The following is a 55140-nucleotide window of genomic DNA, read 5'->3' as shown; positions in this document are numbered from 1 at the left end:
GTTACGCAGACGCCGAGCGGCGGATCGACGTAACTTGGGTCGATGCTCGGCGGCAGGACGGGCGAGCGCTTGCCGCGCGGGGTGAAAAAATCAAACGCATAGCCGGCGGCTTCGAGTTTCAGCAAAGGTCCGACAAGCTCGATGCCCCAATATCCCCACTCGGACATAACGGCGAGGATTTTTCCGGTCGAAGCCATGTCAACGTTCCCCCAGGTCGAAAACTCCGACCTTCAGCTTCGCCGAATGAAGCGGCCCCTTGGCCCACTCCAGCCGATGACGAAAGTCACACGTATAACTAACCTTGAACGTCATATTGAACGAAGGTTCCGATCGTTGTCAACGAGCATTCGCGCCTCGCCATCGAACGCGTTACCAATACAATTTCGCAAGTGCGAAGGACGATGGATTGCGATATTCCCTATAAACTTAATAGGCATTCCCCATGGCCATTTTCCGATTGACAAGCCCGGATTCATTCCTCATCGTTTGTCCCTAAATAGGCAGGGAAATTCGTTTTTCCCTTCAAATCGGGAAGGTATGCTTCGCGTTCAACAGCAAGCAAATAAATTCCAGGTAATTGTTTTCGTTCAAGGACTGGCGCCGCATGTCTGGATGGCGTGCCCCAGGATGGAGTGCGATGGGGGCGTCAAACTGTTTGAAGTTCAGACGTCTGGTCGGTTCCGTCCTGCGAGCGGCGCGAGCCGGGGAACTCCGGGTTTCGACCGGTCGTCGGCGGCGTCTCTTCGAGCGGTCGGATGGGAAGAGCGGCGGTTCCCGAACGTGCCTGGACGCCGCCGGAATTCGGGCCGCTGCATTGCCCGCCGATACCGCTCTCGCGATCCCCGCGCCAGCTGAAAACCCCCTCGGCAGTTTCCTGAAACCGTGAATTCCAGAATCCCCCGGCGCGAACCACAAGGTCCATCTGGGCGGAACGTGTCGATGAGAAAATGCCGGCCTGATCTCGATTTCGGCCCGTATCGGTGAAGGGGCTTCGGCCCCGTTCGCATTCGCAAGATCAGGTGGAAGCGCGCAGAGGCCGAAGTGTCGCGCCCGAAACAGGAAATCTTCTGAAGAACGTTAGTTTAACTGCGAGGAAACGGGGCATTCGATGGACAAGATCAACTTCTCATTTTCGGACTCCATAGCCGGATATTTGGTAGGATACGACAAAGACGTTGACTCCTTTCGGATCAGGACCTCGGACAACCGGGAATACACTGTCAAGTTTTCCCCAAAGACCTATGCGTGGATCGCCAACAATCTGAACGAGCCGCGCCAGTGGTGCGGCGACCAGATGCGCAGCATGCTTGCGCCGGGGCGTTTTCTCTACGTTTACGGCACGTTCTACCCCGAGGGCGGCGGCTTCAATTTTGTCGCCCAGTACCTGGTGTTTTTGGGGGCCGATGTCGGCGAATATGGCTTTGAGCAGCCGGATTGGTGGATTCGCCAGATCCGGGCGCTCGGCGACTTCTACCTGCGCGCGCAATTCGGCGGCAAGGAAGTCAATTATGAAGACTATCGCACCATCATCAAGGTCACGGGCGAAAAGGATCAGGACAACTACCGCCAGGAAACCGACACGATCTCGCGCCTTGTGTATGGTCTTGCGTCGGCCTATTTGCTGACCGGCGACGATCGCTACCTTGAGGGGGCGGAAAAGGGCACGGAATATTTGCGCGACCACATGCGCTTCTATGACCTCGATGAAAAGATCGTCTACTGGTACCACGGAATGGACGTGTCCGGCCGCCGGGAGACGAAGATCTTTGCGTCGGAGTTCGGCGACGACCTCGACGCGATCCCGGCCTATGAACAAATTTACGCTTTGGCCGGACCCATCCAGACCTATCGCATCACCGGCGATCCGCGGATTCTCGAGGACGCGGAATTGACGGTCGAATTGTTCGACCGTTTCTTCCTCGACACCAAACTCGGCGGATATTTTTCCCACCTCGACCCGATCACGCTCGATCCGCGCGCTGAGTCCCTTGGCGCGAACCGGGGCAAGAAAAACTGGAATTCGGTGGGCGACCACGCGCCGGCCTATCTGATCAATTTATACCTCGCGACGGGCGAGGAGCGTTACAAGAAGATGCTTGAGTATACGTTCGACACGATCGCCAAACATTTCCCAGACTATGACAACAGCCCCTTTGTCAATGAAAAGTTCTTCGAGGACTGGACCCATGACCACACCCACATGTGGCAGCAGAACCTCGGCATCGTCGGCCATAATCTCAAGATCGCGTGGAACATCACGCGCATGCACAGCGAAAAGCCAAAAGCGGAATATGAAAGCTTTGCGCGGAAGATCGCCGAGGTGATGCCCCCCATCGGCAGCGACCAGCAGCGCGGCGGCTGGTACGATGCGATGGAGCGCAATCTGGGGCCGAATGACGAGAAACACCGGTTCGGCTTTCACAACCGCAAGACCTGGTGGCAGAACGAGCAGGGCATTCTGGCCTATCTCATCATGCATGGCGTCCTCGGCGGCGAGGAATATTTGAGGTTGGCCCGGGAGTCCGCGGCGTTCTACAACGCCTTCTTCCTCGATCAGGACGAAGGGGCCGTCTACTTCAACGTGCTGGCCAGCGGCGTGCCCTACATGATGGGCAACGAGCGTCTGAAAGGCAGCCACTCGATGAGCGGCTACCATTCTTTCGAACTGTGCTTCCTGGCGCAGGTCTATACCAACCTGCTCATCACGAACCAGCCTCTCGAACTCTATTTCAAGCCGTTTCCGGAAGGATTCAAAGACAATATCCTGCGGGTCGCGCCGGACCTGCTTCCGCCCGGCAGGGTGCGGCTGGAAAAGGTCTGGATCGACGGCGAGCCCTACGGCGATTTCGACGCCGAAGGGTTGACCGTCCATCTGCCGAAAACCGACAAGCGCGTGCAGGTGAAAGTGCTGCTCAAACCGACAGGAGCGGCGCGATGAAAATCGTCGTAAGCGAGGACGGCGGCGTCGTTTTTATCGAACCCGTGGGCTTCATCGACGGCAAGACCGCGCCCGAATTCCACGACGCGGTTCTCGCCTTGTTGAAGCCGAAGGCGCGGACGGTGCTCAACATGACGCAGGTCGATTTCATGTCCAGCGCCGGCTTGCGGTCGATGCTGTTGATCTACCAGCAGGCCAAGTCCAAAGAAGCGAAAATCGTGCTGACGGGCGTCAACAACGACATCCGCAAGAGCATGTCCGCCACGGGATTCCTGGCGTTCTTCATCGTCGCCGAGACCGTTCAGGACGCCATCTCACAATTGGGCTGAGACATGCAAGGCATCGATATCCAACCCACCCATGAATACCAGGGCTACAGGATTCGTCCCGGCAAGCCCTTTCCTTTCGGCGCCTCGCTTGTGCCGGGCGGCGTCAATTTTTCGGTGTTTTCGCGCAGCGCCAGCTACTGCGTTCTGGTGATTTTTGAAAAGGGCGCGGCGACGCCGCTGGTTGAAATTCCCTTCCGCGGCATGTTCGCCAAGGCTTTCACCGAGGAGCCGGTCTGGGGGGAATTCCGGATCGGCAATGTGTTCAACATGACGGTGCTGGGCCTCGACGACGAGGCCATCGAATACGGCTTTCGCATGGACAATGGTCTGGCCCCCGCCGAGCGCGGCAAACCGGCCATCCATCGGTTCGACCCCTCGGTCGTATTGCTCGACCCCTACGCCCGCTCCATTGGCGGCCGCGACGTCTGGGGGCGCGCACCGGACTGGAACGCGCCTTTCCCGCACCGCTCGCGGGTCGTGAGCGACGATTACGACTGGGAGGGCGACCGGCCGCTCGAGATTCCGCTCGAGGATCTGGTGATTTACGAGATGCATGTGCGCGGCTTCACCCGTCATCCCTCGTCCGGAATCGACGCGGCGGAGGCGGGAACCTTTTCGGCCATGAGGGAAAAGATTCCCTATCTGAAGGAATTGGGCGTCAACTGCGTCGAACTCATGCCGATCTACGAGTTCGACGAGTTCGAGAACAGCCGCTGGGACGACGAGCGCAAATGCTGGTCCAAAATGAACTATTGGGGCTACAGCACCATCGGATTCTTCAGCCCCAAGGCGGGATACGCCTCGACAGGCCGGCTGGGCGACGGCACCATGGTGGCCGACGAGTTGAAAAGCCTCGTCAAGGAGTTGCATCGGAACGGCATCGAGGTAATCCTCGACGTCGTGTTCAACCACACCGCCGAGGGCAACGAGCACGGGCCCACGATCTCCTATCGCGGGATCGACAATTCGACCTACTACATGCTTACCCCGGAAGGCTATTATCAAAACTTCAGTGGCACGGGCAACACGCTCAACTGCAACAATCCGATCGTGCGCGACATGGTCATCGACGCGCTGCGCTACTGGGCGTCGCAGTTCCACATCGACGGTTTTCGTTTCGACCTCGCCTCCATCCTGAGCCGCGATCCATGGGGGGGGCCGATGGCCAACCCGCCTCTGCTCGAATCGCTGGCCTTCGACCCGATCCTTGGAAAGTGCAAACTCATCGCCGAAGCATGGGACGCCGGGGGCCTCTATCAGGTCGGCTCGTTCCCGGCTTACGGTCGATGGGCCGAATGGAACGGCAAGTATCGCGACGCCATCCGCCAGTTCCTGAAGGGCGACCCCGGCGAGACCGGCGCCATGAGCCAGGCGATCCTCGGTTCGCCGCAGCTTTACCAGGGACGAGGACCGACGGCCTCGATCAATTTCGTCACCTGCCATGACGGGTTCAATCTGGCCGACCTGGTTTCCTACAATGGCAAGCACAACGAGGCCAATCTCGAGGACAATCGCGACGGCGCCAACGACAACGCCAGCTGGAACTGCGGATGGGAAGGCCCGACCGACGACCCCTCCATACTGGCCCTGCGGCAGCGCCAGATGAAGAACGCCATCGCCATGCTGCTGGTCAGCCAGGGCGTGCCGATGATCCTGATGGGCGACGAATTCGCTCAGAGCAAGTTCGGCAACAATAACACCTATGGGCTCGATGCGGAGATCAACTGGCTGGACTGGACGCTGCGGGAAACCCATCGCGATTTCCATCGCTTCGTCCGCAAGATGATCGCCTTCCGCCTGGCCCACCCCGTCCTTCGAAGCCGGGACTTTTTTCATTACTCCGATCCCGCGGGCCGCGGATACAGCGATATTTCATGGCACGGCGTCCAGGCCTGGCGGCCGGACTGGGGCGGCAGGGCGATCGCCTTCATGCTGAATGGCTATTACGCCAAAGGCGGGACGGCCCCCGACGATTTCATCTATGTCGCGCTGAACATGCATTGGGATGCGTTGCCGTTCGAACTGCCGCGATTGCCCGACGGATTCCGATGGCGCATTTTCGCCAACACCGGCATGCCGGCGCCGGAGGATGCTTTCGACGCCGGCGCTGAGCCCGAACTCGCCGACCAGAACGTCTGCCTGACAGGCGGCCGTTCGGTCGTGATCCTGGTGGGCCGATCCGAGGCCCAATAGCGCCGCAAGCGGTCATCTTGAGACCGCGTTGCGGCGCTCGATCTGTAACAGGCGAAAATACGAAAAGGAACCGGACATGGGGTTAGACATTTCCGTCACGCAGGGCGCCGACGAGGCGATTATCCAATTGTCGGGAGAGCTGGACGCGGCAGCCGCGCCAAAGCTCAAGGAGGCCGTCGAGAAAGTGGCCGAGGCGAAGCCCAAACGGCTCGTATTCGTCGTCGGCGAGCTTCATTTCATGGCCAGCGCGGGCTTGCGGGTGCTGATCTTCGCCAAGCAGAAGATGGGCTCGGGCGTATCGCTCTATGTGATCGGCAGCCAGGGACCGGTGCTGAACACGCTGACGATGAGCGGATTCCACCGCAGCGTCATCTTGCAAGACACTTACAAGCCGCTCGAATAGCGTCCCCGCGCCATGGCGACGCGCTCGATGCCGGCAGATCTGGAGTCACTCGCGGACATCCGCGGCTTCGTCAAGGAGGCTGCCGACGGCGCGGGAATCGACGAGTCTCGAACCTATCAATTGCAACTGGCGGTCGATGAAATCGCCACCAACATCATCCTGTACGGCTACAAGGACGCCGGCGAGGGGGCTGTCCTTTCCATCGGCGCCGAAACGAGGGGCGATGCGCTGGTCATCACTTTGAAAGATCAATCGCCGCCGTTCGATCCGCGCACGATGCAATTGCCTGAAGCGGAGGATCTCGCAAGGCCGCTCGAAGACCGCAAGATCGGCGGGCTGGGAATTTATCTCGCCATACACGGCGTTGACCGCTTCGACTATCGGCGCGAAGACGGCAGCAATCTCAATATCTTCGAGGTCAGGGCAGTTCATGAATGAATTCACGCCGGCCCCGCCCGCGCCGACGACGCAGAAACGTCGATCCATCAAGACCAAAATTCTGCTGGCGCTACTGACGCTGTCCTTGCTTCCGCTGATCATTGCGGTCACGATCAACCGTGTTCGCATGCTTGAAGTGGAGAAATACGTCAAATCGCGGCTGGTCCGGGAAGCCGAGAAGGATCTCCGCAGGGTGGCGATACGGCAAGCAGAGAAAGCCAATAATATCCTCGACAAAATTGAAAGGCAGACGCGGACGGTGGCGTTTTTCACCGAGACGGTCCTGCAAAATCCCGCGGCGCTGGACACCGCGCCCGTCAGGCTGCTGCGCGATCCGGTAGTCGGGTCGTCCTTGGTGTCACCCCGGCTTACGTTGGCTGAAGCAAAACCCGAATTGATGCTGACCGCCAAATTGGATAAGCTTTTTGCCTTTGTTAAGCAAAATGATTCGTTGCTGGACAGTATCTTCTACGGAACGAAGTCCGGCGTTCTCCGGCGATATCCTGAACCCGACGAGGACAAGCTGGGTTTTACTGAATTCACCCTGGACGCATCTTTTGCGCAGTCGTTGAATCAGGCTGGCGAGATTGCCGAGCCGTTGTGGAGCGCATTGACGGCAAGCGGCGTGTCGCTTTCCCCCGATGCCGTGGCTTCGACCACTGAGCCGGGCAAGCTTTGGGCGATACAAGACAATCGGAACAAACAGATATTCTCCGTCCGGCGCGACGACGCGCGGCTGCTCGTTAAACAGGAATACGACCCGACAATCAGGCCCTGGTACATCGGCGCGGTCAACCAAAAAACGATCTTCTGGTCAAAACACCCCGGTTGGGACCACTACGCGGCTGGGGGAAAGCCGTTGTTCATGATCGCAGAGGAGTTCAAGGAGCAGATAACCGAAAAGGTTTCGCCCGCCCTTGCGGCGGCGTTCCGCAATCGGCAGATTGTCCTGACCGTTAACGACCCCATTTCGAAAGAGCCGGGCGCGAGGTGGCTGCTCCAGGACGAGAATGGAAATAGTTACGAAATAAGAAAGGACAACGACAGGCTGAATGTCTACCACGTGGACATCCTGACCTGTTCAAAGGCCGTGCTCGATGCGCAAGGAAATCTGGCTGGCGTTGTCGGTTTGGACATCACCATGGAAACCGTCGGCGAAAACGTTATCCGGACCCCGGATGAGTTCAGGGGCGACGCATTTTTGCTCAACGGGGTTGGTGAACTCGTCGATCAGGAAAACGCGGAGACGTTCGTCCCGAAAGCCAACGGCCATATCCGATTGAAGATGGTCTCGGGCGAGACCGGCGTCGAGTACGACCCCGATAACGCCACCTATGTGGCTTTCGCCCCCATCCGCGCCGTTCGCACGGAACGTGGAGAAACAACGTGGAGTATTGGCGTATCCATGCCTGAACGCGAGATTACCCAGCTTGCCGAAGATATCCACAAAAGGCTGGTCGCGGTGTTGCAGTTGGTCCTGGGCCTGTTTGCCGCCTTGACCGCCCTGGTTGCCTACGCCGCCACCAGAATCTCGAAAGGGATCACCGAACCGATCGTAGCGCTGGACGCCGGCGTGAGGCGCATAGGCGGCGGGGACCTCGACTACCGCGTCAAGGTCGAGACCCGCGACGAGATCGGAGAACTGGCCGGCGCCTTCAACAAGATGGCCGGCGACGTCAAGGCTTACATCAAGAATCTCAGGGACGTCACCGCCGAGAAGGAGCGTTTCGAAAGCGAGTTGCAGGTCGCTCGTGGCATCCAGATGAGCTTCCTAAAGAAGATTTTTCCCGCCTTTCCGAACAGGAAGGAATTTTCGCTTTATGCACAGATCAAGCCGGCAAGGGAGGTCGGCGGAGACCTTTACGATTTCGCGCTTCTGGATGACTTCCGCCTTTGCTTTTATATCGGCGATGTGTCCGACAAGGGCGTCCCGGCCGCGCTGATCATGGCCATGACGATGACGCTGATGAAACGCGCGAGCATGCAGTCGGGCATTACGCCGGCCGGCATCCTGAGCCAGGTCAACGTGAGTTTGTCGGAGGGCAACGACAACGCCATGTTCGTGACCCTTTTCATTGGCATTCTCGACCTTCGCACCGGCGCCTTGGCCTTCTCCAACGCCGGACATAATCCGCCGGTGATCCTGACCGCCGAAGGCGACTGCCGCTTCCTGCCTCTGCCCGACGGCATGGTGCTCGGCGTGGACCCAGAGACCCCCTACCTTGACGCTTCGGTCGTCCTTGATCCCGGCGCGACGATCGTCATCTACACCGATGGCGTGACCGAAGCGATGAATCCCAGCCGGGAATTATATTCGGAGGGTCGCCTGCAGGAAACTCTGGCGGGGCTGAAAGGCTGCCCGGTCGAAGACACGGTCGCGGCGATTTTTGCTTCCGTCAAAGCCTTTGCGTCCGGCGCTCCACAGTCCGATGACATTGCGGTGCTTGCCGTCCTGCGAAAGTGAACGGGGGGCTGTCGCCCGTCGAGCGTCGGAAGAAAAGCGCGCCGGCGCGACCCTGTTGCGACGCTCGCGAAAAAGGCACAAGCTTGGCCTTCAATTATTGTGTCGCGGGTCCACGGAGGCCATCATGCAGACCGTTGCGTTCAAAGCCGGAGAAACCATCATCGCCCAGGGCGAGGAGGGCGACACGGCTTTTTCCATTGTGACCGGATCCGTCGAGGTCTCGATCGGTCAGGGCGGCAGGGCCAAGGTCCTTGGCGTGTTGAACGCGGGCGAGGTGTTTGGCGAAATGTGCCTGATCGAGCCGGGACCGCGATCGGCGACCGTCAAGGCGGCGACCGACGTGGAATGCCTCGCTATCAAATATGACGAGTTCATCAAATCGATCGATGAACATCAGGACTTCTGCGCGACCTTCATGAAGGCGCTGGTCAGGCGGCTCCGCCGGATGAACGAATTGATGGAGAGCCAGAGTTCCGGCCGGCGCGGAATTCGCGGGATCGTTGGCGACTGGCGAAAATCCGTTGCGTCGTCGAACATTGCATCCGACGCAGCCGACCTGTGGAAGATGATGTTCTGATCCGCCGGTTCGACGTCGTCACGCCGCCCGCCGCCGGCATGAACGCGATCCGCAATCATTTAGCGTCAATGGCGTCTCGCGCCGCTGGATAAACGTCGGCGGCAGCCGAATCGCTATCTTTCCGTCGCGTTGGCGAGCACGTGTTCGATCGATTCCGGCGCTATATGGACCGGGCCGCTGAACGGGTGGTCCAATGAAATGATGACGACGAGGCCCGACGTGAGAACAATCGACAGGATCGCCGTCATCGCCAGCTGCGTCAACTCGTTGGGATTGCCGAAAAACAGCGAGAACAGCACGGTGAGGCCGGCGCCCGCGAACAGCGCGAACCAGATGACGTCCGGCACGAGGCCGGTCGACAGGTGAAGGCGCACCCGGCGGGCCAAAGTCAGATTGTCGAGCTGGGTGAAGACCGCCGTCATGTCGGCGATGCCGCGCGCGCCCGTGCGATTCAGCGCCATGGCCGCGCGATAAAGCGCATCCAGAGCGTGAGTCGTTTCGCCGTCTTCCGAATCGGTCTTCATTGCATGCCAATCGCGCTCGATCGCGAGCTTGAGATAATCGACGAGGCGGGCGTGGAACTTTGCGGCCTCGGGTTCCGCGCCCTCGGCGTAGCGAAACAACGCGGCGGCCGCGGCGGATTCGTGCGCGACCGTGGTTTGCCCCTCGCTGAATTTGTCCCAGACCGCGATCACCACAAACGCCAGCAGCACGGCATAGACGACCCCGATGGCGGCAAACATGAAGCCTGCGACCTCGTTGTTGAGTTCAAGCCGTTCGAAGCCGATCCGGCGCCGGACAATCACCTGGACAACGAGCGCGACGGCCGTCGGGAGGACGACGATGGCCAACATCAACTGCCAAAGGGGAAGCAGCGCCAGAATGTGCGACAATCAGACTTCCCCCGACAGCGACGCTCGGCTTCCGGAATCCCCGCTGAACGCAGGCCCCAATGGAATAGCCGCCGATGACTGAATATTCCCGCAGGAGCCGGGCGCGTCAAGCCAAGTCCACGCCAGATCGCCGATTGTGGCGCGAAGCCTGCCGCCGGCGATCGTTTCGCTCGGTCGCTTGTCCGCGCCGGGGAGCATAGCGCCGCGGGCGCGCTATTTCAGGCCGCGACGAGTTGCAAGCTGGTGGAGCGCGATTGGATAGGCCTCGCGTCGCGGTCAATCCCTGCGAACCGCGCCGAATGCTTTGGCGATCGCGGCAAGCGGTGCGAGAGGCGCAAGCGGCGAGGCCGCCTCGAAACCGAGGCCGCCGAGCAGGTGTTGCAGGAGCGTCTTGCGCGCCGTGATCGTGACTTCGAACAGGCGCGCCTCGTCCTTCAGGCGGAAGAGCAGATCGTCGCCGGTCGACAAGGCGTCCACCAGACCGAGGCTCATGGCCTCGCTCGCCAGCCACACGTCGCCGTTGGCGACTTTGGCGAGGTCGGCGGCCGGGCGGCGCTCGGCGACGAAGCTCTTGAAGGCAAGGTGCGTTTCCTCGATCTTGCCGCGAAAATGCTCGCGTCCGGCCGGCGTGATCTCGCCGAGCATCGAGACCGAGCGCTTGAATTCGCCGGCCGTAAGTTCTTCGAAGTCGATGTCGTTTTTCTTGAGCAGGCGATGGAGGTTCGGGACCTGCGCCACCACGCCGATCGAACCGATCAGCGCGAAGGGCGCGGCGACAATTTTGTCGGCCGCGCAGGCCATCATGTAGCCGCCGCTCGCCGCCACCTGATCGACGGAGACCGTGACCCTGATTTTGGCATAGCGAAGACGCGAGATTTCGGCGGCGGCGAGACCGTAGCCGGTCACCGTGCCGCCGGGGCTTTGCAGGCGCAACACGATCTCGTCCGTCTCCGGCCGGGCGACGGTGAGCACGGCGTCGATCTCCCGGGCCAGCCGCTCGACGGACGAGGCCATCGGATCGCCCTTGAAGCCGAGCACATAGATGCGCTTGCCAGCCGGGGCCGCCCCGCGCGATTTCGCCAAGTTCTTGGCCAAGTTCTTGGCCAAGTTCTTGGCTTCACGCTTGCGGGCCCTGGCGAGCGACCGGCGCTCCTTGCCGTCGAGGATTTCCGCGTCGAGCAGCGCGTCGCGCATCTGGTCATAGCGCTCGTTGAGCGAGCGGACCTCGATTTCCCGCCGGACGCGCCTTGCGTCAGGGCGCGTCAGGCGCGCGACGAGCGCCGCGAAGGCGCCGAGCGCCGCAACGATGACAAGGGCTTTCAGGGCAAAAGCGGCGATGTCCAACCAGAAGGCCATAACAAGAGGTCCTTGAGCGCGATCGGTCCGACCCGCCTCTTTCCACGGTCGCCGGCGCAATGCAAGCCGCGGCGTCGCGAGCGGATTGGCCGGGAATCGGAACCTCGACGATGCGCGGCGCGCGGCGCGCGGCCGCGATGGCGCGCTATCGAGGGGCTATATGCCCGGCCTTCAATGGCCCGCGCATTTCGGAAGGGCGTCAAGGTCGGTCAGCGCCAAAATCCGCGATGGGCGCTTGACTTTTCCGCGCCGGGTCCATGCGCCGACTTACATTTCGACGCGCCATTCACCAACGCGCTCCGGCAGTGTCGAGAGGACATCGAGCGTTTTTGTCACCGAGGCGACAATAAGGGTCATGGGCCGGCAAGCATTCCTCGTTCAGGCCAGGAAAAATATTCTGGACGGCGAATGGGCGAGACCTGACGGAGCTTCGCCTCAGCCGGGCGCGGCGCCGAGCTTCAGGATTTGAGGAAGCGCTCGGAATGGGCGCGGCCAAAAAAGCGCCAGATCGCGGCGTCGAGCGAGATCGCGCCGGGGCCGTGGACGACGATGGCCAAAGCGGTCGCCGCCCACAGAAGATGAAAATTGGCCCAGCCTTCTGGCACGGTGAGCTGGATCACGGCCGTCATGCCGATGATGACGAGCGCCGCAAGCCGCGTCCCCAATCCCAGCACCAGCAGGATGGGCATGGCGATCTCCAGCGAACCGGAGATCAACGCCATCACGTGCGGGGCGGGATACGCATATTCCGCGCCAAAAAGATGCAATTTGAATTCCTCGGCGAACAGCGTGTCCGTCGATTCGTTAAGCCGCAGAAAGCCGTCCCATTTGGTCAGACCGGACCTGAAAAACGGCACGGCGATCGCAATCCGCAACAGCAGTTGGGAAAGGGCCGCGCCCCAGAACCGCAGTTTTTCGAGATTGGCGCCAATCTGGGTCGGCGCGGCAAAATCATCAGCGATATGGGTCATGGTTTGCTTCCGCTTCTCGTTTCAGGTGAATTAAGGAATCGCGCTGGACGCGTTGCGTTTATCCGGCGTTCCCGGCGACAGACGGAAAGCATGCAAGGGGATCGCCGCGCCTTGGGGCGGAGAGTCGGCGATGCAAGGGAGCGCCGGAGCCCATGTGGTTTTCGCAATGGATTTCGAAAAAAGCCGACGACCGGCTTTTCCGCCTTCGAATCGCCCGCAGCGGAAGAATCCCCGTTCAGAAACCGCGCGAAATCAGGACTTGCTGGGCGTCAGCGATCCGGGGCGGCCGTCCGGGGTCTTCATCGTCGTGCATTTGCCCTTTGGCACGAAAATCCAGGCATTACCCTGATAATCGACCGTCGAGGTTCCGGCGCAGGTGGTTCCGGCGCCTGCGGCGCAATTATTCATGCCCTTGACGGCGACGCCGAAGCATTTTTCGTTCTTGGGCTCGTCGGCGCTGGCCGGGATGCTGGAGGCGAAGGAGGCCATCGCGGCCATCAGCGAACCGGCAAGCACGAGATCGCGGGAATTCTTGAATTTTGACATGGGATACTCCAGAAAGTGTATTGTACAGGTCATTTCGTCTATGGTCCGGGCAATGTTACATCGGCCCGAAAAAATTCTTGCGGAATGTTCGATCGAGACCCCGCGATCGGCGGATATAGATGCCAACATGTTGAAAAGCTGGTTTAAAGTCCCCGATAGCGGAACCGTAAATCCCTCGCCTTCAGGCGACCGGGATGCGATCCTGGCTGAATGCTGGACGACAAGCGTGGCATTCACACTTTATGGGACTGCAAGCGCCACATTGTCCGGTTCACGCGAATCGGTATCCAATGTGGGTTAGGGACGTGGGCGAGCGTGCGCGTGAAGTGCTGCGAGAAATCGCCCGGACGAATGAAATGACGAACCATGCCCGAGCGACCCATCGCCACCACCTGGATAGGCTGATCTCCATTCCTCTTCAGCTTTCGGTTTCTCGGCCCGTGCAGTCGTTGAGGGGGAAAGCTCTCAAAGGCTTTTGTCGGAATATCAAGCCCTTCGCAAACGCTACTGGGACAGCCGCCTGTGGGCGCGGGCTACCGGGTTCCGACAAGCGGCAATGTGACCGACGAAGTCTGGAAAAAATATATTGAGGACCAAAGGCCGGAGCCGCCGGATAATCGGTTCAAGATCGTGTAGCTTATCGGCCCAGAGGGCTGTTCGATCCGGCTTTCAGCCGTAACCCGAAGCGACCGCCTTCAGGCGGTGGAGCGTTCACAGAGGGACCTCGCCATGCATTACGCCAGCGGCAATTACGAGGCCTTCGCCCGCCCCCGAAAACCCGACGGCGTCGAAAACAAGAGCGCGTGGTTCGTCGGTTCGGGGCTCGCCGCGCTGGCGGGCGCGGCGTTCCTGATCCGCGACGCCCAGATGCCGGGCGACAAGATTACGATTGTCGAACGGCTCGGCCTTCCGGGCGGCGCGCTGGACGGAATCGAGGACCGCGAAAAAGGCTTCGTCATCCGCGGCGGGCGCGAGATGGAGGACCGTTTTGAATGCCTGTGGGACCTGTTCCGCTCAATTCCTTCGCTCGAAATCGACGGCGCCAGCGTTCTCGATGAATTTTACTGGCTCAACAAGGACGATCCCAATTTTTCGTTGCAGCGCGCCACCGTCAACCGGGGCGAGGACGCCCATACCGACGGAATGTTCACGCTGAACGGCAAGGCCAGCCGCGAACTGACCAAATTGTTTCTCTCCTCGCGCAAGTCGATGGAAAACAAGCGCATCGACGAAGTTTTCGGGCTGGATTTCTTCGCCAGCAATTTCTGGCTCTATTGGCGGACCATGTTCGCCTTCGAAGAATGGCACTCCGCTCTGGAGATGAAGCTCTATCTGCACCGCTTCATCCATCATATCGGCGGGATGCCCGATTTCTCGACGCTGAAATTCACCCGCTACAATCAATATGAATCCTTGGTCCTGCCTTTGCGCAAATGGTTGGAGGAAAAGGGCGTGCGCTTCGACTTCGGCGTCGAAGTCACCGATGTCGATTTTGACATAATGCCCGGACGCAAGCAGGCGACCCGCATCCACTGGCTGCGCGACGGGCAAGCCGGCGGGGTCGATCTCGGCCCCGACGATCTGGTGTTTCTCACCATCGGTTCGCTGACGGAAAATTCCGATTGCGGCGACCACCACACGCCCGCCCGGCTCGATGAGGGACCGGCGCCGGCCTGGGATTTATGGCGGCGCATCGCGGCCAGGGACCCCGCTTTCGGCCGGCCCGACGTTTTCGGGGCAAATATTCCGCAAACCAAATGGGAATCCGCCACCGTCACCACGCTCGACGCGCGGATTCCTGAATTGATCCGGAAAATCACCAAACGCGATCCGTTCAGCGGCAAGGTGGTTTCCGGCGGCATCGTCACCGCGAAGGATTCAAGCTGGCTGTTGAGTTGGACCGTCAACCGCCAGCCGCATTTCAAGGCGCAGCCGAAGGACCAGATCGTCTCCTGGGTCTATGGGCTGTTTGTGGACCGGCCCGGCGATTATGTGAAAAAGCCGATGCAGGACTGCACGGGCGAGGAGATCACACAGGAATGGCTCTATCACCTCGGCGCGCCGGTCGAAAAAATTCCCGAACTGGCGGCGACGGGCGCGCGAACGGTCCCCTGCATGATGCCCTATGTCACGGCGTTTTTCATGCCGCGTCAGGCCGGCGACCGGCCGGACGTGGTCCCGGCCGGCGCGGTCAATTTCGCCTTCATCGGCCAGTTCGCCGAATCGGCGGAACGCGACTGCATTTTCACCACCGAATATTCGGTCCGCACGCCGATGGAGGCGGTCTATACCCTGCTGAACGTCGAACGCGGCGTGCCGGAAGTGTTCAACTCGACCTATGATCTGCGAAAACTGCTCGCTGCTGCGTCCCTGCTGCGCGACGGCAAGCCCTATCCCGTTCCCGCGGTCATCCGCAATTTCGTCGGGAACCGGATTGACAAGACCGTGGTTGGCGATCTGTTGCGTGGGCTGGGGCTTTTTTCCGATTGAGGGGACGGCGCCCGCCAGAATGGCTCGGCATGACGGCAAGCACTTGCGCATTCGTGGGCCGGATCGAATGGCTTGACCATGACGGATTCCATGATGTTGCGGGAGACAGGCGCCATTCGTTTCCAGTCCCGGAATTCCCGTGCCGTCATCGGCCATTTGTTGTAAACGGGGCATCGTTCGAGCTTGGCCGTAATCCGCAGCGCCCGTGCGGGCGACAGTCACGCTATCGGCGTTGTGCGGGGCGCCTTCGCCGTTGGAGACATGCATGAAAGCGCAGATCACGCGATTCCTTGGCGGTCTGTTGGCCGGCGTCCGCGCCGGGGACGGCCATCTGACGGTCAATCATCCGGCCTTGAAGAGCCTGCCCGCGACGCTTGTCCTGCGCAGCCCATGGTTTGCGCCGGGCGATCCCATCCCACTGAAGGCGGCCGGGCAGGGCCTCGGCGACAACATCTCGCCGCCGCTCGAATGGACCGGAGTCCCACCCGGAACAAAGGGATATCTGCTCGTTGTCCAGGACCCCGACGCGCCACTGCCGCGACCTTTCGTCCATCTGATCGCCCTCGGCATCCCGGCGGAACGGCGTTCGCTCGAACCCGGAGAACTGGCCGAAGCCGGACCCGGCGCGCCCTATGGCCGCAATACATTTGGGCCCAGCGGCTATCGGGGACCGCGCGCGGTGCCCGGCCACGGCCCGCACCGCTATTTTTTCCACCTGATGGCGCTGTCGGAACCGCCCAAAAGCGGCCGTTCGGAAAAGCTGGAAGGCATTCTGGCGGCCAATGCCGCCAATATCCTTGCCCATGGCGCCCTGATCGGAACCTTCGAGCAGCGTTAGATGGTTGCAGGCGCGGGCCGTCGCCGTGGTGAACGCCGATCATGAGCCGGTCATCATCACGCGCGACCGGGGCAAGCCTGCGGCGGTGCTGATGTCTCCTGAAGATTACGCCTCGTTCGAGGAAACGCGCTACCTGCTCGCCAGCCCAAAAGGCGCCGAGCGCCTGCGCGACGCGATCGCATTACTCGACAAGGGCGAGGGACGCTGAAACAGTCCAGGATGAGTAGCGCCAGCCGCGGGGTTTTAGCGTTACCTTAGGGCTGTCATTGCGAGCGACAGCGAAGCAATCCAGATTAAGGCCAAGGATTCCTTCCGAGCCGACATGCGTCAGGCCGCCATCTACATTCTCGCAAATCGCCGGAACGCCGCCCTCTACACAGGCGTCACATCGGACTTGTCCCGGCGAATATTCAAGCACAAGCAGGGCTTGACCGAAGGATTCAACAAACGCTACGGCTGCGCCCTGCTTGTCGATTATGAATATTATGACGCCATCGCCGACGCTATCGCCCGCGAAAAACAGATTAAGGCAGGTAGCCGCAAAGAAGAAGCTCTTCCTGATCGAATCGATGAACCCCAATTGGATGGACCTCTATGAGACCCTGAACAATTGACCTTGGTGTTCTGGATTGCTTCGATGCGCTCGCAATGACGGCGCCAGGATTTCCGCTACAATTGAACAGTCGCAAGGGTATGAGATCAGAACGAGAGTGCTGGAAAAATCACGGATGCAGGACGCCATGACAAGGTTGGGTTATCGCAACCGGCGCCTCGAAGTCTTGCGCAAGACGGGCGCTGGCCTGCACCGCGTCGTTGCATTAGACAAGGCGACCCTGCTCGATCTTGACGCATTTTGGCAAAAACCGGCCACCGTCATTGCGAGCGCAGCGAAGCAATCCAGAGACCGATGAAGGCCGGGGCGCCGGCGGTTTTTGCCCATCATCTGAATTTGCGGACCAAACGGGTCAGCGACCGGGAGCGGGGAGTGAGGCGCCCGAGCGGGCCGTCGCTGAAACTGCTCTGCTGGCTTTGGTGCGGGCGAAGGGGCGGGATGCGATTGCGTGGAGCGCGGCAATCGGGGGCGCAATTCGTTTCCTGTCCCCGAACTCCGGGTTCATTGGCGGCGATTTGTTGCAGCCGGGATTTTGGTGAAACGTCAACGCAATTCGCATTTCGGGAAAGGGGAAGGAAAATATTTTTTCCGCCATGTCGGTCATCTTTCAGGATCAGAATTTCAACGGAAGAAATTCGATGGAGTGGAAAAAAGGCAAGTGTTACCGTCGTTTAAGGGCAAATAAACTTGGCTGATGGCGTGATGGACAATTTGCGCCAAGTCAGAATTATGTAAACATGAACAGTGACTTAGCAATCGACCATCGGTCAGACCTCATTGAAGCGTATTCAAATATTAAAATATTGACAAAAATTTTAACTTGAAGGAGGGTAATCAGGGTCAAAGGGTTCGTCGAACTTGTTTGCCTCGGGGAGAACGTCAATGAAAAATGTTTCTCGTTTGTTCGTTGCCGCGGCGGCAATGGTCGCGGCCAACGCGGCGCAGGCCAAGTTTACGATCAATTTCGATGAAAATGGCAACGGATCATATTCCGTGTTCAGCGGAGGCTTCTATGGCCCCGTGGTCAACGATCCAGGGTTCCTCGCCGCTGATCCGACGAATACATTTACCGGCAACGTCCTGACCTACGCGCTTCCAGAAATCATCAACGCTGGCGGCGTCAACATTCTAGATGTAAGCGGAGCAATCAGCGACAATCTGCTTTTTTACAATGCAGGATCACACGGATACCTGATCTTCACGTCCTTACCCGGGGGTGGAGCGTTGGCCGATACGGGGATTCTTAACTTGGGATACAATGGCGCTGTCGAAAACCCGAACGAAACCTTCAGGTATCTGGCGGGTAATGGGGACCCAAGCTCCACGAATTTTTATAATGGCGTGAGCGGGGTTCCCGAGCCGTCGACCTGGGCGATGATGCTCGTCGGCTTCGCAGGGTTCGGCTTTGCCGCCCATCGCCGGTCAGTCAAGGCCGCCTCGGTTTCCGCCTGATCTTTCGCACCTTTCAAACCATGGAGAGACCGCTGCTAGGCGGTCTTTCCTTTTGTGGCGGCGCTCCTGCGGCCACCCCCCTAAATCGGTCATCAAAATCCGTCCAAGGCTTTTTCAACCTTTCATCGCAAGCCGCACGCGCCCCGGGACGCACACCAGACGTTGACGATGAACGCCCGGCCTTTGGCCTCGAAATACGTCAAATGGTGCTAAATCCTCAATTGCAACGGCGCACCGATGTTGGACCGGGAGTTCATGGCAGAAAACGAAACGCGCCCCGGTCTCTCACGCGAAACCCGAAACAGCCAAGCCCGCGCAATGCGATCCCGTCCTGAATTCCCGGCGCCGAGCCTCGCCCCTCATTTGCCCTAACGTACAATTACGCGTACAAAAAAAACATGAAAACCAACTCTTACAGCGAGTTGCGGCGCAATCTCGCCGGGACCATCGACCGGGTGAACGCCGATCGCGAGCAGGTTATCATCACGCGCGACGTGGGCAAGCCGGCGGCTGTGCCGATGTCGCCTGAAGATTACGCGTCGTTCGAGGAAACCCGTTACCTGCTCGCCAGCCCGAAAAACGCCGAGCGTCTGCGCGAGGCCATCGCCGAACTCGACAAGGGCGAGGGACGCGAGCGCGCCCTTGAAGAGCCGGACCCCGCCGAGTTAAGCTGGTTTTCAACGAGTCCACGTGGGAAGGCACTCTTTATTGGCAAGCGACGGAAGCCAAGTTGCTGGCGCGGCTCAATCGCCTCATCAAGGAATGCGCGCGAACGCCCTTCACGGGGACCGTCAAGCCGGAGCCCTTGCGTGGCGCGCTGTCGGGCTGGTGGTCGCGGCGGCTGACGCAGGAAAATCGTCTGGTCTATCGCGTCATCGACGGCGCCCTGCATATCGCACAATGCCGCTATCATTATGGATGAGCTTGCGCCGCCCCCCCCAAATCGGTTATGAAAAAAATCAAGGCTGTTTCAGCCCCTCAACGCGAGCCGCACGTGCCCCAGGACGCACATCAGACGCTGACGATGAACGCCGGGCCAATCGCCCCGCGCCCGTCCGCGCGCGCGCTCGAACAGCTTCTTCTTCTTATCAACCCCTGAGGGCCGGCCGGGCTTTGCCTGGGCGCTCAGGGGTTTTCATCGCCGTTTCCGGCCCCGCAGCCATGCGCCGGGGTCATCCCAAATTCAAGGCGTTCAACAATGACCGAACAGCAGCAGACCCCAAAGCCTTCCGAAAACGACCGCGTCTTCATTTTCGACACCACGTTGCGCGACGGCGAGCAATGCCCCGGCGCCTCGATGACCTTTGAAGAAAAGCTGGAGGTCGCCGATATCCTGGACGCCTTGGGCGTCGATATCATCGAGGCCGGCTTTCCCATCGCCTCGCAGGGCGATTTCGACTCGGTGTCGGAAGTCGCCAAACGGGTTAAAAACGCCTCCGTCGCCGGCCTGTCGCGGGCGTCCGCCAAGGACATCGACCGCTGCGCCGAGGCGGTCAAACAGGCGCGCATCCCGCGCATCCACACCTTCATCAGCACTTCGCCGGTCCATATGCAGTATAAATTGCAGATGGCGCCCGAAAAAGTGCTGGAGCTGATCGCCTCATCGGTATCGCGCGCGAGAAACCATGTCGAATTCGTCGAATGGTCGGCGGAAGACGGCACCCGCACCGAGCCGGATTTCCTGTGCCGGGCCGTCGAGACCGCGATCAAAGCCGGCGCGACCACGATCAATATTCCCGACACCGTTGGCTATACCACGCCGGACGAATATCGCGCCCTGTTCGAGATGGTCCGGTCGCGCGTGCCCAATGCCGACAAGGCGACCTTTTCGGTCCATTGCCACAATGATCTCGGCATGGCGGTGGCCAATTCCATCGCCGGCGTGATGGGCGGGGCGCGGCAGATCGAATGCACGGTCAATGGCATTGGCGAGCGCGCCGGCAATGCGGCGCTCGAAGAAATCGTTATGGCGCTGCGCACCCGCGCCGACGTTCTGCCCTATCGCAACGGCATCGAGGCGACCTTGCTGACGCGGGCGTCGAAACTGGTTTCGGCGGTGACCAGTTTTCCGGTGCAATACAACAAGGCCATTGTCGGGCGGAACGCCTTCGCCCATGAGAGCGGCATCCATCAGGACGGGATGCTCAAAAACGCCCATACCTACGAGATCATGACGCCGGAATCGGTCGGCGTGTCGAAGACCTCGCTGGTGATGGGCAAGCATTCGGGCCGCCACGCCTTCAAGGAAAAGCTCAAGGAACTGGGCTACGATCTGGGCGAGAACGGGCTGGAAGTGGCTTTCAACCGCTTCAAGGATTTGGCCGACCGAAAGAAGATTGTCTATGACGAGGACATCGCCGCGCTGGTGGATGACGAGATCGTGTCCTCGCGCGAGCGCATCAAGGTTCTGGCGCTGACGGTGATCGCCGGCACCAAGGGGCCGCAATCGGCGGCGCTGACGCTGGAGATCGACGGCGCGCCGCAGACCCATCAGGCCACCGGCAATGGTCCGGTGGACGCGATCTTCAACGCCATCCGCGCCCTGGCGCCCCATGACGCCAAATTGGAGCTGTTTCAGGTCCACGCGGTCACCGAGGGCACCGACGCGCAGGCGGAAGTGTCGGTGCGGCTGTCGGAAAACGGCGTGGTCGTCGCCGGCAAGGGCGCCGATCCGGATACACTGGTCGCCTCGGCGCGGGCCTATGTCTCGGCGCTCAACAAGATTCTGGCGCGGCGCGGGCGCGAACCGCTGGAAGCGATAGCAGGGATATGAAAGCAACGACGGCAGGGACTTGAAACACGATAAAACCGCCGCCTGCTAGGAGCTTTTCCATTCTTCGGCGAATGGAAAAATCCTCGCTCCGGCGGCGGCGCCCCCCGGATAACCCGGTCAGCTGGCGCAAATGGTTTGGTTTTGAAATCGTGGCCGGAAAACCCGTATCCACAAAAAGTAGCATGGCTGCATTGCGGTTTCCACGCATCCCCCGTTTGGGGTAAGCTGCGCCATGAATTCCCCTCCGCAACCCGGTCGGGTTTGGGTGCGAGCCATGATCGATCTGGATTTCAGCCTGGCGGTCGACCAGATTTACGAGGCGGCGCTTGCGCCGGCGCGCTGGCCGATGGCTTTGCAGGCCGTGGCGAATTGTTTTCGCGATACCGGCGCGCTCCTGGTCTGGCGGCGGGAAAACGGCCGCTACGGATCGGTGGTGTCGCCGGCACTGGCGGAGGCGCAGAGCGAATATGACGCCCTTTGGCAGCATCTCGACGTGCGCTCGGCGCGTGGCTTCGAGCATGGCTACTTGTCGGACCGCGAAGGCGTGACCGACCTCGACCTGTTCAGCGTCGAGGAACTCGAAACCCTGCCGATCTACACCCAGTTTTTCGCGCGCCATGGCGTTTACTGGTGCGCCGCGGTGTTTCTTTCGCCGGAGCAAGACGTGCAGGCGGTGCTCAGCGTCCAGCGCGACAAGGCGAGGGCGCCTTACGCGGGCGAGGAAGTGCATAAGGTCAGCCTGCTGGCCCGCCATGTCGAGCGATCGCTGAAACTGTCCATTCGTCTGTTCGACGCCGAAAACTGCAATCTGGGCATGCGCGAAGTCCTGAGCCGGCTGGGGATCGGCGTTTTCGCGCTGGACAATGACTTGCGGGTGATTTTCGCCAATCCGGCGAGCCGGACCGGGTTCGAAGTGCTGTCGGGGGCCGGCGAAGCGGTTGGGCTGACCGCCCCGGTGCGGCGGAAGATCGCGCGGGCGCTGGCGCGCAGCGAAAGGGCGGACTCGCGCGAACCGGTCAATGTCGTCGTCGAGCGCGGCCTGAACCGGCCGCCGCTGACCCTTTATGTCCTGCCGGTGACCGAAGGCGCCGCCGCAACCCACGACATGCTGGCGCAGGCGCGCGCCATCGTGCTGATGATCGATTCCAGCGGCGACGCCGCGCCCGATCCGGCGCTGGTGCGCGACATTCTCGGCCTCACGCTCGGCGAAGCGCGGGTAGCGGCGCTGGTCGGTTCGGGTCTCGCGCCCAAAGCCGCGGCGGAAAAGCTCGGAATCGCCGAATCCACGGCCCGCACCGTGCTGAAACGGGTTTTCGCCAAGGCCGGAGTGTCCCGGCAGAGCGAACTGGTGGCTTTATTCGGCAAAAGGTCGCTCCGTTAAAGAACAGAGACCTGGAGCGCGTCCTTTGAACGGAAGTTCTCCGGACGCGCTCTCGGCGCGGTTTGCTCGCCGCCGGGCGTCGTTGCATAAAAGCGCGGCCATGACCAATTAATCGGAAAAGGGAGTTTCAGATGATCGGTTTTCTCATCCGCGCCGCCGTCGTCGCGGTGGGCCTATGGGTGGCGTCGAGCATCGTGCCGGGCATCGCCTTCGCCTCGAACGGGACCCTGATCTGGGCGGCGCTGGCGCTTGGCGTCGTCAACGGCTTGGTGCGGCCGATCATGGTCGTGCTGACCTTTCCGATCACCATTCTGACGCTCGGCCTGTTCCTTCTGGTCGTCAATGGCCTGATGATCCAGTTGGTCGCGCATTTCCTCACAGGTTTTCACGTCGAAGGGCTGTTGCCGGCGATCCTGACTTCGATCGTCGTCAGCCTGACCTCCTGGGTGATCTCCTGGCTGGTCGGTCCTTCCGGCTATGAGGTCTATGTCGTCCATCGCTGATAAGGCGAACGGCGCGCCGACCGTTCAGCCAGGCAGGATTTTCGCCAGCCGGTCGAAATCCTCGCCCCGATGCGGAATGCCGAAGCGCAGCCATCCGGGTTTTCCGGCGAAGGGGCGGGTCAGCACGCCGCCGGCGCCGAGACGCTCGAAGATTTTTTCGGCCTCGTCATGGCGCGCCAGCCGGAACAGGGGCGTCCCGCCAAGAACAACGAACCCAGCCTTGCGTAACAGGTCGTCGAGATGGGCGCCGTCTTGTTCGAGCCGCGCCGCGCTTTGCGCCAGCCAGCGCGCATCGCCATAGGCTTTGACGCCAATCTCAACCGCCGCGCCGCTGACCGCCCAGGGACCGAGCGCCGCGCGCAATTTCCTGGCCAGATCCTGCCCGCACAGCGCGAAGCCGAGCCGCAGCCCCGCCAGCCCGAAGGTCTTGCCGAAGGAGCGCAGCACGATCGCGCCGGGCAGGGGAAGATGGGAGCTGAGACTTTTTGCGCGCGGCAGGAAATCGGCGAAGGCTTCGTCGATAATCAACAGGCCTGCGCGCGCCGCCCTTCGATGCGCCAAAGCGACGAGATCGTCGGCGGCGACAAGGCGCCCGTCGGGATTGTTCGGATTGACGACGATCGCAACATCGGCCTGCGCCAGATCGTCGAGCCTTGTCCGCGTTTGCGCGCGGGCGCCGCTCAAAGCCCAGACTCGTTCGTGTTCGGCGTAGGTGAAGTCGAGCAGGGCGATGTCTTGCGCCGGAAACAGGCGCGGCAGCAACTGGATCAGGCTTTGCGTGCCCGGCGCGGCGACGCATTCGGCGCCGGCGCCCAGACCGAAAAATTGCGCGGCGGCGGCTTCGAGTTTGGCGATTGCTTCAGCTTCGGGCAGGCGGGCGAAGGCCTCCGGGCTCAGACCGCCGCAAGCATAGGGCAGCGCATTGATCCCGGTGGACAGATCGAGCCAGGGTTCGGGCGCCAGCGGAAAGCGCCGCCGCGCGGCGGCGAGCCCGCCGCCATGATAGGCTGTCGCCAGAGCCGCCAGCCGATTCGTCTCCTGCTCAGGCCGAAAAACGTCGCCCATGCTGTCCGCAAATCCTTTCGCTCTGGCTCTTGCCGCCCTGACCGTCGAGGCCCTGATCGGCTATCCGGCGCCTGTCTATGCCCTTATACGCCATCCTGTCACCTGGATCGGCGCCCTTATCGCGCGTCTGGAGCAAGGGCTCAACCGCCCCGCATTTTCCGGCGCCGCGCGGAAATGCGCCGGCGTTGTCGCGCTCGCCCTGGCGCTGGCGGCGACCGGAGGCGCGGCCTCGGCCCTGACCGCGCTGGCGCCGAAAAACCTGTTCGGCTTCGTCCTGCTGGCGGTTGCCACGAGTTCCTTGATGGCGCAGCGCAGCCTTTACGATCATGTCGCTGCGGTGGCGCGGGCGCTGGAGGCGCAGGGGCTGGAGGGCGGGCGCAAGGCGGTGGCGATGATCGTCGGGCGCGATGTCGCGGCGCTCGATGTCGCCGGCGTCTCGCGCGCCGCCGTCGAGAGTCTGGCGGAGAACTTTTCCGACGGCGTGGTCGCGCCCGCCTTCTGGACGGCGGTTTTCGGCCTGACCGGCGGCACGCTCTACAAGGCGGCGAACACCGCCGATTCGATGATCGGCCACAAGAGCGAGCGCTACAGGAATTTCGGATGGGCGGCGGCGCGGTTCGACGATCTCGTCAATCTGCCCGCCTCGCGGCTGGCCGCCCTCTGGCTGGCGCTCGCCGCCGCCGTTTCGCCCGGAGCGGATTGCGCCGGCGCGATTCGCGCGGTGCGGCGCGACGCCAAAAACCACCGTTCGCCCAATGCCGGCTGGCCGGAAGCGGCCATGGCCGGCGCGCTGGACTTCAAACTGGCCGGACCGCGCATCTATGGCGGCGAACTGGTCGCCGACGCCTTCATGGGCGACGGCCGCGCCGAACTTGACGCGCAGGACATCCGGTGCGCTCTGGCGCTCTATCGCCGCGCCTGCGCCGCGCAGATGATTTTTCTGGCAATGCTGGTCGGGGTCTTTGGCGCATAGCGCGCGCTATCGCGCCAGCGCCAGCAGCGCATCGAGATCGACATGCCGTTCGAGATGGTCGGCCAGGGCGTCAAGCGTGCGCTCCACTTCCGCCTCATAGGCGAAATCCGCCGCCTCGGCGCCGATCCAGCGCAGCAGCGCGGCGCGCAAAGACTCATGGGCGAACAGGCCATGGACGTAACCGCCGCGAATGGCGCCGTCCGGCGACAGTGCGCCGTCGCGCCGCCCGTCCGCGAAGGTCAGGAAATTTCGCGCGCAATCCGGGCCATCGGTCACGCCGACATGCATTTCATAGCCCTCGAACGCCGCGTCTTCGGGGGAGGAAACGCCAGCGCAGGCGCGCAAAACCTTGTCCGGGGTCATTTGCGTCGCAACGTCGAGCAGACCGAGGCCCTCGACGCTGCCGGCGGGGCCCTCCATGCCGAGCGGATCGGAGATTTTTTGGCCGAGCATCTGATAGCCGCCGCAAATGCCCAACACCTTGCCGCCGCGCCGGACATGGGCGCGCAGGTCGATGTCCCAGCCTTGCGCGCGAAAGGACGCCAGATCCGAAATGGTGGTTTTCGTGCCCGGCAGGACGATCAGGTCGCAGACCGGCAAGGGCTCGCCGGGGCGAACCATGACGAGCCGGACGTCCGGCTCCAGTTTGAGCGGGTCGAAATCGTCGAAATTCGAAATATGCGGCAGGATCGGGACGGCGATGATTTTTCCGGCGCCCGACGACTCGCGGCGCTGCGACAGAGCCATGGCGTCTTCGGCGGGCAGGCAGGCGGCCGGCGCGAAAAACGGCACCAGCCCGAGCGCCGGCCAGCCGGTTTGTTGCGCGACGATCGCCATGCCGTCGGCAAACAGGCTGGCGTCGCCGCGAAACTTGTTGACGAGGAAGCCGCAAATCATCGCGGCGTCGGGCGGGTCGAGCACCTGTTTCGTGCCGACGAGTTGCGCGATCACGCCGCCGCGGTCGATGTCGCCGATCAGCACCACCGGGACGTCATGCGCGCGCGCAAAGCCCATATTGGCGATGTCGCCCTGGCGCAGGTTGATTTCCGCCGGACTGCCGGCGCCCTCGACCAGAATCAGATCGGCGGATTCGCGCAAGCGGGCGAAGGACTCGGCGACAAAGCCAGCGAGTTGCGGTTTCAGCGCCTGATAGTCGCGGGCCTTGGCGACGCCGAAGATTTTTCCCTGCACGACGATCTGCGAGCCGGTGTCGCTTTGCGGCTTCAGCAGCACCGGATTCATGTCGAGGCTTGGCGCGGCATGGCAGGCGCGCGCCTGCAAGGCCTGAGCGCGGCCAATCTCGCCGCCATCCTGCGTCACGGCGGCATTGTTCGACATGTTCTGCGGCTTGAAGGGTCTTACGCGCAAGCCTCGAAGCGTGAAGGCGCGGCAGAAGCCGGCGACGAGCAGGGATTTGCCGACATCCGAGCCGGTGCCCTGAAACATCAGGGAGCGGGTCATGCGGAGACGCCATCATCGCCGTTTCCCTCGCACGTCATGCCCGGCCTTGTGCCGGGCATCCACGCGATTGGGCCTGCGCAGGACGGACAAGACTGTGGAGACCGCGCCGCGTGGTTGGCCGGGACAAAGGGCGTCGAAAGACGCCCGTCTCCCGACGGGCTTTGCCCGGCCATGACGGGACTCACGGGAGCATGTCTCATCTCAAAACTCGATCCCCGCCTGCGCTTTCACGCCGGCGGCGAAATGGTGCTTGACCGCGCCCATTTCGGTGACGAGATCGGCGCTGGCGATCAGTTCGGGCCTCGCGTTGCGCCCGGTGACGACGACATGCAGGTCGGGACGCCGCCGTCCAAGCGTCGCCACCACCTCGTCGAGCGGCAGATGTTCGTAGCGCAAGGCGATGTTGAGTTCGTCCAGCACCAGCAATTTGATGGTCTCGTCGGCAAGCAGTTCCAAAGTCTTGTCCCAGGCGCGGGCGGCGGCGGCGAGGTCGCGGGCGCGGTCCTGTGTTTCCCATGTAAAGCCCTCGCCCAATGTGTGCCAGCTGACCTTGTCGCCGAAACGCTCCAGCGCCCTGCGTTCGCCGGTCTCCCAGCCGCCCTTGCCGAATTGCACCACGCCGACGCGCCAGTCATGGCCGAGCGCGCGCAGGATCAGGCCGAACGCCGCCGTGGACTTGCCCTTGCCCGGCCCGGTATGCACGATCAGCAGGCCTTTGGACTCAATGGTCTTGGCGGCGACCTCGGCGTCCTGGACCTCTTTGCGTCTGGCCATTTTGCGCTGGTGGCGCAATTCGTCTTCGCTCATCGCGAGGCGTCCTCTATGCCGGTGATCTCGATGCCGAAGCCCGACAGGCCGACATATTTGCGCGGCGCATTGGTGCGCAGGCGGATCGACGAAACCCCGAGATCGCGCAGAATCTGCGCGCCAAGGCCGATGTCGAGCCAGTTTCGCGCGCGGGCGTTTTCGTTTCCGGCCTCTTCCTTCTGGCCAACCAGATTGGCGGGCACGCCGGCCGCGCCGTCGCGCAGATAGACCAGAACGCCGCGCCCTTTTTTCTGGAAGGCTTCGAGCGCCGAATTGATCGCGGTTCCGCCGCCGAAAATATCGGAAAGAATATCGGCGCGGTGCAGGCGGGCGGGAATGTCGCGGCCATCGCCGATGTCGCCGGCGACCAGCGCGAAATGCTGCACCGAATCGAACGGCGTGACGAAGGCGTAGCCGGTGAACCGGCCATATCGGTTTTCGACCGGAAAGGCGGCGACGCGCTCGACCAGTTTGTCGCGCGCCTGCCGGTAGGCGATCAGATCGGCCACCGAAATCTGCCGGAGCCCGTTTTTCTCGGCAAAGGCGGCGATTTGCGGGCCGACCATCACGGTGCCGTCGTCATTGGCCAATTCGCAGATCACGCCGACCGGCGGCATGCCGGCCAGTTTGCAAAGATCGACCGCGGCTTCGGTATGGCCGGAGCGCATCAGCACGCCGCCTTCCTTGGCGATCAGCGGAAACACATGGCCGGGCCGCACGAAATCGGCGGCGCCGAAATTATTGTTGGCGAGGCCGCGCACGGTGTTGGCGCGCTGTTCGGCCGATATGCCGGTGGTCAGGCCATGTTTGACATCGACGGTGACGGTGAAGGCGGTGCCGAGCGGCGCGTCGTTTTCCGCCACCATCGGCTGAAGATGCAGGCGCTGGGCCTCGGCGGCGGAGAGCGGCGCGCAGACGATGCCGCAGCAATTGCGGATGATGAAGGCCATTTTCTCCGTCGTGGCGAGACTCGCCGCCATCACGAGATCGCCCTCGTTCTCGCGGTCGTCGTCGTCGGTGACGATGACGATCTCGCCGCGCTTGATCGCCTCGACGGCCTGGGTCACCGAATTCGACATGGAAGCCTCCAGCATCTTGTTCTCGCCCGCAACGTCGGGCAGAAAGTCATTGGGCGTCACGGCGCCCCGGGTTTCGCGCGCAATGGCCCGCGCCGTCTCTCGCGACATCCACACCTGCTCCTGATTGCACAACTGGCTGACGGCGCCGGGGGTCAGGCCGAGCCGCCGCGAGAATTCAATTCGGCTCACGCCGGATTTGCGTAACCATGCCGCCAGCTTCATGGCTTCGAGGCTAAGGATTTTGTCGATTTTAGCAATACTAAAATCCGCTGAACCGGCTCGCCGGGCGCGCCGATTCGCCGGAAACGGGCTTCCGGCCGGTTTACTCGGGCTGAGCCCCAAATCCGTTCTGGCGGCGATGTTGGCGTCGATCCTGGCCTGCGCGCCGGCTCTGACCGCGCCTTGCGGCGACCTGGTCCAGGGCGGCCAGTCCTACACGATCTGCCGCTTCGATCCGAAAAAGGACGATCTGCGCCTGTTCTGGCGCGGTCCCGACGGCCAGCCTCTCGGCAGTTTCGAGGCGGCGGCGGCCAGCCTGAAGCCGGGCGAAAAACTGATCTTCGGCATGAACGGCGGCATGTATGACTACAGCAATGCGCCGGTCGGGCTTTATATCGAACAGGGCGTCGAGCTCAAGCGCGCCAATACGCGCGGCGGCGCGGCCAATTTCCATCTCAAACCCAATGGTGTGTTTTTCGTCGGCGGCGGGCAGGCGGGAGTCTGGGAGACCTCGCATTTCCTTGGCCAGCGCCCCCCGGCCGCCTACGCCACCCAGTCCGGCCCGATGCTGGTGCTCAACGGCAAGATTCATCCGCGCATCCATGCCGACGGCACGTCGCTCAAATTGCGCAACGGCGTCGGCGTAGATCATGAAGGACTTGCGATTTTCGCTATATCCAACGAGCCTGTCACGTTTTTTCAGTTCGCGAGCTTGTTTCGCGACAAGCTGCAATGCGACAATGCGCTGTTTCTCGACGGTTCGATTTCGGCGCTTTACGCGCCGCAACTGGGGCGCGACGATTTCACCCTGCCGATGGGGCCGATCGTCGGCGTGGTGGCGAGGGGGCAATAACGGATGGCCCAACTTTCGACGCGCGGATTGACTTCGCCGGTTTCTTGCTGGAAAAGAGGGCTCGTCGGCAAGCATGGCCGGTCAAGGCGATATTTGATTCTTTCACCTTGTAAACCATTCGAACCTGGGCAACCCAACTTGTGGAGCGCGATGATGCGACGTCTGTTTATCGTCGGGTTGCTTCTCGCGATCTCCGGTTGCGCCCCGCGTGAAGTGACTTACTTTTTATATCCCGGCCTGGACCGGCCCGCCGACCGCGAATCCCATCTGGTGGCGCTGGCGGAACGGGAATGCGCCAAATATGGCATGGTGCTGATTCCCCGCCAGTGGCGCGGCTGGAACGCCAATGGTCAGGAGACCCTGACCTTCACCTGTCAGGAACATCCTGCCAGAGGCCAGGGCTTTCTGGGCAAGATTTTCATTCCGATCGACCAATTGCCGAACTGAAATCAGGCGTTGGGGCCAGTTTTGGTTCTTGGGCCAATTTTTGGCTTTTGGATCGTGCGTCGTCCCGCGCGTCACCGCCGCGTGAACGTCCGGAGCGGGTTCGCATTACGCGCCGAAAAGGCCCCTCCCGCAGCGCCCGCGAGACCTTTTCCCGCCGGAGCCCTTGCTTCTTGCGGGCGCTCGGCCTTAGACCTTCCCGCCTGCGCCCTGGCCGCCCGCGCGCGCAAGAATTTGGCGCCGGCCTTTCCCGCCTCGCCGGCGAAGGCGGCGACGATGCGCGACGCCTCGCGGCGCGGCAATCGGGCGTAGAGCGCCATGGTGCGTGCAAAAGCGCCCACCGACAAGGCGACCTTCGGAAAGGCGGCGAGAAGGATTCGCGCGGCGGCCTCCCGAGGGAGGCCGATGGCGATGAAGGCGAGGGTCAAGGCGTCGCCGCCTTCGTCCCCGACGATCTTTCGCGCGCGGAATTGGTCGCAGCCGAGAATTTCGGCGAGCGTCAGCGCCAGGGCCGATCGTTTGCGGCGCAAGGCGCAGGACTCCAGACGCGCGGCGGCCTCCTCGTCAAGCGGCGGCAGGTCGTCGGGCCGGCCGATCTGCGCGAGCCCGGCGGCGCGCGCGAGGCCGATCAGCTTTTCCCGCTGCGCCGCATCGGCGGCGAGGTAGAGCGGGAGCCATTCGAGCATCGGCTCGCCCCGCGCCAGCAGGGCTTGCGCCAGAACCGCGTCGTCGCGTCCGCGTGCGCACAGCAGCCGCAGTTCTTCGACGGCGAGCGGCGCCTTCGCGTTGGCGGCAAGCGCGCGGACGACTTCGCGTTCCGGCCTCCGGCTCAGAATTTTCGCGATTTCGCGGTCGAGATCGTCGCGTCCTGCGACGGCGCAGGCGTGGTCGCAGGCCCCGCCGGCGGCGACCTGGCGCAATTCCTTGTGTTCGATGCGCGGGTCGGCAGCCAAGATTTCGACTTCCGGCGCGCCGCCCCGGGCGCGGATGCGCCGCAAGATCGCGGCCGGCGCGTCCGGGCAGCGCGCCAGCTTGCGGGCGACGAGCGTCAGGCTGGCCTCGTCGGCGTCGGCGATCAGCCGGTCCGCCATTTCTTCGTAAAGCCGGATTTCATGCGGCCTGTGCCGCTCGTGCAGGGCGAACAGGTCGGTGGCGACGCGCAGCAGAATCGGGCGCATTTCCCCGGTCCCGGACCCGGCGGAGGCCGCGAGATCGCGCAGGCGGGCAAAAATGTCGGTCTGCATGAGGCTGGGTCCGGAATAATTCCAAGGCCTGAAGCCTAGCCGAGCTTTCTTGACGCATCATTAACCAACGCCATTCATTAATGATTCGACGGGTGGAGAGGACGCCCCATTGGGCTCTTGGCGTCGCGCCGCCCCGCTGTTTGTGCCGCCGCATGTTTCGGCGGGGGAAGGCGCGAGGACATCGAAACCATGGGCGAGGTCAAACCATTTTGCCGCAACGGGCGCACGCGCGCCAGATCGGCGCCGCCGGAAGGCCCGGCGCAGATCCTGTTTTTTCTCGGCGTGCGCTATCACCGCCAGGAAGACCATCCAGACCGGCTGCATGGCGCGACCAGCGCGAACGGCCCCGACCAGTCGTCCGGTCGCCGCCGGTCCGGCGGGACCGGCGCCCGGCGCAAGAAACGCGCATGAGGCGATAGTGGTCCTGACTTTTCATCGCGCCGGTTTTTCCACGGCGCATTCGACGGAGGCGAGCGCCGCCGCCGCCGCATCGTAATCGCTCTCGCGCAGGCTGAGCGCGCGAAACAGGGCGAAGCCGGCCTTGGCCGGAGAGATCAGCCGCAACTCATCCTCGTTAACTGTCCCGGCGTCGCCGGCCGCATTCTCGTCCGCTCCGGCGTTGTCGCGCTGAAGATCGCTGGCGTCCGCCTGGGCCTGGGTGACGATCAGGATATTGAAGCTTCCCTTCGGCGTCTGGCGGTCGTTGGCGCTGTAGATGATGGTGCCGTCGGCGAGCCGCACCGAAACCGAAAACGGATGGTCGTTGTCGGCGCGGGCGCGCAGGCGTAGTGGTCCTAGCGAGAGATCGAATCGGCACAGCGCCAGGGTGGCGAAGGGATCGGAGAAGCTCGGCCCCGTCCCCGGCGCGGCGCGCGGCAGCAAGGCGACTTGTCCGACCGGCGTTTTGAGCGCCAGCCTGCGGTAGGCCGAGCTGGGGGTCAGGCGCGGCAGCGCCAGCAGCGTGAGGAGATGGAGGGCGACGCCGCCCAGCAGCGCCGCCAGCAGCCAGGGCAGCAGGTCGAGCGTCCGGTCGAGCCAGAAATCGGTCTCCCGCCGCATCATGAGCAGTCGCCGCGCGCGATTTTCGGCGCGTTCCAGCCCTCGAAGGCCCCGGCCAGCGAAGAGGCCCCGGCCTCATAGGCGCGCAGCACCAGAAGGAACCGGCTTTTTTCGCCAAGCGGCAACCAGTTGCCGGGGCGCGCCGCGCGCGCCGCCGCGATGGCGAAGTCGCCGCCCTTGCGGCGCAGCAGGCCGACGGAAGTCAGGCCGTGGCGGTCCGCCTCGTTGGGCCGCAGGCGGCCCTCCAGGTCGTAGGCGCTCAGGGTCCACAGGCGCGCAGGCAGGGCGGCGCCGGAAATGAGATAGTCGCAGCGCGAATCGAGGGCGCGGCCGTCGTCGTCCCTGTCGGCGACGAAGGCCAGACCCTCGCCCTCGCCGAGGGGCATCGCGCCTCCGAGCGCCACGACGGCGCGGCCATAGGGGTCGATGTCGGCGCCGCCGATTCGCGGAAAGGAGGTCCAGGCGCCGAGCCGCACCGCGCCGAAACCGGGCTCCCCGCGCAGCGACAGCGCGGTCGCGGCCACGCCCAGCGCGAGAGCGGCGAAGGCCGCGGCCGGCAGGGGTTTCAGTCTGGACAAAGCCCTTTCCCGCCTCCGCTTTTCCGCCCGCGCCGGATGGTTTTCGGCAAACTGAGCCGCGCGAAAACAGCGCGATTTTGAGCGGCTGCGCATTGGTGGCACGAAGGCGCTTTGTCTGGCAAGCGTTTCGCTTGAAACGCCCGGCGCGACGGGCGCGGGGAGGGAAGCCGCGGCGCCCATCCGATTAATTCCTGTTCGTCGCATGGACGCTGAGGCGTTTTTTTAACCGCTTCCATCCGTTTAAAACGGACACTCGTTACGGATAGAGCGGGTGTCGCAACAGCGGGAAACGGTGGACCGCCCACCTTCCCGACAAGTTGACCCGGAGCGAGCCGACAATAAATCTTCAGGAATGGCAGAAATCGACGAATCATTCCCGGCTCGAACGTGAGTATTTTCCGAACCTACCCACGCATCTTGTTTCAGGCCTAGTTTTAAAAGCCAAGTTTAGGTAGGGCGCTGCAAGCACCCAACCGTTTAAGTTACGCAATAGCGGTATCTGATATTGGTTGGGAATTTGGGAGAGCGACGCGAGATATCGCCTGGGCGCATAGGTTGGGCGCACGACCGCCTGCTGCGACGCCGAGGATCGCGGATTGAGAACTCCAAGGGCGTCGTTTCAATTTTCGAGCCGTCCTGCCTGGAAAATCGGCGGGTTTCCCCGGAAGACGGCGCGTCCTCAATTGCACGAAATTGGATAGATGCATGCAGTTCAAAATACTGAAGACCATATTCGCATCGGCGATCGTCGGATTGGCGGGACTCTGGCTGCTCAGCCTTGAGCCGGGCGCGCTCACGGGGGACTTCTGGGCAATGCGCAAAACCCTGGTCTACGGCACGGGTGTGCTGGCGTTGGGCCTGATGTCCGTTGGCGTGATTCTGGCGGCCCGTCCGGCCTGGTTTGAAACTCCGCTGGGCGGCCTCGACAAGTTCTATCGCTTGCACAAATGGCTGGGTATCTCAGCGCTGGGATTCGCAATCGCGCATTGGGTGCTGCGCAAGGGACCGTCATGGATCACCGATCTGAGCCTGTTCGTCATTCCGCCGAAGCCGCCCAAGGCGGAGGAAGTGGCGACCGGTTTCGACCTGTTTCGCTATTTGAAAGAACCTGCCGTCGAGATCGGCGAATGGGCGTTCTACCTGATGGTCGGTCTGGTCGGACTCGCGCTGTGGAAGCGTTTTCCGTACAAATACTTTTTCAAGACGCATCGCCTCATGCCGCTGGTCTACCTGCTATTGGTGTTTCACGCCTTTATTTTGATGGACCGGAATTATTGGACCAGGCCGCTCGGTCCCGTGCTGGCGCTGCTGCTAACGGCGGGAACGGTAGCTGCGGTGATTGCGCTGTTTCGAAAAATTGGCAGTTCGCGTCAGGCCTCGGGAGCCATTGCGACGCTGTTGCTGTATGACGGCAATCAGGCGCTCGAGGTCGGGGTTCGGCTCAAAACGGCCTGGCGCGGACACGATGCCGGCCAGTTTGCATTCGTGAATTTCGACGATGTCGAGAATGCGCATCCCTTCACCATCTCCTCGGCCTGGCAAAATGACGGGCTGCTCACGTTTACCATCAAGGGGCTCGGCGACTACACCCGAACCCTGGCGAGCAGCCTGCATCTGGGGCAGGGCGTCGTGGTCGAAGGTCCCTATGGCCGGTTCAATTTTCACGGCGCCGGCGATCGGCAAATCTGGATCGGCGGCGGGGTCGGCGTCACGCCATTCATCGCTCGTCTCAGGGACCTCGCCGCAATTGGCCGGTCATATCCGGTGGACATGTTCTATGCAACCAATGCGCCGGACTTGGCCTTCATCGCCCCGATCCGGCAACTGGCCGAACAAGCGGGAATCGCATTTCATCTGGTGGACGGATCGAATGGCGGACGTCTAACTTTGCAAAGCCTCGTCGCTGCGGCGCCGGATTGGAAACAGGCCGACGTCTGGTTTTGCGGCCCGCGCGGTTTTGGCGAGGCGATCCGCGGCGCGATGGTTGCGCAGGGGCTGCCGACATCCCGTTTCCACCAGGAACTGTTCGAGATGCGATAACGGACAGTCGATCGGGAAGGCATCTGATCCCTCGATCCCCCCAAGTCCAAATGTTGCGAGTGTCGGCGTCAACTGGACCGGCAGTTCCAAGATTTGTGCTGTCCAAATAGGTTCCGGCTACCTTGTCCCGGGCTCAGCGCCAGAGGCTGGCGATCTTGCCGCCGAGAGTCGCGGCGGCCTGTGCGCCCGTGCCGACGACCGCCTGGCCCCAACTCGCCGCAGCGTCGCGCAGCCCGGCGAAACGTCCGCTGATTTCCGCCGCCTCGGCCAGCGGAAAGCTTACGATTTTCTGGCTTTCGGGCGTCGTCGCCGTCGCAGCGGCGGCAGCGCTCGCCGCTGCGACGGGGGCGGGTTTTGCCGGCGAATCCGGGCGGCGCGCTGGTCGGACGTCCGGCGCCGCGACTCTCAATGCGACCGCGACGGGCTGCGGCTCCGGCTGGCGGCCCGCGTCGGCGATCGGTTGAAACCGGCTCAGACTTTGCAGGGCCGCCAATTGCTCGGGATAATAGCTGTAGACCGGCAGCGCCGCCGGCGCCGCCCGCATTTCGACGCGCGGCGACGCGGCGGGTTTTTCGGGCTCTGGCTCCGGGCGGAACCCCGGCAGGCCGGCGAGGGCGAAAACCGCCCCGATGCAAAAAGTCCCGGCGACGACGATGCGCGCGGCGGACGAAAGCGGAAAAAGGCTCGACTGGCGACTCATGCGCGATGACCCTCGGGCGGTTTGGTTTTACGGGCGCACTGGTTGTCGCCGCAGCTATAGCGGCGGATATTGCATTTTGGAGCGCGCATTGCGGCTAAAGCGCGACGGCAATCCGGTGTTCTCGTGACGGCGGTTTTGCGCCGGCATGTCGCCCGGCCGTGCGGCGCCAGCGGTTCACGACTTGTTCAGACTGGGCGGACCAATCTGCGTCATGGCCAAAGTTCTGGTGAAACTTTTGCGGGTCGGCCTTTGCGGGTTTTTCATCCTCGGCGCGGAGATCGCCGGGGCGGACGGTTTTCGCTTCGGCGGCTGGGGGCCGCATTTCGGCGGGCCCTATTTCGGGGTTCCACGCTATGACGGTCCGCGCTTTGACGGTCCGCGCGCTTACGATGTCGAGCCAGATCCCGCCGGGCCGCCGCCCATTGAGCCTTTCAGCGGCATGGACCCGGGCCCGCCGGGTCCTCGCCTGTGTTATTCGAGGGCCGAGACGCGCGAGCGGGTGGTCGCCGAGAATTTGCGGGAGCCTTTCGCCCTGATGCGCAAGGCGGCGGCCTATGCCCATGCCGAGGCGCTGTCGGGCCGGCTGTGCCGCCGCGGCGAGCTCGATATTTACGAAATCACCCTGCTGCGGCCCGATGGCCGGGTGATCCGCCTGTTGATGAACGCCGCGACCGGAGCGGTCGTCGGCGGGCCCGACGCCCGTTGAAATCCACTTTCCCGAAAGGGCAAAAACTTGCGCCTGCTTGTGATCGAAGACGACAGGGACCTCAACCGCCAGCTTGTCGCCGCGCTGGAGGCGGCGGGCTATGCCGTCGATGCGGCGACGGATGGCGAGGACGGACATTTTCTTGGCGACACCGAGCCCTATGACGCGGTGGTGCTCGACATCGGCCTGCCGAAACTCGACGGCATTTCGGTGCTGACCGCGTGGCGCAAGGCCGGGCGGACCATGCCGGTGCTGATCTTGACGGCGCGCGACGGCTGGAGCGAAAAGGTGCAGGGCTTTGACGCCGGCGCCGACGATTACGTGCCCAAGCCCTTCCATCTGGAGGAGGTGCTGGCGCGATTGCGGGCGCTGTTGCGCCGCTCGACCGGCCACGCCACCAACGAACTGGTCTGCGGTCCGGTGGCGCTCGACACCAAATCGGGCCGCGTGCTGGTCTCGGGCGCGGCGATCAAGCTGACCTCGCATGAATATCGCCTGCTCGCCTATCTGATGCACCATGCGGGACGCGTGGTGTCGCGCGGCGAAATCGTCGAACATCTCTACGATCAGGATTTCGACCGCGACTCCAACACCATCGAGGTATTCATCGGCCGCCTGCGCAAAAAGCTCGGCGTCGATGTGCTGCAGACGGTGCGCGGCCTCGGCTACGTCATCGAGCCGGGCGGCGCTTTGGGCCGCGCGCCGGCGGGCAAATGAACTGGCGGCTCGGCTCGACCTCGATCGCGACGCGGCTGTTCTGGTCCTCGGCGCTGGCCTGCATCGTGGTCTTGACCTTCGCGGGGCTGGTGCTGTCGGCGCTCTACCGCCAGACGGCGGAAGCGGCGCTCGACGACCAGCTCGGCGTCTATCTGCGCGCGCTCGTCGCCGACATCACCGCTCCGCGCGACGACCAGCTGGCCGATCCCGGTCAGATGGGCGAGCCGCAATTCGAACTGCCGCTTTCGGGCTGGTACTGGCAGATCACCCGGCTCGATGTCGAACCGCCGCAGATCCGCTCCTCGCGCTCGCTGTTCGCCTCGCGCCTGCCGCGCCTGAGCGATACGCAAGTTGAATCGGCGCAGGCCGAACCGGCGCCCGGCGACGCGGAGCAAAATATCCGGCGGCGCGGCGAAGTCATGGGGCCGGAGAAAAAACCGCTGCGGATGCTGGAGCGCATCATAGACGCCGGCGACCAGGGCCGCTATCTGGTGCAGGTCGCGGCGACGACGCAATCGGTGGACGGTCAGGTCGGGCAATTCGAGCTCGACCTCGGCGTGACTTTTCTGGCGCTGGCGCTGCTGCTGGTGGCGGCGATGGCGCTTCAGGCGCGCTACGGCCTGCGTCCGCTAAGGAGTTTGCGCCGGGACGTGATCGCGGTGCGGCGCGGGCAGGCCGAAAACATCGCCGGCGTCTTTCCGCTCGAAATCGCGCCTCTGGCCGACGAACTCAATCTGCTGATCGCCGCCAATCGCGAAATCGTCGAGCGGGCGCGCATTCAGGTCGGCAATCTCGCCCATGCGCTGAAAACTCCGCTCAGCGTCATCGTCAACGAGACCGATGGCGACGATTCAGGCCTGGCGCGCAAAATCGGCGAACAGGCTGAACTGATGCGCGGGCAATTATCCTTTCATCTCGACCGCGCCCGCGCCGCGTCGCGGGCGGGCGCCATCGGCGCTTCCGCCGATCCGTCGCCGGCGCTGGCCGCCCTGGCGCGCGCCTTCGCCAAAATCTATCCCGCCATCGACCTTGCCGTGGATTGCCCCGAAAACGTGAGCTTTCTCGGCGAGCGGCAGGATTTCGACGATATGGCCGGGAATCTGATCGACAACGCCTGCAAATGGGCGCGCTCCGAAGTGCGGGTTTTGGTCGAAATCCCGCCGATGGGCGCACGCGACCGGGCGTTTTTTTGCGCCACGATCGATGACGACGGCCCCGGACTGACGGTGGCGCAGCGCGCGGAGGCGCTGCGGCGCGGCCGGCGGCTCGACGAGAGCAAGCCGGGCTCGGGCCTTGGCCTGTCGATTGTCGCCGATCTGGCCTCGGCCTATGGCGGGCGGCTGGAACTCGGCGATTCGCCGCTCGGCGGCCTGCGCGCGACATTGGTTCTGCCGGCGGCGCTGCAGCAATGACCGCGGATTTGGGGTGGCCGAGGACGCAAGCAGCGCAATGGTTAAGAAATTAAATGAACTTAAACAGTTGTTTAACGCTGCTGTGGCCGCAAATTTAATGTTTTCAACGCTCTGTGCGAACCGTGCCTGTTGATTTCGGGTCAACGGCTATATACGCTCCGGCGTGGGAGCGCGGCGAAAGTAAGAACGTCAATTGCGCTCCGGTCGCCATGGAGGCCGAAAAATGTTTTCTCAATCTAATTTAGTACGAGGTCGGGTTGTCGCCTTGGGGCTGTTTATTGCCTTTGCAGGCGACGTTTCGGCGCAGGCGTCGACATTCGATCTTTCGGCGGACTTCAGCTACACAAGCAATCCGAACGGGGCATGGTCGTTTGTTTACGCCGGCTCGCCACTGTCCAATGTCGGCGCGCCCCTGAGCAACGGCAATTCAGGAATACCGACGATCGGCTCTGGCGGATATTATAGCTCCGGCAATAATTTAGACCAGAATACGCCAGACGTCATCAAGTCGGTCGTCGACGGGCCCTCCGCCAGCGGAGCGCAAGGGACTTACACGCTGGGGGATTTCAAGAAGGGCGACGTGATCGTTCATTCGCCAAGCGATGGTTTGCCGGTCGAAATAATCTGGACGGCCCCCTCGAACGGGACGATCAGCTTTACCACCGACCTCTGGTACGCGCACACGTTGACGGGCGGTTTGGTAATCCAGCGCACGAATGTCGACAGCGTCTCGCTTGGAGGAACCGTTCTTGGATCGGCTGATGTCGGCTACCTTTCCAATACAGATCGATCGTCTCCCTGGACCGTAACGAAAAATAGCCTTTCCGTCACGGCGGGCGAACAACTCATCGTTTCGCTGCAGAAAGCCCCCGGTGAAAACTATGGAACATTGAACGGCGTCGCTATTTCCGGAACGTTCAATGCGGCGGGCGGCGTGCCCGAAACCTCGACCTGGGCCATGATGCTGATGGGCTTCGCTGGTGCAGGTCTCGCCGCGTATCGTCGCAACAAAACCGTACGCTTCCCCGCCTGATCGTTTTCTGGTCGCAGACTTTTGAAAGGTCGCCGCGAGGCGGCCTTTAGTTTTTTGATCGCCTATTCTTTTTTTTTGAAAAGACCTCACCTTGTTGGGAAAACACTCCAGGTGGGCGCCGGGCGCGCCTTGTCCGGCGCCGTCAATTTCCATCCGAAACAAAGGCGGCGAGGATTTCCTCGCGCAGCGGGCCGTCGCCCACGGCGCGCGCGACCACCACTGCGCCGATCAGGCTGGCCAGCCTCCTGATCGCCTCCGCCCGTCCGGCAGCGGCGCCTTCGGTTGCGTCGAATCGCTCGATGAGCCGTTCGGCGCCCTCGGCGAAGGCCGGCGCGAGCGCCCCGGCAAGCCGGCCGGCGTCCGCGCCGAAGGCGGCTACCGGGCAGCCGAGTTCGGGATGTTCGACGTGAGCCAATGAAAGATATTCGGCGCAATAGGCTTTCTGCGCGGCCTGTAGTCCCTCAATCTTCTCGCGCTCGTCGAACCGCGCGACAATTTCCTCGAACGCGGCGCGCGCGGCAAGGTCGGACAATTCGACCTTCGAGGCGAAATGCTTGTAAAAACCGCCATGGGTCATGCCGGCGGCCTGCATGACGTCGGCCACGCTGGTTCCGTCAACCCCGCGCGAGCGAAGCATCCGCGAGGCGGCGTTGACGATGCGGCTTCGGCTCTGCGCGGCCGCTTCCCTTGATTTTCTCATGATCGACCTCCGACGCCAACATAGATGACGATTGACATCCACGCAAATAGATGTTGAATGACATCTAAATGGAGGAGGTCACCCATGAACCAACACGTCCCAACCAAACAAAACGTCCCCGCTGCACAGAGCGCGCTTTGCGCCGCCTATGGCCCCTGGGCCGTCGTCACCGGCGCTTCCGACGGGATCGGCCGCGCCTTCGCGATCGAATTGGCGCGGCAGGGGTTCTCGCTGGTGTTGGTCGCCCGTCGCGGCGCCGCCCTTGACGATCTGGCGGATGAGGTAAAGCGCCGCTTCGGCGTCAAGGCGCTTGCGCTGGTCGCCGACCTCGCTTCGTTTGCGCAGACGGCCCGGCTCGACAGCGAGACCAGAGATATCGACGTTGGGCTGATCGTGCTGGCGGCCGGCTATGGCGGCAGCGGACCCTTTGTTGACGCATCCCAACAGGCCGAACTCGGGATGATCGACCTGAATTGTCGCGCGCTGGCGCAATCGGCGCAGGATTTCTCGCGCCGTTTCGTGGCCCGGGGCCGCGGCGCGCTGGTCTTGATGAGTTCCCTCGTCGCCTTTCAGGGCGTGCCGAGGGCGGCCAATTACGCGGCGACCAAGGCCTATGTCCAGACCCTGGCCGAAGGGCTTGCCGTCGAGTTGAAAGGCAGCGGCGTCGATGTGCTGGCCTCGGCGCCCGGTCCGGTCGTCAGCGGTTTCGGGGCGCGTTCGGGAATGAAAATCGCCAGCGGCCAGACTCCCGAAGAAGTCGCGCGCGGAACGCTGCGCGCGCTCGGTCGCCGGACGACGGTCAGGCCCGGTTTCCTCGCCAAGGCGCTCGAAGCGTCGCTCTCCCTTCTGCCCCGCTATTTCCGCGTGCGGGTGATGGCGAAAGTGATGGCGGGCATGACCGGAGCCTGAAGCCCCGGCCTTTCAAGGAGAGCACGATAATGCCCGTGAAAACGTCGATGGCGGATGAGGCTTTGCGCCCAGAAATTTCCGCGCAACAACTCCTCGATCTGGCGCGCGCCTGCGGCGCCGACGACGCCGGCCTCGTTTCGATCGACCATCCCGCGATGGACGAGGAACGGCCGCATGTCTTGAGCGCTTTTCCGTCAACGCGCACCCTGCTCGCGCTGGTCAAGCGCATGAATCGCGAACCGGTGCGCTCGCCCGCGCGCTCGGTCGCCAATCTCGAATTTCATTCGACGGGGCGCGAGGTCGATGAAATCGCCCGCCGCATTGTCGGCAGGCTCGAAGACAGCGGCGTCCGCGCCTTGAATCCGGCGATGGCCTTTCCGATGGAGACCGAACGCTTTCCCCGGCGCGGCTGGGTCGTGTCGCACAAGCGCGTCGCGGAGGCGGCCGGCCTCGGGAAAATGGGCGTCCATCGCAGCCTGATCCATCCGAAATTCGGCAGCTTCGTGTTGCTCGGCTGCGTGCTGATCGGCGAGGAGGTCGAGACCCACGGCCAACCGCTCGACTTCAATCCCTGTTTCGAATGCAAGCTCTGCGTCGCGGCCTGCCCGGTGGGCGCCCTCAAGCCCGACGGCTATTTCGATTTCTCCGCCTGCCTTACCCATAATTACCAGCAGTTCATGGGCGGCTTCGTCAATTTCGTGGAAGATGTCGCCGACGCGCGCTCGGCGCGGGACTTTCGCAACAGGCAGAGTTACGCCGAAACCGTCACGCGCTGGCAGAGTCTGGCTTACGGGCCGAATTACAACGCCGCCTATTGCATTGCCGTTTGCCCCGCCGGCGACGACGTCATCGGTCCCTATCTGCAGGACAAGGGCCGCCATCTCAGGGAAATCGTCGATCCGCTCAAGCAAAAGCAGGAAACCGTTTTCGTCGGCAAGGGAACGGATGCGGCCGACCATGTCGCCCGGCGCTTTCCGCACAAAACCATTCGCTGGGTCAGGTCGGGGGCGCGCGCCACGTCAATCCGCGATTTCCTCGCGGGGGCGCCCTTGAGCTTCCAGCCGGGCAAGGCGGGCAGGCTCGACGCCGTCTATCACTTCGTCTTCACGGGCCCGCAGGCCTGCGAAGCGACGATGACCATCCGCAAAGGCCGTCTCGAAGTGTGGGATGGCCTGCATGGCCAGGCCAATTTGAAAATAACCGCCGACGGAAGGTCATGGGTGCGCTTCGTCAACAAGGAGACTTCGCTCTTTCGCGTCCTAATCGCGCGCGCCGTCAAGCTCAAGGGGCCGCCGCAACTCCTGGCGTCGTTCGGCAAATGTTTTCCGGGCTGAGACCGCGTGCCGCCGGATTACGGCGACGCCGATCGAAAACGAAGCGCGGGCGCCGGCTTTCCCCCCGACAGGACGCGACCCGAAAAACACACCGGTTAAAATTCGTCATCATCGTCTTTTACGGCGCGGCGCCGGACGCTAGACTATGTCCAGATGCGCGCCCGCCGCGCAAAGCCGTTATCTGGAGGTCTTGCCGTGTTTTCTGTGGCGCGCGCCGGGTTCGCCCTAGCTGTTCTCGCGACCTTGTCGGGTTGCGCTTCGACGCCGGCCGCGACGACCAACGCCGCCGCCGCCGTTCCTCCTCCTCCGCCGCCGCCTTATGTCGGCCTCGCCGAGGGCGCGCTCGGGTCGAGCCTCGCGCCCGGCGCCCGCAGCGCCGCCAACAACGCCGAACTGGCGGCGCTGGCCAGCGGCGAGCGCAAGACCTGGCGCGGCGATGACGGCTCCTACGGCTATGTCGCGCCGGCGGCGGGCGGCGGCGATTGCCGCGACTTCACCCATACGGTCTATGTCAACGGCCGTCCGCAGGTCGGCAGCGGCAAGGCCTGCCGCGTCGGCGAGGGCTGGAAGCTCAGCGGCTGAAAGGTCGCGCCCGCGATTGGATATTGATCCGGGGATCCCTATATAGAGGCGGTCGCGGGACAGACTCGCGCATAGCTCCACCCCATTTCGCTGCTTGAATCGCGTAACGGCGCAAGAGGGCCAGGCGAAGGGGAAACTCGCGCCGGCCCGCCGAACCTTGCCCTTCCAACCATTTCGGACAGGAATTTTCATGCGTATTCGCATTGGCTTCGACATGACTTACGAGGCGCCGGCGGACTCGCCGATGATCTGCCTGCTCAACGTGCACCAGCGCCAGTCCGCGCAGCTCGAACAGCCGGATTATCTGCGCACCGAACCGGTCGTGCCGCTGCACACCTATATCGACGGGTTCGGCAATCTCTGCACGAGGCTGGTCGCGCCGGCCGGCCTGATCCGCATCACCTCCGACTCGGTCTTTCACGCCAACCGCGCCTATGATCCGGTCAATTCGAGCGCCATCCAGCACGAAGTGGCGGACCTGCCGCCGGACACGCTGGAATTCCTGCTCCCCAGCCGCTATTGCGAAAGCGACCTGCTGTCCGGCGAGGCCTGGAAGCTGTTCGGCAGCATCTCGCCGGGCTGGGCGCGGGTCCAGGCGGTTTGCGACTTCGTCCACAATCATATCCATTTTGACTATCAACAGGCCGACCCGAGCCGCACCGCCGGGCAGACCTATGCGCAGGCCATCGGCGTCTGCCGCGACTATACCCATCTCGCTGTCGCCTTGACGCGCGGGCTCAACATCCCCGCGCGCTATTGCAGCGGCTACATCAGCGACGTCGGCCTGCCCAAGCCCTATGCCGATCAGGATTTCTGCGCCTGGATGGAGGTTTTCCTCGGCGGCCGCTGGTGGGTTTTCGACCCGCGCAATAATGCCCCGCGCATGGGCCGCATCCTGATGTCGCAGGGCCGCGACGCCGCCGACGTGCCGCTGGTGCATTTCTTCGGGCGGAATTACATCAGCAGCTTCCGGGTCTGGGTGGACGAGTTGCCGGACTGACGCAGGCTTGGCCATAGCTGAGCGTGTCGCCACGCCGTCCCTTTGACCCGCACAAATCCCCTCACCTTGAGGAGCCTGTTTTGGCAGGCGTCTCGAAGGGTGAGGGACTCGTTAGCCGCACCGTTTCATCGGCGGCTTCTCCCGGCATCTTCGGCGGCCCATGGTTCGAGACAGGCTCCGTTGGGCGTCTCGCGCCGCCCAACGGAGCCTTCCTCACCATGAGGGGCTGGTGGGCAGAAATCGTGGCTTAAAGTCCGCTTCAAAAACCGGGGTCCGCCAAAGTACGGCCGGAAAGCGAAAGGCCCTACAGCGTCAGCAGCGAGCGGATCGCTTTCAGCTCCGCCTTGCGCGCCGCGCTGACCTCCGGAAAGGCCAGCTTGAGCGAAGCCATCTTGTCCAGCACGATATGCGACACGATCAGCCGCGTCGAGTATTTGTCATCGGCGGGCACGATGAACCAGGGCGCGGCTTCGGTGCTGGTGGCCGACAGGCAGAGCTGGTAGGCGGCCTGGTACTGGTCCCAGTAACCGCGCTCGACGATGTCGGCCTGCGAAAATTTCCAGTTCTTTTCCGGCTCGTCGATGCGGGCGAGGAAGCGCTTGCGCTGCTCCTCCTTCGAGAGGTGGAGGAAGAATTTCAGCACATGCACATTATTGGCGTTTAGGTGGCGCTCGACGCCGCGAATGGAACGGTAGCGCTCCGCCCAGAAAGCGTCCGCGTCCTTGCCGGGGTCGAGCCCCTCGGCTTGCAGCAGTTCCGGATGCACCCGCACGATCAGCACGTCTTCGTAATAGGAGCGGTTGAAAATGCCGATCTGGCCGCGTTCCGGCAGAACCCGCATCGAACGCCAGAGAAATTCATGGTCGAGTTCCGCGCCGCCGGGATGTTTAAAGCTCGTGACCTGGCAGCCCTGCGGATTGACTCCCGACATGACATGGCGGATGACGCCGTCCTTGCCCGCCGCGTCCATCGCCTGAAAGATCAAAAGCAGCGCATGGCGATTGCCGGCATAGAGCTTTTGCTGCGCGTCGCTCAGGGCCGCGACCCGCTCGGCGAGCCGCGCGCGATAATCGTCCTTCGAGTCATAGACGGGATCGATGAGCGTCGGCCATTTGGCGAGATCGACGTTCCGGTCTTCGCCGACGCGAAATTTCTTGATGTCGAACAGCGGCTTGTCCTTGGCCATCGTTTTTTCCACCTTACGGAATCAATACCGCGGCTCCATCGAAGGCGCCTGCGCGCAGGTCGGCAAGCGCCGCATTGGCCTGAAGGAGCGGATAAAGCCTTGTCGTGGTCTTCACGCCGAGCTGCGGCGCCAGCCTTAAAAATTCGATGCCGTCGCGGCGGGTCAGATTGGCGACCGAGACGATCTGGCGCTCCTCCCACAGCAACGCGTAAGGAAAGCTTGGAATGTCGCTCATGTGAATGCCGGCGCAGACCACCGCGCCGCCCTTGCGCAGGGATTTCAGCGCTGGCGGGACCAGCGCGCCGACCGGAGCGAAAAGTATCGCCGCGTCGAGTTTTTCCGGCGCCGCCTCGTCCGAGCCGCCGGCCCAGACCGCGCCCATTTTCCGCGCGAAATCCTGCGTGGTCCGGTCGCCCGGCTGGGTGAAGGCGAAAACCTCATGGCCCTGCTTGACCGCGACCTGGGCCAGAATATGCGCGGCGGCGCCAAAACCATAGAGGCCGAGCCGCTCCAGCCTGCCGGCGCTGCGGCCGGCGATCTTGAACGCCCGCCAGCCGATCAGACCGGCGCAGAGCAGAGGCGCCAGCGACGCATCCTCGCCCGCTTCGCCGAGCGGAAAGGCGAAGCGCGCGTCGGCGACGACGAGGTCGGCATAGCCGCCGTCGCGGGTGAACCCCGTGAATTGCGGCGCGTCGCAGAGGTTTTCGTGGCCGCTCGCGCAATAGGCGCATTTCCGGCAGGTATGGCCGAGCCAGGGAACGCCGACCCGCTCGCCGATGTCGAAGCCGCTGACGCCCTCGCCGATCCGGTCGACGCGCCCGACGATTTCATGGCCGGGGACGATGGGCAAGCGCGGATGGGGCAATTCGCCGTCCACCACATGGAGATCGGTGCGGCAGACGCCGCAGGCGGCGATCTTTATACGGATTTCGCCGGGGCCGGGGAACGGATCGGGCCGCTCGATCCATTCGAGCGGCGCGCCGATACGGTTCAAAACCATGGCATGCATGAGGGGCGACTCCCGAACCCGATGAGTTTCGACCCGGCGGCGGCGCCAAGTCAACCGGCTGCGGCGCCAAGTCAAATCGAAGCGGCGTCAGCCGGATTTCACCCCAAAATCCAGGCGAAAACGCTGCTGGAGGCGACGCCGATGGCGAACAGACCCCATTCGAGCAGGCCCCAGAAGGTGACGATCTCGCGCGAATCGGCGGCCGGCTGGCCCGGCGAGGCGGCGAGCAGGCGATTGTTGAGCGGCACGACGATGAAAAATGAATAGGGCCAGGTCGCCAGCGCGATCAGCGCGCCGACCAGCCAGCGAATGTCGCTCCCCTGCGCAAAGGCCGCGAGGGCGGCGAGCGCCGACAACAGCGCCAGCCCGCCGATCAGGGCGAAGCCGCGCCGGTCGCTCGGCGCCCATTCGCGCATCATCGACGAATCGTCGAGGGCGAGGCGGGCCGGCTGCTCGACGAGATTGAGATAAAGCGCGGCGCCGGCGAAAGCCGACGAGAAAACCAGAGCGAGCAAACCAGGGAGCATGGACGGGTTTCCGATTTTTTTCGCGCGCGCCGATGCTTTTTCAGGATCAACGCGCATCTTGTTTTCGGCGCGATGCGTAGAAATCGGTCATAGCTCTTTTGCCGGGCGACCGGAAGCCTTTTCACGGCAGGGCGGAGGCGGCGGGTTTCGACCTTAACCCTCTGTTCAGCGTGTCGATGGCATGATCCGTGCTTGGAGTCGATGACGAAAAGATCGCCGGACGGCGATCGAGAAAATGCAACACGCGGCGAGGGGCGGACAAAGGGGCAGGGCGGGTTGGCGACAATCCGGCCGATACGGATCAACATGTTTCGAAAGGACGTCCCATGCCGATCACCCGCTGCGCCTATTGCAAGCTGCCGACGCGCATCCATTTCGCCTGGTGTCAGGAAAGCGGCGTCAAGGGCGAAATGCCCCAGGCGGCGTTGCGCCCCGGAAGCATCGTTCGCGAAATGCGCGAACTGGCCTGGTGCAAGCCGGCCCATGCGGTGAAAAGCCAGCGCTGATCGGCAGGAACGGCAGACGCGACGGCGTTGCAATGCGCGCGTTTTCGGTCCAGTACAGGTTCTCCTGTCATTCCCTGTCGTTTCCGACTCACAAGATTTGAAATGGCCAGCGCGACGGGCGTCGACGCCCCCTCTCCCGTCATCGGGGCAGGGGGCCGGCGTCCGGTATTTGCCAAGGCTTCTGGACCTTGCGGGCTGGACCGGCGCCGAAAAAGCGATCAAAAATTCCATGAAGCGCGCCCTGCCTGTCACCCGCGAAGACAATTTTCCCGAATGGTATCAGGCGGTGGTCGATCAGGCCGATCTCGCCGAAACCTCGCCGGTGCGCGGCTGCATGATCATCAAGCCCTGGGGCTGGGGAATCTGGGAGCTGGTGCAGGCATCGCTCGACGCCGACATCAAGCGCACCGGCCATGAAAACTGCTATTTCCCGCTGTTCATCCCGCTCGGCTTCATCGCCCAGGAGGCGAGCCATGTCGAAGGCTTCGCCAAGGAAATGGCCGTCGTCACCCATCACCGGCTCAAGGTGGTGGACGGCAAGCTGGTGGTCGATCCGGCCTCGGAACTCGAAGAGCCGCTGGTGGTGCGCCCGACTTCCGAAACCATCATCGGCGACGCGTTCCGGCGCTGGGTCAGCTCCTATCGCGACCTGCCGATTTTGATCAATCAATGGGCCAATGTCGTGCGCTGGGAAATGCGCACCCGGATGTTCCTGCGCACCACCGAATTTCTGTGGCAGGAGGGCCATACCGCCCATGCCACGCGAGAAGACGCGCTCGAAGAAACCCTGAAAATGCTCGAAGTCTATCGCGCGCTCGCAGAAGACGTCCTGGCCATGCCGGTGGTGGTCGGCGAAAAGCCGGAAAGCGAGCGTTTCCCCGGCGCCGAAGCGACTTTTTCGATCGAGGCGATGATGCAGGACGGCAAGGCGCTGCAAGCCGGCACCTCGCATTATCTTGGAACCAATTTCGCTCGCGCGCAGAACATTCGCTACCAGTCGGCGGCCGGCGACCTCGAATTCTGCCACACCACCAGCTGGGGCGTCTCGACCCGGCTGATCGGCGGCGTCATCATGACCCACGGCGACGACGACGGCTTGCGGCTGCCGCCGCGCATCGCGCCCAAACAGGTGGTCATCGTTCCGATGCTGCGCGAAAAGCCGGAAGACGCGGAAGTTCTGGCCTATTGCGAAAGGCTTGAGGCGGAAATCGGCAAGCTTTCGGCTTTCGGCCAGCCCTTGCGGGTAAAACTCGACAACAAGCCGGCCCGCTCCGCCAACAAGCGCTGGGACTGGGTGCGGCGCGGCGCGCCGATCCTGCTCGAAGTCGGCCCGCGCGACATGGCGTCCGATCAAGTCACCCTGATTCGCCGCGATAAATTGCGCGACGGCGATAAAATCGTCTCGCAGGGGATTCTGCGCAGCGGTTTTCTGGAGCGGGCGCCTGATCTGCTGGCGGAAATTCAGGCCAATCTCTATGCCGAGGCCAAGGCCCGGCTCGACGGCAATATCCGCTCGGATTTTGAGGATTTCGAGGCCATTGCTGCTTATTTCGGCGCGGCTGCGGAGGATGACGAGGCGAGATCCAGTTTCCGGGGCTGGGCGCGCGCGCCCTGGGCGCGTCCGACTGGCGGCGAACTGGAAGCCGTCGAGGCGCGGCTGAAGGCGCTCAAACTGACGTTGCGCAACGTCCCCACCGGCCGGCAGGCGCCCCTGGACGCAGCCTGCGTCTTCACCGGACGCCCGGCGGTCGAGGAAATTCTGATCGCCCGAGCCTATTGAAATTGAGGGTTCACTTCCCTCCTGGGGTTAAAACAAAAAGGTTTGGAACTTCAGGTCTGGTCGATAGCGACGCAACCGTTCCGCTGCTTCGAGCTTAGCCAAAATGATCGGCTGTTCCCGCGCCGTTTGGTCCTGTGAGCGATTGTCATAATGCCGGCGTTTGTCATAAAAGATTCATGAAACTGTCATGTTGGGGGCGACGATGCTCGGCTGGCTTCAGGCATTGATGCCGAAAGAGGAACGGTTTTTCGACCTGTTCGAGCGTCATGCGGCGATATCGCTGGAGGCGGCGCGGAGTTTGCGGGCCGTACTGGATGGAGGCGACGGCGTTCGGGCGCTCTGCGCGGAGGTCGGCAAAAAGGAGGACGAAGCGGATGTGGTGGCGCGCGAGGTGCTGCTGGCGCTTCGGCGCAGCTTTATCACGCCGTTCGATCGCGGCGACATTCACGCCTTGATCACCGACATGGACGACGCCATCGACCAGATGCGCCAGACCGTGAAGGCGATCAGCCTATTCGATGTCGCGGTTTTCGAGCCGAACATGGTGAAAATCGGGGATCTGATCGTGGAATCGGCGCAAAGCGCGCTGGAGGCCATGCCTCTGCTGCGCGCCATCAACACCCATGCGGCGCAGCTCAATAGCGCCCAAGAGAAGATCGCCCGTCTGGAGGAAGAGTCTGACCAGCTTTATATGCAAGGTTTGAAAGAATTATATCACAAACATAAAGACAATCAGCCAATGGCCTACATCGTCGGATCGGAAATTTTCGGCCATCTGGAAAAAGTCGTCGATTGTTTCGAGGATCTCGGCAGTCGAGTGAGCGGCATTCTTCTCGAACATATGTAAGGCTCGGGCATGGATGGCGCCTCCTTCATTCTCGTCGCGCTGATCGCGGTCGCGCTGCTGTTCGATTTCCTGAACGGCCTGCACGATGCCGCCAATTCCATCGCCACGATTGTTTCGACCCGCGTCCTGCGGCCGCAATATGCCGTGATGTGGGCGGCTTTTTTCAATTTCGTCGCCTTCGCCGTCTTCGGGCTCCATGTCGCCAACACCGTCGGCGCCGGCATTGTCGACAAGAGCCTCGTCGACGACCGGCTGATTTTCGGCGCCCTGACCGGCGGGATCGTCTGGAATGTTGTCACCTGGCTGCTGGGCATTCCATCATCCAGCTCCCATGCGCTGATCGGCGGGCTGGTCGGGGCGGGGCTCGCCAAATCCGGGCCGTCGGCCATCGTCTGGAGCGGCCTCGGCAAGACCGGCGCGGCCATCGTGCTGTCGCCGGCTCTGGGCTTTTTCCTCGCCCTGCTGCTGGTGCTGGCGGTGTCCTGGGCCTGCGTGCGCTCCACGCCGGTCGCCGTCGACCAGACCTTCCGGCTGCTGCAATTCGTTTCCGCCTCGGCCTATTCGCTCGGCCATGGCGGCAATGACGCGCAGAAAACCATGGGCGTCATCGCCGTGCTGCTTTACGCCCACGGGGCGGGCGGCGAATTCCATGTGCCGCTCTGGGTGGTGCTGTCGTGCCAGTCGGCGATGGCGCTCGGCACATTGTTCGGCGGCTGGCGCATCGTCCACACCATGGGGTCGAAAATCACCCGGCTGTCGCCGATGCAGGGGTTTTGCGCCGAAACCGCCGGCGCGCTGACGCTGTTTCTGGCGACCGGACTCGGCGTTCCGGTATCCACCACCCACACCATCACCGGAGCCATCGTCGGTGTCGGCGCGGCGCGGCGGGTCTCGGCGGTGCGCTGGAACGTGGCGCAGAATATCGTCGTTGCGTGGGTTTTGACCATGCCGGCGGCGGGCCTGATCGCGGCCCTGGCCTATGCGGCTTCCGGGTGGCTGGCATGAGGCGCGCCAAACCGGCGAAACCGGCGAAGGCCCCGAAAAAGGCCAAAAAAACCCGCCATGCCGCGCCCTCCCGGCCCGCCGCGCCGAAACGGCTGCAAGTCGCCGCCTTGCCCTGGCGCGATCTCGATAGGCTGGAGATCATGCTGGTTTCCTCGCGCGAGACCCGGCGCTGGATCATTCCCAAGGGATGGCCGATGGCCGGACGCAGCGGTTCCGCCGCCGCAGCGATCGAGGCCATCGAGGAGGCAGGCCTGCTTGGGGTCATTTCGCCCGAGCCGATTGGTTCATACATCTACGCCAAGCGTTTTTCGCGCAAGGTCGAATCCTGCCGGGTCGAGGTCTATGCGCTGCGTGTCACGCGCCAGCGAGAAACATGGCCGGAAAAGCACGAACGCGAAACCCGATGGTTTCCCGCCGCCGAGGCGATGGAGGCGGTTTCCGACCCGGAACTGGCCGAGTTGATCGCCGGATTCATCCGCTCGCATCGGGCGTGACGTAGCGCACATGGACGCGGGCCGCGCGATTGTGTATGGCGTCGGGCAACCCTGATTGATTTTGCCCGAATAAGATCGGCGCGGAAAAATCGCCAGCCTCAAGAGACCGCCATGCCGCAGCTTCGCTCCCGCACTTCCACCCATGGCCGCAACATGGCCGGCGCGCGCGGCCTGTGGCGCGCCACCGGCATGAAGGACGGCGATTTCGGCAAGCCCATCATCGCCGTGGCCAACAGCTTCACGCAATTTGTGCCCGGCCACGTCCATCTCAAGGACCTCGGCCAGCTGGTGGCGCGCGAGATCGAGGCGGCGGGCGGCGTCGCCAAGGAATTCAACACCATCGCGGTCGATGACGGCATCGCCATGGGCCATGCCGGCATGCTCTACAGCCTGCCCTCGCGCGAAATCATCGCCGACAGCGTCGAATACATGGCCAACGCCCATTGCGCCGACGCCCTCGTCTGCATTTCCAATTGCGACAAGATCACGCCGGGCATGTTGATGGCCGCGCTGCGCCTGAATATTCCGGCGGTGTTCGTCTCCGGCGGGCCGATGGAGGCAGGCAAGGTGACCGTCGGCGGCAAGACCCGCGCCGTCGATCTGATCGACGCCATGGTCGCCGCCGCCGACGCGAAAACCAGCGACGAGGAGGTCGCCGCGATGGAGCGCTCGGCCTGCCCGACCTGCGGCTCCTGTTCCGGCATGTTCACCGCCAATTCGATGAATTGCCTGACCGAGGCGCTCGGCCTGTCGCTGCCCGGCAATGGAACCATCGTTGCTACCCATTCCGACCGCCGGGAATTGTTCCTCAACGCCGGGCGGACCATCGTCGAACTGTGCCGCCGCTACTACGAGCACGACGACGAAAGCGTGCTGCCGCGCCAGATCGCGTCTTTCAAGGCTTTCGAGAACGCGATGGCGCTCGACATCGCCATGGGCGGCTCGACCAATACGGTGCTGCATCTGCTCGCCGCCGCCTTCGAGGCGGGCATAAAATTCGAAATGGCCGATATCGACCGGCTGTCGCGCCGGGTGCCGGTGCTGTGCAAGGTCGCGCCTTCCGTTCCCGATGTGCATGTCGAGGACGTGCATCGCGCCGGCGGCGTTTTCGGCATTTTGGGCGAACTCGACCGCGCCGGCCTGCTCAACCGCGACGTCCGTTCGATTCACGCCGGCAGTCTCGATGTGGCGCTGAAAAAATGGGACCTCAAGCGCAACGACTGTATCGGGCTCAACACCTTCTTTCGCGCCTCGCCCGGCGGCGTGCCAACGCAAGAAGCCTTTTCCCAGTCGCGCCGTTACGAGGCGGTGGACGACGACCGCGCTACCGGCGTCATCCGCAGCGTCGAACACGCCTTCTCGCAGGATGGCGGCCTCGCGGTGCTTTGTGGCAATCTGGCGGAGGAAGGCGCCATCGTCAAAACCGCCGGCGTCGACGCCAGCGTGCTCAAATTCGCCGGCCCGGCCGTTGTCTTCGAGAGCCAGGAGGCGTCGGTCGAGGCCATTCTGGCCGGCAAGGTTGTTGCCGGACAAGTGGTGGTGATCCGCTACGAGGGGCCGCGCGGCGGTCCGGGAATGCAGGAAATGCTCTATCCGACCAGCTATCTCAAGAGCATGGGCCTTGGAAAGGCCTGCGCCCTGATCACCGACGGCCGTTTTTCGGGCGGTACTTCCGGGCTTTCCATCGGCCATGTGTCGCCGGAAGCCGGGGAGGGCGGTCTGATCGGTCTGGTCGAAAACGGCGATCAAATCGAGATCGACATCCCGGAGCGCAAGTTGCGCCTCGATGTTCCGGAGGAGGAAATCGCGCGTCGCCGCGCCGTCATGGAGGCCAGAGGCGCGGACGCCTGGAAGCCGGTGGGCCGTGTGCGGCCGCTCAGCACGGCGCTGCGCGCCTATGCCGCCATGACCACGAGCGCCGCCCGGGGCGCCGTGCGCGTCGTTCCGTAACGGCTCGCCTTCGACCTGCCGGACAAGTCTGCGTCGCAGCTTATCGGGAGGTGGGGCTTTGCCCGTTTTCAAGGCATGGCGCCCTCATGTTCGACAAAGTGCTAACTCACTTCGTAGCGCATGCTAGGCTAGAGATGAGAAGGTGAGCGCTTTCAGGCTAAGGTTTTTCCGCGTCAAGGCGGGACGCCCTTCGGGCGAAACAAGCCAACTGGAAGAGGCTCGGGAATAAGGGAGGGGCCGCAAATGGCTGTCAGTTCATTAGAAATCGAAAAAAATCCGAAATTCAAGGAACTCGTCGCCACGCGTAAAACGCTTGGCTGGACTCTGTCGCTGGTGATGCTGTTCATCTATTTCGGCTTCATCCTGCTTGTCGCTTTCAACAAGGCCTTTCTCGCCACGCCGATTTCGGGCGAAGGCGTCACCACGGTCGGCATTCCGATCGGCATCGCCGTCATCGTCTCGGCCTTCCTCCTGACCGGCTTTTATGTCGTCCGGGCCAACGCCCGCTACGACGAACTCACCCGTCAGATTGTAGAGGAGAGCAAGTGATGTCGCGTTGCAAATTCACCCTCTCCGCGGCGGTCCTCGCCGCGCTTTCCGCCCCGGTCCTTTGTTCCGGGGCTTTCGCCGACGCCATTTCCGGGAAGGTCGTTCAGCAGGAGACCAACTGGACCGCGATCGGCATGTTCGTCGCCTTCGTCGGTCTGACGCTGGGCATCACCTACTGGGCGGCCAAGAGGACCCGTTCGGCGGCGCAGTTCTACACCGCCGGCGGCGGCATCACCGGCTTCCAGAACGGCCTCGCCATCGCGGGCGACTATATGTCGGCGGCGTCCTTCCTCGGCATTTCCGGCCTCGTCTACCTGAACGGCTATGACGGCCTGGTCTATTCGGTGGGCTGGCTGGTCGGCTGGCCGATCGTCACCTTCCTGATCGCGGAGCCGCTGCGCAACCTCGGCAAGTTCACCTTCGCCGACGTGGCCTCGTTCCGCTTCGAGCAGACGCCGATCCGCATCCTCGCCGCCTGCGGCACGCTGGTCACCGTCGCCTTCTATCTGATCGCCCAGATGGTCGGAGCCGGCGCCCTGATCCAGCTGCTGTTCGGTCTGCCCTACATGTACGCGGTGATCGGCGTCGGCGCGCTGATGATCATCTATGTGACCTTCGGCGGCATGGTGGCGACGACCTGGGTGCAGATCATCAAGGCCTGCCTGCTGCTTGCCGGCGCGAGCTTCATGGCCTTCGCGGTGCTCGCCAAGTTCGGATTCAGCCCTCCGGCCCTGTTCGCCGAGGCGGTCAAGGTTCATCCCAAACATCTGGCGATCATGTCGCCCGGTTCGCTGATCACCGATCCGCTGTCGGCGATCTCGCTGGGTCTGGCGCTGATGTTCGGCACCGCCGGCCTGCCGCATATCCTGATGCGCTTCTTCACCGTTGCCGACGCCAAGGCGGCGCGCAAGTCGGTGTTCTACGCGACCGGGTTCATCGGCTATTTCTACATCCTGACCTTCATCATCGGCTTCGGCGCGATCGTGCTGGTCTCGACCAATCCGAATTTCCTCTCCGATGTGGCCAAGGGTCTCACCGGCATCCGGGGCGGTTCGAACATGGCGGCGATTCATCTCGCCGACGCGGTCGGCGGCAATCTGTTCCTCGGCTTCATTTCGGCGGTGGCCTTCGCCACGATCCTCGCGGTCGTGTCGGGTCTGACGCTGGCGGGCGCCTCGGCGATCAGCCACGACCTCTACGCCACCGTGGTCAAG

General features: G+C 62.9%; 56 protein-coding genes and 2 pseudogenes (1 of these 58 only partly in view). 41 read left to right on the top strand and 17 right to left on the bottom strand.

Annotated elements, in window-relative coordinates:
- Nucleotides 1–197, bottom strand: partial view of a type 1 glutamine amidotransferase domain-containing protein gene (locus QZY01_RS19790; protein ID WP_294540620.1) — the beginning only. 637 nt of this gene lie to the left of the window's left edge; only the first 197 of its 834 coding nucleotides appear in the window; it begins with the start codon at nt 195–197; the stop codon falls past the left edge of the window.
- Nucleotides 198–1294: 1097 nt separating this feature from the next.
- Here QZY01_RS19790 and QZY01_RS19785 point away from each other — a divergent pair.
- From QZY01_RS19785 to QZY01_RS19755, 7 genes are all read left to right on the top strand, one after another.
- Entirely contained in the window at nt 1295–2938 is a 1644-nt protein-coding gene (locus tag QZY01_RS19785) for an AGE family epimerase/isomerase (protein ID WP_294540618.1), read from the top strand.
- Complete coding sequence (locus QZY01_RS19780) at nt 2935–3267, top strand: STAS domain-containing protein (RefSeq protein WP_294540616.1); 333 nt, start codon at nt 2935–2937, stop codon at nt 3265–3267. Before QZY01_RS19785 ends, QZY01_RS19780 begins: the two co-directional genes overlap by 4 nt.
- A gap of 3 nt (nt 3268–3270) precedes the next feature.
- A complete protein-coding gene (locus tag QZY01_RS19775; RefSeq protein WP_294540614.1) occupies nt 3271–5460 on the top strand; it encodes an alpha-amylase family glycosyl hydrolase in 2190 nt (729 codons plus the stop codon).
- A gap of 76 nt (nt 5461–5536) precedes the next feature.
- Entirely contained in the window at nt 5537–5863 is a 327-nt protein-coding gene (locus QZY01_RS19770; RefSeq protein WP_294540612.1) for an STAS domain-containing protein, read from the top strand.
- Between the two features lie 27 nt (nt 5864–5890).
- Nucleotides 5891–6301 carry an ATP-binding protein gene (locus QZY01_RS19765; RefSeq protein WP_294540610.1) on the top strand — a complete coding sequence of 137 codons (411 nt, stop codon included), beginning with the start codon at nt 5891–5893 and terminating at the stop codon, nt 6299–6301.
- Nucleotides 6294–8765 carry a SpoIIE family protein phosphatase gene (locus tag QZY01_RS19760; RefSeq protein ID WP_294540608.1) on the top strand — a complete coding sequence of 824 codons (2472 nt, stop codon included), beginning with the start codon at nt 6294–6296 and terminating at the stop codon, nt 8763–8765. Before QZY01_RS19765 ends, QZY01_RS19760 begins: the two co-directional genes overlap by 8 nt.
- A 124-nt stretch (nt 8766–8889) precedes the next feature.
- Nucleotides 8890–9342: a cyclic nucleotide-binding domain-containing protein gene (locus tag QZY01_RS19755; RefSeq protein ID WP_294540606.1), complete on the top strand. Its 453-nt coding sequence runs from the start codon at nt 8890–8892 to the stop codon at nt 9340–9342.
- Nucleotides 9343–9455: 113 nt separating this feature from the next.
- On the opposite strand, the gene QZY01_RS19750 is transcribed toward QZY01_RS19755, so the two are convergent.
- From QZY01_RS19750 to QZY01_RS19735, 4 genes are all read right to left on the bottom strand, one after another.
- Entirely contained in the window at nt 9456–10235 is a 780-nt protein-coding gene (locus QZY01_RS19750) for a DUF4239 domain-containing protein (protein ID WP_294540604.1), read from the bottom strand.
- A gap of 276 nt (nt 10236–10511) precedes the next feature.
- Complete coding sequence (gene sohB, locus QZY01_RS19745; RefSeq protein WP_294540601.1) at nt 10512–11591, bottom strand: protease SohB; 1080 nt, start codon at nt 11589–11591, stop codon at nt 10512–10514.
- A gap of 458 nt (nt 11592–12049) precedes the next feature.
- Nucleotides 12050–12562 carry a DoxX family protein gene (locus tag QZY01_RS19740; protein WP_294540599.1) on the bottom strand — a complete coding sequence of 171 codons (513 nt, stop codon included), beginning with the start codon at nt 12560–12562 and terminating at the stop codon, nt 12050–12052.
- A gap of 252 nt (nt 12563–12814) precedes the next feature.
- A complete protein-coding gene (locus tag QZY01_RS19735) occupies nt 12815–13108 on the bottom strand; it encodes a DUF2282 domain-containing protein (RefSeq protein WP_294540597.1) in 294 nt (97 codons plus the stop codon).
- Nucleotides 13109–13302: 194 nt separating this feature from the next.
- On the opposite strand from QZY01_RS19735, the gene QZY01_RS19730 reads away from it, so the two are divergent.
- The 13 genes and pseudogenes from QZY01_RS19730 to QZY01_RS19670 all read left to right on the top strand — a co-directional run bounded on the left by QZY01_RS19730 (nt 13303) and on the right by QZY01_RS19670 (nt 23158).
- Nucleotides 13303–13698 carry a transposase gene (locus tag QZY01_RS19730; RefSeq protein ID WP_342394917.1) on the top strand — a complete coding sequence of 132 codons (396 nt, stop codon included), beginning with the start codon at nt 13303–13305 and terminating at the stop codon, nt 13696–13698.
- 139 nt (nt 13699–13837) lie between these two features.
- Entirely contained in the window at nt 13838–15598 is a 1761-nt protein-coding gene (locus tag QZY01_RS19725) for an oleate hydratase (protein WP_294540593.1), read from the top strand.
- Between the two features lie 265 nt (nt 15599–15863).
- Entirely contained in the window at nt 15864–16436 is a 573-nt protein-coding gene (locus QZY01_RS19720; protein WP_294540591.1) for a YbhB/YbcL family Raf kinase inhibitor-like protein, read from the top strand.
- A gap of 4 nt (nt 16437–16440) precedes the next feature.
- The gene (locus tag QZY01_RS19715; RefSeq protein ID WP_294540589.1) at nt 16441–16644 is read left to right on the top strand and encodes a type II toxin-antitoxin system prevent-host-death family antitoxin; all 204 of its coding nucleotides are present in this window, start codon (nt 16441–16443) and stop codon (nt 16642–16644) included.
- Between the two features lie 114 nt (nt 16645–16758).
- Nucleotides 16759–17050: pseudogene (locus QZY01_RS19710) on the top strand (GIY-YIG nuclease family protein).
- A gap of 114 nt (nt 17051–17164) precedes the next feature.
- Nucleotides 17165–17347, top strand: coding sequence for a hypothetical protein (locus QZY01_RS19705; RefSeq protein ID WP_294540587.1), 183 nt, complete (start codon nt 17165–17167; stop codon nt 17345–17347).
- A gap of 584 nt (nt 17348–17931) precedes the next feature.
- A complete protein-coding gene (locus tag QZY01_RS19700) occupies nt 17932–18501 on the top strand; it encodes a PEPxxWA-CTERM sorting domain-containing protein (RefSeq protein ID WP_294540585.1) in 570 nt (189 codons plus the stop codon).
- A gap of 398 nt (nt 18502–18899) precedes the next feature.
- Nucleotides 18900–19103 (top strand): annotated as a pseudogene (locus QZY01_RS19695) (type II toxin-antitoxin system prevent-host-death family antitoxin); the annotation flags it as partial.
- A 68-nt stretch (nt 19104–19171) separates the two neighbouring features.
- Nucleotides 19172–19423: a Txe/YoeB family addiction module toxin gene (locus QZY01_RS19690; protein ID WP_294540653.1), complete on the top strand. Its 252-nt coding sequence runs from the start codon at nt 19172–19174 to the stop codon at nt 19421–19423.
- 27 nt (nt 19424–19450) lie between these two features.
- Nucleotides 19451–19600 (top strand): hypothetical protein, encoded by a 150-nt coding sequence (locus QZY01_RS19685; RefSeq protein ID WP_294540583.1) that lies wholly within the window; start codon nt 19451–19453, stop codon nt 19598–19600.
- A 99-nt stretch (nt 19601–19699) separates the two neighbouring features.
- A complete protein-coding gene (locus QZY01_RS19680; RefSeq protein ID WP_294540581.1) occupies nt 19700–21274 on the top strand; it encodes a 2-isopropylmalate synthase in 1575 nt (524 codons plus the stop codon).
- Between the two features lie 274 nt (nt 21275–21548).
- Nucleotides 21549–22655 carry a helix-turn-helix transcriptional regulator gene (locus tag QZY01_RS19675; protein ID WP_294540579.1) on the top strand — a complete coding sequence of 369 codons (1107 nt, stop codon included), beginning with the start codon at nt 21549–21551 and terminating at the stop codon, nt 22653–22655.
- Nucleotides 22656–22786: 131 nt separating this feature from the next.
- Nucleotides 22787–23158, top strand: coding sequence for a phage holin family protein (locus QZY01_RS19670; protein WP_294540577.1), 372 nt, complete (start codon nt 22787–22789; stop codon nt 23156–23158).
- A gap of 24 nt (nt 23159–23182) precedes the next feature.
- Here QZY01_RS19670 and cobD read toward each other — a convergent pair whose 3' ends face one another.
- Nucleotides 23183–24223: a threonine-phosphate decarboxylase CobD gene (cobD, locus tag QZY01_RS19665; RefSeq protein WP_294540575.1), complete on the bottom strand. Its 1041-nt coding sequence runs from the start codon at nt 24221–24223 to the stop codon at nt 23183–23185.
- Here cobD and cbiB point away from each other — a divergent pair.
- Nucleotides 24222–25196, top strand: coding sequence for an adenosylcobinamide-phosphate synthase CbiB (cbiB, locus tag QZY01_RS19660; RefSeq protein ID WP_294540573.1), 975 nt, complete (start codon nt 24222–24224; stop codon nt 25194–25196). The genes cobD and cbiB overlap by 2 nt on opposite strands.
- 6 nt (nt 25197–25202) lie before the next feature.
- Here the strand turns inward: cbiB and QZY01_RS19655 are convergent, their stop codons facing one another.
- The 3 genes from QZY01_RS19655 to ribB form a co-directional block, all read right to left on the bottom strand.
- The gene (locus tag QZY01_RS19655; RefSeq protein WP_294540571.1) at nt 25203–26657 is read right to left on the bottom strand and encodes a cobyric acid synthase; all 1455 of its coding nucleotides are present in this window, start codon (nt 26655–26657) and stop codon (nt 25203–25205) included.
- Nucleotides 26658–26858: 201 nt separating this feature from the next.
- The gene (cobO, locus tag QZY01_RS19650; RefSeq protein WP_294540569.1) at nt 26859–27464 is read right to left on the bottom strand and encodes a cob(I)yrinic acid a,c-diamide adenosyltransferase; all 606 of its coding nucleotides are present in this window, start codon (nt 27462–27464) and stop codon (nt 26859–26861) included.
- Complete coding sequence (gene ribB, locus QZY01_RS19645; protein ID WP_294540567.1) at nt 27461–28765, bottom strand: 3,4-dihydroxy-2-butanone-4-phosphate synthase; 1305 nt, start codon at nt 28763–28765, stop codon at nt 27461–27463. Before ribB ends, cobO begins: the two co-directional genes overlap by 4 nt.
- A gap of 136 nt (nt 28766–28901) precedes the next feature.
- Between ribB and QZY01_RS19640 the strand changes: the two genes are divergently transcribed.
- Together QZY01_RS19640 and QZY01_RS19635 are read left to right on the top strand one after the other, a co-directional pair.
- Entirely contained in the window at nt 28902–29615 is a 714-nt protein-coding gene (locus tag QZY01_RS19640; protein WP_294540565.1) for a phosphodiester glycosidase family protein, read from the top strand.
- Between the two features lie 150 nt (nt 29616–29765).
- Nucleotides 29766–30062: a hypothetical protein gene (locus QZY01_RS19635; RefSeq protein WP_294540562.1), complete on the top strand. Its 297-nt coding sequence runs from the start codon at nt 29766–29768 to the stop codon at nt 30060–30062.
- A gap of 71 nt (nt 30063–30133) precedes the next feature.
- Here QZY01_RS19635 and QZY01_RS19630 read toward each other — a convergent pair whose 3' ends face one another.
- Nucleotides 30134–31303 carry a DUF2336 domain-containing protein gene (locus QZY01_RS19630; RefSeq protein WP_294540560.1) on the bottom strand — a complete coding sequence of 390 codons (1170 nt, stop codon included), beginning with the start codon at nt 31301–31303 and terminating at the stop codon, nt 30134–30136.
- Nucleotides 31304–31492: 189 nt separating this feature from the next.
- Between QZY01_RS19630 and QZY01_RS19625 the strand changes: the two genes are divergently transcribed.
- On the top strand, nt 31493–31714 hold the full coding sequence (locus QZY01_RS19625) for a hypothetical protein (RefSeq protein ID WP_294540558.1): 222 nt from the start codon (nt 31493–31495) through the stop codon (nt 31712–31714).
- 21 nt (nt 31715–31735) lie between these two features.
- Here the strand turns inward: QZY01_RS19625 and QZY01_RS19620 are convergent, their stop codons facing one another.
- Together QZY01_RS19620 and QZY01_RS19615 are read right to left on the bottom strand one after the other, a co-directional pair.
- On the bottom strand, nt 31736–32365 hold the full coding sequence (locus QZY01_RS19620; RefSeq protein WP_294540556.1) for a hypothetical protein: 630 nt from the start codon (nt 32363–32365) through the stop codon (nt 31736–31738).
- Entirely contained in the window at nt 32362–32940 is a 579-nt protein-coding gene (locus QZY01_RS19615) for a DUF1214 domain-containing protein (protein WP_294540554.1), read from the bottom strand. The genes QZY01_RS19620 and QZY01_RS19615 overlap by 4 nt, the downstream gene beginning before the upstream one ends.
- 705 nt (nt 32941–33645) lie before the next feature.
- Here QZY01_RS19615 and QZY01_RS19610 point away from each other — a divergent pair.
- Nucleotides 33646–34980 (top strand): ferric reductase-like transmembrane domain-containing protein, encoded by a 1335-nt coding sequence (locus QZY01_RS19610; RefSeq protein ID WP_294540552.1) that lies wholly within the window; start codon nt 33646–33648, stop codon nt 34978–34980.
- A 133-nt stretch (nt 34981–35113) separates the two neighbouring features.
- Here the strand turns inward: QZY01_RS19610 and QZY01_RS19605 are convergent, their stop codons facing one another.
- Nucleotides 35114–35680 (bottom strand): hypothetical protein, encoded by a 567-nt coding sequence (locus QZY01_RS19605; RefSeq protein WP_294540550.1) that lies wholly within the window; start codon nt 35678–35680, stop codon nt 35114–35116.
- Nucleotides 35681–35891: 211 nt separating this feature from the next.
- Between QZY01_RS19605 and QZY01_RS19600 the strand changes: the two genes are divergently transcribed.
- The 4 genes from QZY01_RS19600 to QZY01_RS19585 all read left to right on the top strand — a co-directional run bounded on the left by QZY01_RS19600 (nt 35892) and on the right by QZY01_RS19585 (nt 39548).
- A complete protein-coding gene (locus QZY01_RS19600) occupies nt 35892–36386 on the top strand; it encodes a hypothetical protein (RefSeq protein WP_294540548.1) in 495 nt (164 codons plus the stop codon).
- 27 nt (nt 36387–36413) lie between these two features.
- Nucleotides 36414–37103, top strand: a complete 690-nt coding sequence (locus QZY01_RS19595; RefSeq protein ID WP_294540546.1) for a response regulator transcription factor — start codon at nt 36414–36416, stop codon at nt 37101–37103.
- Nucleotides 37100–38515 (top strand): ATP-binding protein, encoded by a 1416-nt coding sequence (locus QZY01_RS19590; protein ID WP_294540544.1) that lies wholly within the window; start codon nt 37100–37102, stop codon nt 38513–38515. Before QZY01_RS19595 ends, QZY01_RS19590 begins: the two co-directional genes overlap by 4 nt.
- A gap of 223 nt (nt 38516–38738) precedes the next feature.
- Nucleotides 38739–39548 carry a hypothetical protein gene (locus QZY01_RS19585; protein ID WP_294540542.1) on the top strand — a complete coding sequence of 270 codons (810 nt, stop codon included), beginning with the start codon at nt 38739–38741 and terminating at the stop codon, nt 39546–39548.
- A gap of 142 nt (nt 39549–39690) precedes the next feature.
- Here the strand turns inward: QZY01_RS19585 and QZY01_RS19580 are convergent, their stop codons facing one another.
- On the bottom strand, nt 39691–40248 hold the full coding sequence (locus QZY01_RS19580) for a TetR family transcriptional regulator (protein ID WP_294540540.1): 558 nt from the start codon (nt 40246–40248) through the stop codon (nt 39691–39693).
- Between the two features lie 84 nt (nt 40249–40332).
- On the opposite strand from QZY01_RS19580, the gene QZY01_RS19575 reads away from it, so the two are divergent.
- The 4 genes from QZY01_RS19575 to QZY01_RS19560 all read left to right on the top strand — a co-directional run bounded on the left by QZY01_RS19575 (nt 40333) and on the right by QZY01_RS19560 (nt 44073).
- On the top strand, nt 40333–41157 hold the full coding sequence (locus QZY01_RS19575; protein WP_294540538.1) for an SDR family NAD(P)-dependent oxidoreductase: 825 nt from the start codon (nt 40333–40335) through the stop codon (nt 41155–41157).
- Nucleotides 41158–41186: 29 nt separating this feature from the next.
- Nucleotides 41187–42491: an SCP2 sterol-binding domain-containing protein gene (locus QZY01_RS19570; RefSeq protein ID WP_294540536.1), complete on the top strand. Its 1305-nt coding sequence runs from the start codon at nt 41187–41189 to the stop codon at nt 42489–42491.
- 195 nt (nt 42492–42686) lie between these two features.
- Nucleotides 42687–43073: a hypothetical protein gene (locus QZY01_RS19565; RefSeq protein WP_294540534.1), complete on the top strand. Its 387-nt coding sequence runs from the start codon at nt 42687–42689 to the stop codon at nt 43071–43073.
- A 190-nt stretch (nt 43074–43263) separates the two neighbouring features.
- Nucleotides 43264–44073: a transglutaminase family protein gene (locus tag QZY01_RS19560; RefSeq protein WP_294540532.1), complete on the top strand. Its 810-nt coding sequence runs from the start codon at nt 43264–43266 to the stop codon at nt 44071–44073.
- A 304-nt stretch (nt 44074–44377) separates the two neighbouring features.
- Here QZY01_RS19560 and QZY01_RS19555 read toward each other — a convergent pair whose 3' ends face one another.
- The 3 genes from QZY01_RS19555 to QZY01_RS19545 all read right to left on the bottom strand — a co-directional run bounded on the left by QZY01_RS19555 (nt 44378) and on the right by QZY01_RS19545 (nt 46795).
- Nucleotides 44378–45259: an ADP-polyphosphate phosphotransferase gene (locus tag QZY01_RS19555; protein ID WP_294540530.1), complete on the bottom strand. Its 882-nt coding sequence runs from the start codon at nt 45257–45259 to the stop codon at nt 44378–44380.
- Between the two features lie 13 nt (nt 45260–45272).
- A complete protein-coding gene (locus tag QZY01_RS19550) occupies nt 45273–46268 on the bottom strand; it encodes a zinc-dependent alcohol dehydrogenase family protein (protein WP_294540528.1) in 996 nt (331 codons plus the stop codon).
- 98 nt (nt 46269–46366) lie between these two features.
- Entirely contained in the window at nt 46367–46795 is a 429-nt protein-coding gene (locus tag QZY01_RS19545) for a DUF1772 domain-containing protein (protein ID WP_294540526.1), read from the bottom strand.
- A 326-nt stretch (nt 46796–47121) separates the two neighbouring features.
- Here QZY01_RS19545 and QZY01_RS19540 point away from each other — a divergent pair, with 326 nt between their 5' ends.
- From QZY01_RS19540 to actP, 8 genes are all read left to right on the top strand, one after another.
- Nucleotides 47122–47301, top strand: coding sequence for a hypothetical protein (locus tag QZY01_RS19540; RefSeq protein WP_294540524.1), 180 nt, complete (start codon nt 47122–47124; stop codon nt 47299–47301).
- A gap of 229 nt (nt 47302–47530) precedes the next feature.
- On the top strand, nt 47531–49081 hold the full coding sequence (gene proS, locus QZY01_RS19535) for a proline--tRNA ligase (protein WP_294540522.1): 1551 nt from the start codon (nt 47531–47533) through the stop codon (nt 49079–49081).
- Between the two features lie 202 nt (nt 49082–49283).
- Nucleotides 49284–49928 (top strand): DUF47 domain-containing protein, encoded by a 645-nt coding sequence (locus QZY01_RS19530; RefSeq protein WP_294540651.1) that lies wholly within the window; start codon nt 49284–49286, stop codon nt 49926–49928.
- A gap of 9 nt (nt 49929–49937) precedes the next feature.
- Nucleotides 49938–50933 (top strand): inorganic phosphate transporter, encoded by a 996-nt coding sequence (locus QZY01_RS19525; RefSeq protein ID WP_294540520.1) that lies wholly within the window; start codon nt 49938–49940, stop codon nt 50931–50933.
- The gene (locus tag QZY01_RS19520; RefSeq protein ID WP_294540518.1) at nt 50930–51427 is read left to right on the top strand and encodes an NUDIX hydrolase; all 498 of its coding nucleotides are present in this window, start codon (nt 50930–50932) and stop codon (nt 51425–51427) included. Before QZY01_RS19525 ends, QZY01_RS19520 begins: the two co-directional genes overlap by 4 nt.
- 111 nt (nt 51428–51538) lie before the next feature.
- Complete coding sequence (gene ilvD / locus QZY01_RS19515) at nt 51539–53377, top strand: dihydroxy-acid dehydratase (RefSeq protein WP_294540516.1); 1839 nt, start codon at nt 51539–51541, stop codon at nt 53375–53377.
- 243 nt (nt 53378–53620) lie between these two features.
- The gene (locus QZY01_RS19510) at nt 53621–53926 is read left to right on the top strand and encodes a DUF485 domain-containing protein (protein WP_294540514.1); all 306 of its coding nucleotides are present in this window, start codon (nt 53621–53623) and stop codon (nt 53924–53926) included.
- Nucleotides 53926–55140 (top strand): cation acetate symporter (gene actP / locus QZY01_RS19505; protein WP_294540512.1); only part of this gene is annotated, 1215 nt, incomplete at its 3' end. The genes QZY01_RS19510 and actP, both read left to right, overlap by 1 nt.

The sequence above is a fragment of the uncultured Rhodoblastus sp. genome (genome assembly GCF_903903185.1).
Classification (GTDB): domain Bacteria; phylum Pseudomonadota; class Alphaproteobacteria; order Rhizobiales; family Beijerinckiaceae; genus Rhodoblastus.
This window is presented reverse-complemented; position numbering and strand designations above follow the sequence as displayed.

Excerpts from the sequence above, each read along its gene's own strand:
- QZY01_RS19580 (WP_294540540.1), bottom strand. The coding sequence starts at position 40,248 with ATGAGAAAATCAAGGGAAGCGGCCGCGCAGAGCCGAAGCCGCATCGTC.
- QZY01_RS19740 (WP_294540599.1), bottom strand. The coding sequence starts at position 12,562 with ATGACCCATATCGCTGATGATTTTGCCGCGCCGACCCAGATTGGCGCC.
- QZY01_RS19725 (WP_294540593.1), top strand. The coding sequence starts at position 13,838 with ATGCATTACGCCAGCGGCAATTACGAGGCCTTCGCCCGCCCCCGAAAA.
- QZY01_RS19765 (WP_294540610.1), top strand. The coding sequence starts at position 5,891 with ATGCCGGCAGATCTGGAGTCACTCGCGGACATCCGCGGCTTCGTCAAG.
- QZY01_RS19620 (WP_294540556.1), bottom strand. The coding sequence starts at position 32,365 with ATGATGCGGCGGGAGACCGATTTCTGGCTCGACCGGACGCTCGACCTG.
- QZY01_RS19610 (WP_294540552.1), top strand. The coding sequence starts at position 33,646 with ATGCAGTTCAAAATACTGAAGACCATATTCGCATCGGCGATCGTCGGA.
- QZY01_RS19785 (WP_294540618.1), top strand. The coding sequence starts at position 1,295 with ATGCGCAGCATGCTTGCGCCGGGGCGTTTTCTCTACGTTTACGGCACG.
- QZY01_RS19705 (WP_294540587.1), top strand. The coding sequence starts at position 17,165 with ATGCAGGACGCCATGACAAGGTTGGGTTATCGCAACCGGCGCCTCGAA.
- cobD (WP_294540575.1), bottom strand. The coding sequence starts at position 24,223 with ATGGGCGACGTTTTTCGGCCTGAGCAGGAGACGAATCGGCTGGCGGCT.
- QZY01_RS19625 (WP_294540558.1), top strand. The coding sequence starts at position 31,493 with ATGGGCGAGGTCAAACCATTTTGCCGCAACGGGCGCACGCGCGCCAGA.
- QZY01_RS19585 (WP_294540542.1), top strand. The coding sequence starts at position 38,739 with ATGTTTTCTCAATCTAATTTAGTACGAGGTCGGGTTGTCGCCTTGGGG.
- QZY01_RS19640 (WP_294540565.1), top strand. The coding sequence starts at position 28,902 with ATGTTGGCGTCGATCCTGGCCTGCGCGCCGGCTCTGACCGCGCCTTGC.
- QZY01_RS19685 (WP_294540583.1), top strand. The coding sequence starts at position 19,451 with ATGAAAAAAATCAAGGCTGTTTCAGCCCCTCAACGCGAGCCGCACGTG.
- QZY01_RS19600 (WP_294540548.1), top strand. The coding sequence starts at position 35,892 with ATGGCCAAAGTTCTGGTGAAACTTTTGCGGGTCGGCCTTTGCGGGTTT.
- QZY01_RS19520 (WP_294540518.1), top strand. The coding sequence starts at position 50,930 with ATGAGGCGCGCCAAACCGGCGAAACCGGCGAAGGCCCCGAAAAAGGCC.
- proS (WP_294540522.1), top strand. The coding sequence starts at position 47,531 with ATGAAGCGCGCCCTGCCTGTCACCCGCGAAGACAATTTTCCCGAATGG.
- ilvD (WP_294540516.1), top strand. The coding sequence starts at position 51,539 with ATGCCGCAGCTTCGCTCCCGCACTTCCACCCATGGCCGCAACATGGCC.
- QZY01_RS19770 (WP_294540612.1), top strand. The coding sequence starts at position 5,537 with ATGGGGTTAGACATTTCCGTCACGCAGGGCGCCGACGAGGCGATTATC.
- QZY01_RS19510 (WP_294540514.1), top strand. The coding sequence starts at position 53,621 with ATGGCTGTCAGTTCATTAGAAATCGAAAAAAATCCGAAATTCAAGGAA.
- QZY01_RS19635 (WP_294540562.1), top strand. The coding sequence starts at position 29,766 with ATGATGCGACGTCTGTTTATCGTCGGGTTGCTTCTCGCGATCTCCGGT.
- QZY01_RS19720 (WP_294540591.1), top strand. The coding sequence starts at position 15,864 with ATGAAAGCGCAGATCACGCGATTCCTTGGCGGTCTGTTGGCCGGCGTC.
- QZY01_RS19590 (WP_294540544.1), top strand. The coding sequence starts at position 37,100 with ATGAACTGGCGGCTCGGCTCGACCTCGATCGCGACGCGGCTGTTCTGG.
- QZY01_RS19545 (WP_294540526.1), bottom strand. The coding sequence starts at position 46,795 with ATGCTCCCTGGTTTGCTCGCTCTGGTTTTCTCGTCGGCTTTCGCCGGC.
- QZY01_RS19550 (WP_294540528.1), bottom strand. The coding sequence starts at position 46,268 with ATGCATGCCATGGTTTTGAACCGTATCGGCGCGCCGCTCGAATGGATC.
- QZY01_RS19605 (WP_294540550.1), bottom strand. The coding sequence starts at position 35,680 with ATGAGTCGCCAGTCGAGCCTTTTTCCGCTTTCGTCCGCCGCGCGCATC.
- QZY01_RS19530 (WP_294540651.1), top strand. The coding sequence starts at position 49,284 with ATGCTCGGCTGGCTTCAGGCATTGATGCCGAAAGAGGAACGGTTTTTC.
- cbiB (WP_294540573.1), top strand. The coding sequence starts at position 24,222 with ATGCTGTCCGCAAATCCTTTCGCTCTGGCTCTTGCCGCCCTGACCGTC.
- QZY01_RS19630 (WP_294540560.1), bottom strand. The coding sequence starts at position 31,303 with ATGCAGACCGACATTTTTGCCCGCCTGCGCGATCTCGCGGCCTCCGCC.
- QZY01_RS19570 (WP_294540536.1), top strand. The coding sequence starts at position 41,187 with ATGCCCGTGAAAACGTCGATGGCGGATGAGGCTTTGCGCCCAGAAATT.
- QZY01_RS19675 (WP_294540579.1), top strand. The coding sequence starts at position 21,549 with ATGATCGATCTGGATTTCAGCCTGGCGGTCGACCAGATTTACGAGGCG.
- QZY01_RS19680 (WP_294540581.1), top strand. The coding sequence starts at position 19,700 with ATGACCGAACAGCAGCAGACCCCAAAGCCTTCCGAAAACGACCGCGTC.
- QZY01_RS19555 (WP_294540530.1), bottom strand. The coding sequence starts at position 45,259 with ATGGCCAAGGACAAGCCGCTGTTCGACATCAAGAAATTTCGCGTCGGC.
- QZY01_RS19755 (WP_294540606.1), top strand. The coding sequence starts at position 8,890 with ATGCAGACCGTTGCGTTCAAAGCCGGAGAAACCATCATCGCCCAGGGC.
- QZY01_RS19525 (WP_294540520.1), top strand. The coding sequence starts at position 49,938 with ATGGATGGCGCCTCCTTCATTCTCGTCGCGCTGATCGCGGTCGCGCTG.
- QZY01_RS19700 (WP_294540585.1), top strand. The coding sequence starts at position 17,932 with ATGAAAAATGTTTCTCGTTTGTTCGTTGCCGCGGCGGCAATGGTCGCG.
- cobO (WP_294540569.1), bottom strand. The coding sequence starts at position 27,464 with ATGAGCGAAGACGAATTGCGCCACCAGCGCAAAATGGCCAGACGCAAA.
- QZY01_RS19730 (WP_342394917.1), top strand. The coding sequence starts at position 13,303 with ATGCGATCCTGGCTGAATGCTGGACGACAAGCGTGGCATTCACACTTT.
- QZY01_RS19560 (WP_294540532.1), top strand. The coding sequence starts at position 43,264 with ATGCGTATTCGCATTGGCTTCGACATGACTTACGAGGCGCCGGCGGAC.
- QZY01_RS19735 (WP_294540597.1), bottom strand. The coding sequence starts at position 13,108 with ATGTCAAAATTCAAGAATTCCCGCGATCTCGTGCTTGCCGGTTCGCTG.
- QZY01_RS19780 (WP_294540616.1), top strand. The coding sequence starts at position 2,935 with ATGAAAATCGTCGTAAGCGAGGACGGCGGCGTCGTTTTTATCGAACCC.
- QZY01_RS19655 (WP_294540571.1), bottom strand. The coding sequence starts at position 26,657 with ATGACCCGCTCCCTGATGTTTCAGGGCACCGGCTCGGATGTCGGCAAA.
- QZY01_RS19670 (WP_294540577.1), top strand. The coding sequence starts at position 22,787 with ATGATCGGTTTTCTCATCCGCGCCGCCGTCGTCGCGGTGGGCCTATGG.
- ribB (WP_294540567.1), bottom strand. The coding sequence starts at position 28,765 with ATGAAGCTGGCGGCATGGTTACGCAAATCCGGCGTGAGCCGAATTGAA.
- QZY01_RS19540 (WP_294540524.1), top strand. The coding sequence starts at position 47,122 with ATGCCGATCACCCGCTGCGCCTATTGCAAGCTGCCGACGCGCATCCAT.
- sohB (WP_294540601.1), bottom strand. The coding sequence starts at position 11,591 with ATGGCCTTCTGGTTGGACATCGCCGCTTTTGCCCTGAAAGCCCTTGTC.
- QZY01_RS19760 (WP_294540608.1), top strand. The coding sequence starts at position 6,294 with ATGAATGAATTCACGCCGGCCCCGCCCGCGCCGACGACGCAGAAACGT.
- QZY01_RS19775 (WP_294540614.1), top strand. The coding sequence starts at position 3,271 with ATGCAAGGCATCGATATCCAACCCACCCATGAATACCAGGGCTACAGG.
- QZY01_RS19575 (WP_294540538.1), top strand. The coding sequence starts at position 40,333 with ATGAACCAACACGTCCCAACCAAACAAAACGTCCCCGCTGCACAGAGC.